Raw genomic sequence first — 47,865 nt, forward strand, 5'->3', positions numbered from 1 at the left:
ACGCGCGCGGCCGTCCCTCGACCTGGCCCATCGTGGCCCTGGGTCTGCTCATTCCTGTCGTCATCGCCCTCCTGTTCATTCATTGACGAGTTCTCCCCATGCGTAAGCTTCCTCTCGTCCTGACCGCTGCGGGCCTCGCGGCCGCCGCCCCCGCCGTCGCAACCGCCGCTGACCTGACCGTCAGCGTCGAGCTGCCGCGCATCGCCAGCGCCTCCTATCACCGGCCCTATGTGGCCGTGTGGATCGAGAAGCCGGACCAGTCGACGGCCCAGACCCTGGCCGTCTGGTACCAGCAGACCCGTAACAACGAGGGCGACGGCAAGGACTGGCTGAAGGATCTGCGCACCTGGTGGCGCAAGGGCGGTCGCGCCATGACCATGCCCGCCGACGGCGTGTCCGGCCCGACCAAGGCCCCCGGCCGACATTCAGTGACCGTGCCGGGCGCCCGCCTGCGCAACCTGCCTGCGGGCCAGTACAACATCGTCGTCGAGGCGGCCCGCGAACTGGGCGGCCGCGAGGTCGTCCGCGTGCCCTTCCGCTGGGGCGCCGCCAACACCGGCGCCGGAACCGGCGCCACCGAACTGGGCGCCGTTCGCGTCGCCGTGACCCGCTAAGAGGACCTGACCATGAAGAAGACCCTCGCCTTCCTGACCCCCGCCTTGGCTCTGGCCGCCGTCCTGGCCGCCCCGCTGTCGGCTCAGGCGCACCGTGCCTGGCTGGCCCCGACCTCGACCGTCCTGTCGGGCAATGACGCCTGGGTCGGTTTCGACGCCGGCATGTCGAACGGGGTCTTCATCCCCGACCACGCCGCCATGCGTCTGGCCGGGCTGACCATCACCGCCCCGGACGGTTCGACCGCCCAGGCCGAGAACGTCCATCAGGCCAAGTACCGCTCCAGTTTCGACCTGCACCTGTCGCAGCCGGGCACCTATCGCGTCGCCAACGTCGGCTCGGGCTTCATGGCCAGCTACAAGCAGGGCGGCGAGCAGAAGCGCTGGCGCGGGGCCGAGGCCGACTTCCCCGGCGCCCTGCCCGCCGACGCCACCGACGTCGAGGCCGTGCGCACCGACAGCCGCACCGAGACCTTCGTCACCCTGGGCGAGCCGACCGACCTGACGCCGACCGGCAAGGGTCTGGAACTGGCGCCCGTCACCCATCCGAACGATCTGGCCGCCGGCGAGGCCGCGACCTTCAAGCTGCTGAAGGACGGTCAGCCTGCTGCGGGCGTGGACGTGACCATCGCCCGCGGCGGCACCCGCTACCGCAACAACCCCGAAGAGATCACGGTCAAGACGGGCGCTGACGGCGCCTTCTCCGTGACCTGGCCGGAAGCCGGTCTCTACTGGCTGGGCGCCTCGGTGCGGACGGCGGGCGTGAACGGCCAGCCCGGCTCGAACGCCTCGTGGAACGGCGCGCTGGAAGTCCTGCCCTGACCTCGAAACGCTCCAGCTCGGCGCCGCCGCCGCTCCAGATCGGTGCGGCGGTGGAAGGCCGTCAGGACAGCCGCGTCCTGATCCCGCCGACCACCCGCGCGCCCGAACGGCCGCCTAGCGACCTGATCTGGTCGCTGGCGGGGGAGAGCATGGGCACCACCTGGTCGGTGCGTCTGGTTCCGCCGCCCCAAACCTCAGATCTCGGCGTGACCCAGGACGCGTTTCAGGCGGTCATCAAGGAAGAGCTGGCGCGCATCATCGCCCTGTTCAGCCCGTGGACGCCGAGCAGCGAGATCAGCCGGTTCAACACCGCCCCCGCCGGGACGTGGAAGCTGTCGGACGACTTCTGGAGCCTGTTGAACGCGGCGCTGGATCTGGCCGACGATGTCAACGGCGCGGTCGATCCGACCCTGGGGACGCTGGTCGATCTGTGGGGGTTCGGTCCGCCGGGGCCGCGCGATCCGCTCAATCCCCTGCCGTCTGCTGAAGAGGTCGAGGCGGCCCTGGCCGTGTCCGGCTGGCAGAAGCTGCGGCTGAACCGCGACGCGCAGGCGGCGGTGCAGGCGGGGGGGATGAAGCTGGACTTCTCAGGGATAGCCAAGGGTCACGCGGTGGACCGGGTTTCGGCGCGCCTGACCGAGATGGGCGCGACGTCGCATCTGGTCGAGATCGGCGGCGAGTTGCTGGGGCGCGGGGTCAAGCCGGACGCCCAGCCTTGGTGGGTCGAGATTGAGGCTGTGCCGGGGTCGCCCGCGCCGCATACGGTGGCGGCTCTGTTCGACATGGCGGTGGCCACATCCGGCGACTGGCGCCGCGCCTTCGTGCATGAGGAGCGCCTCTATCCGCACACCCTAGACGGCGCGACCGGACGGCCGGTGGACAATGGCCTGGCGCAGGTCACTGTCTTTGACGCCTCGGCCATGCGCGCCGATGCGTGGGCCACGGCCCTGACCGTGCTGGGGCCGTTCGACGGGCCGGAGTTCGCCGAGGCGATGCAGATCGCGGCCCACTTCGTCGAGCGGACGCCGCGCGGCCTGGTCGAGCGGATGACGCCCGCCTTCGCCGCCATGACGGACGAAGAAGAAGCCTGATCGTGACCGCCGACCTGTCCCGCTGGTTGTGGACCGGCGTCGCTTTGATCCTGTGGCTGGGCCTGATCGGCCTGACGGTCTGGCGCGTGCGCGCCGCCGCGAGAAAGGCCGCCGAACAGACGCGACTGCTGGCCGAGGCGGCCGGCGAGGACGCTGTCCTGATCGCCTTCGCCAGTCAGACCGGGTTCGGCGAGGAACTGGCCTGGATGACGGCGCGAGCGCTGGGCGACGGCGGCGTCGGCGCGCGGATCGTCGCTTTCAGCGATCTGGATCTGGAAACGCTGAACAGCGCGCGCCGCCTGCTGGTCATCGCCTCGACCACCGGCGAGGGCGATGCGCCCGACAGCTCGGCCCGCTTCGTACGACAGGTGATGAAGGCGGACGTGGACCTGTCGCACCTGTCCTATGGCCTGCTGGCCTTGGGCGACCGCTCCTATGACGCCTATTGCAGTTTCGGCCACGCGGTCGGCGACTGGCTGGACCGCAGCGGCGCCCAGACCCTGTTCGACCGGGTCGAGGTGGACAACGGCGACGCGGGCGCCATCCGCCACTGGCAGCATCAGTTGAACCAGATCACGGGCGCCACCTCAGCCCCCGACTGGACCCCGCCCGCCTATGACCGCTGGCGTCTGGTCGAGCGGCGCCTGCTCAACGCGGGCAGCCCCGGCGGTGAGGCCTGGCATCTGGCGTTCGCGCCCATCGACCATACGCCTGACTGGGCGGCGGGCGACATCGCCGAGGTCGGTCTGCCCGTCCGCGACGGCGAGCAGCCGGCCAGCCGTGAATATTCGGTCGCCTCCCTGCCCTCGGACGGGCGGGTCGAGTTCTGCATCCGCCTGATGACGCGGCCCGACGGGACGCCGGGTCTGGCTTCAGGCTGGCTGACGCAGGACGTGCAGATCGGCGACGAGATCGCCATGCGGGTGCGGGCCAACCGCGGCTTCCACGCGCCGCCGCCGGAAGCCCCCATCATCCTGATCGGCAACGGCACCGGGATCGCGGGGCTGCGCGGGCATTTGAAGGCGCGGGCGCAGTTCGCGAAGACCAGCGGGGCGTGGCTGCTGTTCGGCGAACGGACGCGGGCGCACGACGCCCTCTATGACGCGGACCTGCAAGGGTGGCTGGCCTCGGGGGTTCTGACCCGTCTGGACCGCGCCTTCTCGCGCGACGGGGGCGAGCATCGCTACGTCCAGTCGCTGGTGGCGGAACACGCCCGGCCGATGGCCGACTGGGTCGATCGCGGGGCCTATGTCTATGTCTGCGGCAGTCTGGAAGGCATGTCGAAGGGCGTGCATGCGGCGCTGGAAGCGGCGCTGGGCGAGGAGCGGCTGATGCGGCTGACGGAAGCCGGGCGGTACAGGCGCGACGTTTACTAAGGCCTCTGCTTTCCTCCCCATTTCATGGGGAGGTGGCGCGACGCAAAGCGTCGTGACGGAGGGGGCGACGCCGCCCTTTCCGAATGGACGCTCATAATCAGGGCGACAGCGTCGCCCCCTCCACCGCTACGCGGTCCCCCTCCCCATGAAATGGGGAGGAAAGATGGGCGTCATACCTCCGACCAGCGGCGCAGCAGGTTGTGATAGAGGCCGGTCAGTTCGATGACGGCCTGATCCTTTGGCCCCTTGTCGAGGTTGACCCTCTGGGTGGCCACGTCGAGGCGGAACAGGCTTTCACGGTCGGCGTCGTCGCGGACCAGGCTTTGCAGCCACATGAAACTGGAGACGCGGGCGCCGCGCGTGACAGGGGTGACGCGGTGCAGGCTCTTGGACGGATAGAGGACCAGGTCGCCGGCGGGCAGCTTGACCGACTGCGCGCCGTACAGTTCCTCGATGATCAGTTCGCCGCCGTCGTAGTCCTCGGGCTCGGACAGGAAGAGGGTGGCCGAGAGGTCGCTGCGGATGCGCAGATCGCCTCTCTGACGGATGGCGTTGTCGACGTGGAGGCCGAACTCGCCGCCGCCCTCGTAGCGATTGAACAGGGGCGGAAAGATCGTGTGCGGCAGGGCCGCCGAGACGAACATGGGGTTGGCGTTCAGGGCCTGGACGATCAGGGCGGAGACCTCGCGCGCCGACGCGCTGTCCTCGGGCAGTTGCTGGTTCTTCTTGGCCGTCGCGGACTGGTGGCCCGAGGTCATGTTGCCGTCGGCCCAGGGACCGGCGTCCAGGGTCCGGCGCAGGGCCGCGACCTCGGCCTTGGTGAAGACGTCGGGGATGTGCAGCAGCATGGGAGCCTCGATCAAATGCGCATCGGCCCCGCCGCTCAATGGAACGACGGGGCCGACAGAATGGCGCGAAACGCCGTCTCTTAGTAGCGCAGGTTCAGCGTCAGGATGGCCGAACGGGCCGGGGCCACGTCGGCGTGGTGAACGCCGTTGGTGCGGCTGATGTATTCCTCGTCGCCCGCGTTCTGGACGTTCAACTGCAGCGAGGCGCGGTCGTTGATGTCGTAGGCGGCGAACAGGTCCACGCGGGTGTAGGCCGGGGCGTAGATGCGGTTGCCGCCGCCGCCGGCGCCGCCCTGATTGCCGCCGAACGACTTGGACACATAATAGACGCCGCCGCCCAGGCTGAGCTGGGGCAGGAGCCGGTAGGTGGTGAACAGGCTGGCGCTGTGCTCGGGCGTATTGGCCAGGGCCTCGCCGACGTTGACGTTGTTGTAGGCGCCCTTGGTCAGCTCGGAATCCATCCAGGTGTAGCCGCCGAAGACCTGCCACTTGTCGGTGACATTGCCCGAGACGCCCAGTTCGAGGCCTTGAACCTCGGCCTCGCCGGCCTGCTCATAGACGCCTGCGGACACCTGGATCTGAGCGTTCTTGCGCACGGTCTTGAACAGGGCGCCGCTGAGGGCCAGGCGGTCGTTGAACAGGTTGGCCTTGGCGCCGATCTCGAAGCTCTCGGTCTCCTCCGGGTCCAGCAGTTCTGTCGCCAGATTGCCCGTGCCCAGGCCGTTGCCGTTGTTCTGGTCGCCGGCCGAGATGGTCGGCGGCGTCGAGGAGGTGGCCCAGGAGGCGTAGAGGCTGCTGTTGGCCGTCGGCTTGTAGACCAGCCCGACCTGATAGTTGACGAAGTCCCAGTCGCCGCTGCGCGGGGTCAGCTTGGCGGGCGCGCCCACCCAGTCCGCGCCCTCGACCGAATAGTCGTCCCAGCGCAGGCCGAGGTTCAGAATCCACTTTTCGCCGAACGCCATGGAGTCGAAGGCGTAGAGACCCAGGGTGTCGGTCGTGTTGTAGCTGACATTGCCGCGCGTGACTGTGCCGGTCCAGGGGTCGTTCGGATTGGGGGCATAGACCGGGGTGCAGTCGAGGCCCGTCAAGGGCGCCGGGCAGGCCGTGCCGGTCAGGGTGGTGACGGTATAGCCGGCGTTGCGGTTCTTCTCACGCGACAGCTCCAGACCCAGGTCGAAGTTGTGCTTGATCGCGCCGGTCAGGAAGGAGCCGTGCAGGTCGGTGACGTTGGCCAGGGTCTCGGTCGGGTTCCAGCGCGACTTCAGGCCCCGTTTCATCCACCAGACGCCGTTGATGTTCTGCGCCGCGCCGCCGTCGCCGGGGTTGGTGACGATGTAGTCGTTCAGCGTCTGCGAATAGCGGGTGACGTTGCGCAGGGCGAGCGTGTCGCTGAAACGGTGCTCGACATCCAGGGTCAGGGTGTCGACCGTGTTGTTCAGATAGTCGCGCGCCTTCAGCCCGTAGAAGCTGTCGTAGGGCACGTCGAGGACGCCCGAGGCGTCGGGGCGCGGGGCATTGGCGCCGCCCAGCTTGGTGTAGAGCGGGATGCCGTAGTCAGGCATCTGATTGCTGTCGAGGTGGTAGTAGCTGGCGGTGATCGTGGTCGGCGTGCCGAGGCCCGCCGCGACCGAGGCGGCCACGCCCCACTTGTCGAAGTCGACGGCGTTGCGGCCGGCGACGTCGCCCTGGGACGCCATGACGTTCAGGCGCATGGCGGCGGTGGGGCTGACCTGCCAGTTGGCGTCCACCGTGCCGCGCGCATAGGAATCCGTGCCGACGCCGGCCGAGCCGTGGACGAAGTTCTGCAGGCGCGGAGCCTTGGAGCCCAGGTTGATGCTGCCGCCGCCCGAGCCGCGCCCCGAATAGACCGAGTCCGGCCCCTTGATGACCTCGACCTGCTCCAGGTTGAAGACCTCGCGCTGCTGGCCGCCGGTGTCGCGAATGCCGTCGACGAAGATGTTGTTGCCCGAGGCCTGGCCGCGAATGAAGGGCCGGTCGGCCAGCGGCTGCCCGCCTTCACCGGCGCCGAAGGTGATGCCCGGCGAGGTGCGAAGAATGTCTTGCAGCGAGGTGGCGGCGGTCTGTTCGATGATCTGTTGCGGGATCACCGTGACCGCGCGCGGCGTGTCGACCAGGGGGGCGACGAAGGTCGGGTCCTTGGGCTCGCGCTTGATGCGCTGGCCGTGCACGTCGACGGCGCTCAGGGTCGTGGCGTCTTGCGTGATGTCCGTGGCGTCGTTCGGGGCGGCGGCTACCGGGGCGTCGTTCGCCGCCAGAACGGGCGAGGCGCACAGCATGCCGGCGGCGCTGGAAGCGAACAGGAGCGCCTTGAGGGCGGAGGAACGAGCGTCGGACATGGGGGAGGAACCAGTCGGTTAGTTTTGAGACCGGCTCGCAATATCACCTTTTCCGCCTGCGACAATCTGACTCCTGCGACTAAATCGCAATTGCGGCAGGGATGTCACACCGTCGTCACGACGGCGCCCTCAGCCCGGTTTCGCCACCGCCTTGATCGAGATCGCGGGGTCGGCCAGCAAGGCCGCATCCACCGGCGTCGCCTTGCCGATCAGCAGGCGCCCGCCCATGAATTCGGCGGGCGCATTGACCGCCTCGACGCAGACGATGCGGTCGCCGTTCAGGTGGAAGACGGCGAAACCGCCCGTCGCCGGATCGCCGCGCACCACCTGACGGTCGGCGTCGAAGGGCAGGCCGGCGATCTGAAGCTTGACGTCGTATTGGTCGGACCAGAACCACGGCACCTCGGGCGCGGGCGCCGCGCGGCCGACGATGGCGGCGGCGGCCTGCTTGGCTTGCTCCAGGGCGTTGGGCACGCTTTCCAGACGGTGCATCCGCCCGCCGTGGACCGGGATGGGCCGATGGGTCACGTCGCCGATGGCGTAGATGGCGGGGTCGCTGGTGCGGGCGGTCTCGTCCACCACCACGCCGTTTTCGCACGCCAGACCGGCAGTCCGCGCCAGAGCCTCGCGCGCCAGGGCCCCGACGCCGACCAGGATGGCGTCGGCGGCGATCAGGCCGCCGTCCGCGAGCCGCACGCCGCCGTCCTCGAAGCCCGCAACCTCGGCGCCCGTCAGGATCTCGACCCCGTGACGGCGATGCAGGTCGGTGAAGAAGGCCGACAGGGTCTGCGACGCCACGCGGGCCAGCACCCGGTCCATGCGCTCGATCACAACGGCTTCCGCGCCCAGAGCGCGGGCCGAAGCCGCCGCCTCCAGCCCCACATAGCCGCCGCCGACGACGGCCAGACGCTGGCCGGGAGACAGGGCGGATTTGAGCCGCTCGGCGTCGTCGAGCGTGCGCAGCTCCAGAAGCCCGGGGCGGTCGGCGCCGGGGATGGCCAGCTTGCGCGCCATCGAGCCGGTGGCGAGGATCAGCACGTCGTAGGCCTCGACCGCGCCGTCAGCGAAGGTCACGGTCCTGGCCGCCGCGTCGATGGCGGTCGCGGTGACGCCGGTGCGCAGGTCGATCTTCTGTTCGGCGTAGAAGCTCTCGGGGCGCAGCAGCAGGTCCTCCAGACCCGCCTCCCCCTTCAGCCAGGCCTTGGACAGGGGCGGTCGCTGATAGGGCGCCGCCGCCTCCTCGCCCGCCAGGACGATCTCGCCCTCGAAGCCATATTGTCTCAGCAGCGCCGCCGCCGAGCCCCCCGCGTGTCCCGCGCCGATAATCAGAACCTTGGTCATGGGGGACAGATAGAGTGGCGAGGGGCGAGTGGCGAGTGTTGAGCTTAGGCTTTCCTCTCCACGCCAGTGGGGAGGAAAACCTAGCCTCGTCACGCCTCACTCGCCACTTCCTATTGACCGTTCCATTGTTACAGCATAATGGAACGCACCATGAGCACCGACGCCCCCAAGATCGCCCTGCTGGACGCACTGCTTTCGCTGCAGACGCGGGCGGAGGCCGACGCCTTTCTGTCCGACCTGTGCACGCCCGCCGAGCTGCGCGCCTTTGCCGAGCGGTGGCAGGTGGCGCGGCTGCTGGACGGCGGGGACAAGACCTATCGCGAGATCGCGGTGGAGGCCTCGGCCAGCCCGACCACCGTGGTGCGCGTCGCCCGCTCCCTCAAAGACATGCCGCACCAGGGTTATCGCCTGGTGCTGGACCGCCTGAATCAGAAAGCCTGAGTTGAGATCATGAGCACCGTGCAGGGGCGGCTTCGCATCGCCGTCCAGAAATCCGGCCGTCTGGCCGAACGCAGCCTGGACCTGGTCCGCGACGCTGGCTTGCGCGTCGTCAAGGGCAACAACGACCTGCTGTACCGCATCGAGAACTATCCGATCGATCTGCTGCGCGTGCGCGACGACGACATCCCGACCTTCGTGGCGGACGGGGTCTGCGACCTGGGGATCGTCGGCGAGAACGTGCTGGAAGAGGTCCGAAACGGCGGGCCGAACGCCGAGGTGGTCATGCCCCTGGGCTTTGGTCGCTGCACGCTGAAGATCGCCGTGCCGCCGACGCTGGACTACGCCGGTCCGGCCTCGCTGGAGGGCCTGCGCATCGCCACCTCCTATCCCAAGATCCTGCGTCGTTTTCTGGATGAGAACGGCGTGGGCGCCGACATCGTCACCATGCGCGGGGCGGTCGAGGTGGCCCCGCGGCTGAAGCTGGCCTCGGCCATCTGCGATCTGGTCTCGACCGGCGCGACGCTGGAGGCCAACGGCCTGATGGCCAAGGAGACCGTGCTGGACAGCCAGGCGGTGCTGATCAAGGCGCCGACCGCGCCCGAGGCGGGCCTGCAACACCTGCTGGACAGCATCATCGAACGGATGGCCGGCGTGGTGTCGTCGCAAGGGGCCAAGTACGTCATGCTGAACGCGCCGCGCTCGGCTCTGGATCAGATCACCGCCATCCTGCCCGGCGCTGGGTCGCCCACTGTCATGCCCCTGTCGGGCCGCGACGACGCCGTGGCCGTTCACGCCGTCTGTCAGGAGGCCGTCTTCTGGGAGACGCTGGAGAAGCTGAAGGCGGCGGGGGCCTCGGCCATCCTGGTCCTGCCGATCGAGAAGATGATGTGATGAAGCGGATCGACTGGAACAAACTGGACGCAGGCGAGCGCAAGGCGGCGCTGGCCCGCCCGCAGCAGCGCACCGAGGGTTTCGTCACCGGCGTGGTGCGCGAGATCTTCGACGACGTGCAGGCGCGCGGCGGGGCCGCCGTAACCGACTGGGCGATCAAGCTGGACGGCGCCGCGCCGCGCCGGGTGGCCATCACCGAGAAGGCCGCCGCTGAAGCCCGCGCCGACCTCCCGCCCGCTGCTGCACGGGCCCTGCGGGTCGCCGCCGACAATGTGCGGGTCTTCCACGCCGCGACGCGGCCCGAGGACACGGCCTTCATCGAGACCACGCCGGGCGTGAAGTCCAAGCTGGTCTGGCGGCCTATCGGCTCGGCGGGTCTCTATGTGCCCGGCGGCACGGCGCCGCTGTTTTCATCCCTGCTGATGCTGGCCATTCCGGCGGGCGTGGCCGGGGTCGGGCGGCGCGTGGCCGTGACGCCGCCGTCGAAGGACGGCTCGGTTCACCCGGCCATGATCGTCGCCGCCGCCGAGGCGGGGCTGGACGAGCTGTGGCTGCTGGGCGGTGCCCAGGCGATTGCGGCCCTGACCTTCGGCGTCGAACTGGACGACGGCGTGATCGCCCCGGTCGACAAGCTGTTCGGTCCCGGCAACGCCTATGTGGCCGAGGCCAAGCGCTATGCCTCGAGCCTGCCGGGCGGACCGGCCCAGGACATGCCGGCGGGGCCGTCGGAGCTGCTCGTCATCGCCGACCGCGACGCCGACTTCGAGATCGTCGCCGCCGACCTGCTGAGCCAGGCCGAGCACGACGCCGACGCCCAGGTTCTGCTGGTCTCCGACAGCGGCACCGCTCTGACCGAGATCGTCGCCGAGGTGGAGCGTCAGGTGGAGACCCTGCCCCGCGCGGCGACCGCCCGCGCCTCGCTGGAGCAGGCCCGCGCCATCCGCGTGGCCGACATGGCCGAGGCCTGCGCCGTGGCCAACCTCTATGGCCCCGAACACCTGTCGATCCAGGCCGAGGAGGCGGAACTTCTGGTCGAGAAGATCACCGCCGCCGGGGCGGTCTTCGTCGGTCGCTGGGCGGCCGAGACGCTGGGCGACTACGCCGCTGGACCCAGCCACGTCCTGCCGACCGACGGCGGGGCGCGGACCCTGGGCGGCATCACCACCGCCAGCTTCATGACCACCATGTCGGTGCAGACGGTGACGCAAACCGGGGCCGCCGCCCTGGCCCCCGTCGCCGCCCGTATGGCGCGGATGGAGGGGCTGGAGGCTCACGCCCGGGCGGCTGATCTGAGGACGCAAGGATGAGCCTGCCCGCCCCCTATCCGCCGCTGGTGTCCGGCGGCGAAGGTCTGGACCGATATCCGGCCGAGCCGACCGCCCTGGCCGCGCGACTGGCTGAGCTCTATGGCGTCAGCGCCGATCAGGTGCTGCCGGTGCGGGGCCTGACGCACGGGCTGGAGCTGGTCTGGCGTCTGGCCGCGCGCGAGGGACAGACGGTTCAGGCGCCGGAGGCTGAGCCCTATCTGGGACTGGCGGCGCTCTACGCCCGACCCGCTGAAGGGGCCGAAACCGCCGCCGTCGTCATCCGCGCCCTGGGCTCGCCCGAGGCCGTGGCCGAGATGGCCGAGCGCGTCGCCCCTGCCCTGCTGGTCGTGGACGAGGGGCTGGTCGAGTTCGCCTACGCCGCGTCCGCCGCAAGCGTGGTCAAGGACCACGCCAACCTGATCGTCCTGCGCAGCCTGTCGCTGGCCTATGGGCTGGCCGGGGTGCGGGTCGGGGCGGCGGTGGCGCAAGGCCAGACGCTGGCGCGGCTGGCGAGCGTGCTGGAGCCCTATGCTCTGCCCGAGATCTCGGTACGGCTGGCGATGCAGGCGCTGGACCCGTCGCGGATGATCGAGACCGCCGAGCGCATCGACGGCGTGCGCCGCGAGCGCGCGCGCGTCGTTGAGGCCCTGTCACGGCTGATGCCGCTGGAGGCCGGGGTCGGGCCGGTGATCCTCGCCCGCCCGTCTGATCCGGCGGCCGTGGTCGAGAGCCTTGGCCGGTTCGGCCTGACCGCCGATGAGGCCGGGGATCACGTACGCCTGCCGGTGTCGCTGAAGCCCGAGGTCAACGACCGGCTGCTGGTCGCCCTGGGCGCCGCCGACGCCAAGGTGCGCCGCACGCGGGTCGGACAGGCCGTGCGCGATACGAAAGAGACGCGCATCGTCTGCGCCGTCGATCTGGACAGCGCCGGGCCGGTGACGATCCACACGGGCGTCGGCTTCTTCGACCACATGATCGAACAGGTGGCGGCGCACGGCGGGTTTTCGATCCGACTGTCGTGCGAGGGCGACCTGCACACCGATCCGCACCACACCATTGAAGACAGCGCCATCGCCCTGGGCCAGGCGCTGAAGCAGGCGCTGGGCGAGAGGAAGGGCATCGCCCGCTACGGCTTTGTCCTGCCGATGGACGAGGCCAATGCGGCGGTGTCCATCGACCTGTCGGGGCGGCCCTATCCGGTGTTCGAGGGGACGTTTGCGACCCCCTTCATCGGCGACTACCGCACCGACCTGACGGCGCACGTCATCCGCTCGCTGGCCGAGAACCTGGGCGCGGCCATCCACGTCACGGTCACGGGCGACGACGACCACCACAAGACCGAGGCCGTGTTCAAGGCCCTGGGTCGGGCGCTGCGTCAGGCCATCCGCGTCGAGGGCGATGTCGTGCCGAGCACCAAGGGGGTGTTGTGATGGCGTCCGCTGCTTCCCTTCTCCCCTTGAGGGAGAAGGTGGGCGCCGGAGGCGCTCGGATGAGGGGTGTGCTGGCTTCGCCCTCCCCCGTCGTGTGCGTGGACACAGCCCCCTCATCCGTCTCGCTACGCGAGCCACCTTCTCCCCCGAGGGGAGAAGGGAAATACAGCGGGGGAGAAGGGCGATGAACGTCACCCTGATCGGTTACGGCTCGGGCAATGTGGCCTCGGTGCGGTTCGCGCTGGAGCGGCTGGGGGCGCGGGTGCGGATCACCGCCGACCCTGCCGATCTCGACGAGGCCGAGCGGGTCATCCTGCCCGGCGTCGGCGCGGCGGGCTACGCCATGCAGCGGCTGAACGCGCTTGGTCTGGTCGAGGCCTTGCGGCGGTTCAAACGCCCCCTTCTCGGCGTCTGCCTGGGTCAGCAGCTGCTGTTCGAGACCAGTGATGAAGATGGGGGCGTCGATCTGCTGGGCCTGATCCCCGGCCGGGTCGAGGCCATCGCCCCCGCGCCGTCGCGGCCCTCGCCGCACATGGGCTGGAGCCGGCTGACCATCCGTCGTCCCGATCCGCTGCTGGAGGGGATCAAAGACGGCGACTGGGCCTATTTCGTCCACGGCTTCGTCTGCCCTGACGGCCCGGCGACCATCGCCGCCGCCGACTATGGCCTGGCTGTGCCCGCCGTGGTCAACATGGGCGCCCGCTGGGGCTGTCAGTTCCACCCGGAACGGTCGGCCGCCGCAGGGGCGCGTATCCTGAAGAACTTCCTGGAGATTCCCGCGTGATCATCTATCCCGCCATTGACCTGATCGACGGCCATGCGGTTCGCCTCTTGCACGGCGATTTCAATCACGTGACCCGCTATGACGCCCATCCCGCCAACCGGATGGCGGCCTTCACCGCCGAGGGGGCCGAATGGATTCACGTCATCGATCTGGACGGGGCCAAGGCGGGCGAGGCGCGCCAGTATGCGCTGATCGGCGACATGGCCCGGGCCGTGGACATCAAGGTCCAGTCCGGCGGCGGCGTGCGCTCGGAAAAGGATATCGAACACCTGCTGGGGGCCGGGATCAGTCGCGTCGTCATCGGCTCTCTGGCCGTCACCGACACGGATCAGGTGCTGAAATGGCTGGAGCAGTTCGGCCCCGAGGCCATCGCCCTGGCCCTGGACGTCAGAAACGAGAACGGCCTGCCCGTGCCCGCCCTGAAGGGCTGGACCCAGTCGTCGGGCGTGGATCTGTGGAGCGTGCTGGATCGCTATCCGGTCGGCATGCTGCGCCATATCCTGATTACGGACGTCGAGCGCGACGGCGCCCTGACGGGTCTGAACCGGGCGCTTCTGTCCGAGGCCATCGCGCGTCGCCCCGAGCTGGAGATCCAGGCCTCGGGCGGGATCGCCAGTCTGGACGACCTGATCACGGCCAAGGCCATAGGCTGCGCCGGGGCCATTACCGGCCGCGCTATCTATGCCGGTCGCTTCACCGTGGCTGAGGCCATCGAGACCGTGAACATGGTCCCGGTTTCGGCCAATGACCGCTAGGCGCATCATCCCCTGCCTCGACGTCAAGGACGGGCGGGTGGTCAAGGGCGTGCGGTTCGAGGGTCACGTCGACATGGGCGACGCCGCCGAACTGGCCGCGCGCTATCGCGATCAGGGCGCCGACGAACTGGTCTTCTACGACATCACCGCGAGCCCGCAGGGGCGGACGCTGGACTATGGCTGGGTGCAGGACATCGCCCGGCTGCTGGACATCCCCTTCTGCGTCGCCGGCGGCATCCGCACGGTGGAACAGGCGGCGCGCTGCCTCGACCACGGGGCGGACAAGGTGTCGATCAACTCCCCCGCCCTGGAACGCCCCGAGCTGATCGGCGAGATGGCCCAGCGGCTGGGGCGGCAATGCGTCGTCGTCGGCGTCGACAGCGCCTTTCAGGACGGCGAATGGCGCGTCCACAAATACACCGGCGATCCCAACGCCCGGCGCGGCGCGGGCAAGCTGACCATGGACTGGATCGTCGAGGCGCAAGGCCTGGGCGCCGGGGAGATCGTGCTGAACTGCATCGATCAGGACGGGGTGCGGCGCGGCTATGACCTCGCCCAACTGGCCGAGGCGCGGCGGCGGTTGACCATTCCGCTGGTGGCCTCGGGCGGGGCCGGGGCGGTCGAGCATTTCCGCGACGTGTTTGTCGAGGCTGACGTGTCAGGCGCCCTGGCCGCCAGCGTGTTTCACTCGGGCGCGATCGCGATTCCCGATCTCAAGCGTTACCTGGACACGCAAGGCGTGGAGGTGAGGATATGACCACTTTCGATTTCCTTCTCCCCTCGGGGGAGAAGGTGGCTCGCGCAGCGAGACGGATGAGGGGGCGACTGGCCTCAAGCTCATCCTTGGCCGTGATGCGCGCTGGCCCCTCCCCCTCATCCGAGCGCCTCCGGCGCCCACCTTCTCCCCCGAGGGGAGAAGGATCATGACGGTCGACATCCCCAAGATCGACTTCGCCCAACTGGACTTCGCCAAGGGCGGCGGGCTGATCCCCGCCGTGGTGCAGGACGCCGACACGCTTCAGGTGCTGACCCTGGCCTATATGGACGAGGCGGCGCTGCGCGAGACGCTGGACAGCGGCCAGGCGACCTTCTTCTCGCGCTCGCGCGGCGGGCGCTGGCGCAAGGGCGAGACCTCGGGCGACTTCCTCAATGTCGTCTCGGTGACGCCGGACTGCGACGGCGACGCCGTGGTGGTGAAGGTGCGCCCCGTGGGCAACGCCTGCCATCTGAACCGCGTCAGCTGCTTCGGCGACGAGGACGCGCCGGGCGTGGGCCGCATCGCGCGACTGGAGCGCACCATCCACGTCCGCGCCCAGGCTGATCCCAACGACAGCTGGACCGCGCGCCTGATCGCCCAGGGACCGAAACGCGCCGCGCAGAAGGTCGGCGAGGAGGGCGTGGAGACCGCTCTGGCGGGGGCTGCGGGCGATGAGACGGAACTCGCCAGCGAGTCGGCGGATTTGATCTATCACCTGCTGGTCCTGCTCCATGCGCGTAACATGGTGTTTCAGGACGTGCTGGACGTCTTGGCCCGCCGCGCGCAACCGGCCAAGGACGATAGCTAGACCTTAAGACGCAACCCCGCAGGCCGGGGTCATGGAGGAAAGCGCGAATGGCGGCTCTCATTCTGTTCGGCGGAGGCGGCGACCTCGCCATGCGGATGCTGCTGCCGTCGCTCTATTTCCTCGACCACGACGGCCTGCTGCCGGACGACCTGAAGATCATCGGCGCCGCCCGCTCGGAAGAAAGCGCCGAGGAATACATCGCCAAGGTCCATGCGGCGGTGAAGCTGCGCACCGAGGCTGACGGCGGCTGGGACGAGGCCAGCTGGGCGCGCCTGGCCGCCCGCCTCGACTATCTGGCCGTGGACGCCACGGACGCCGAGAGCCTGAAGGCGCTGAAGGCCAGGGCCGGCGACGGGGAGACGACCTCCTTCCTGGCGGTGTCGCCCTCTCTCTACGGGCGCATCGTCACGGCGATGAAGGCGGCGGGTCTGGCCGAAAAGAACTGCCGCATCGTGCTGGAGAAGCCGGTCGGGCGGGATCTGGAAAGCTTCCTCGAAATCGACGACGCCGTGGCCCACGCCTTTGACGAACGTCAGGTGTTCCGCATCGACCACTACCTGGGCAAGGAGACGGTGCAGAACCTGATCGCCCTGCGCTTCGGCAACACCATCTTCGAGCCGCTTTGGAACAATCTGACCGTCGATCACGTCCAGATCACGGTCGGCGAGACGGTCGGGGTCGGCGACCGCTGGCCCTATTACGACGAGTACGGCGCCCTGCGGGACATGCTGCAGAACCACATGCTGCAACTCCTGTGTCTGGTGGCGATGGAGCCGCCCAGCGACCTCGACCCGGACTCGGTGCGCAACGAGAAGGTCAAGGTGCTGCGGTCCCTGCGCGCCATCACGCCGGAGGAGGCCGAGCGCGTCACCGTGCGCGGCCAGTATGTCGCCGGCGCGGTCGAGGGCCAGCCGGCCAAGGCCTATGAGGAAGAGCGCGGCCAGCCGTCCGACACCGAGACCTTCGTCGCCATCCGCGCCGACATCGACAACTGGCGCTGGGCGGGGGTGCCCTTCTTCATGCGCACCGGCAAGCGCCTGCCCGAGAAGCGCACCGAGATCGTCATCCAGTTCAAGCCGGTGCCCCATTCCATCTTCGGCCACGGCGAGCGCGGGGACATCTATGACAACCGCCTGGTGATCGAACTGCAGCCCGACGAGGACATCTCGCTGTCGGTGATGAACAAGAAGCCGGGGCTGGATCAGCGGATGCAACTGCAGCCGATCAGGATGAGCCTGTCCTGGGGGCAGAACGACAAGGACGCCGCCCCGCCGCGCCGCCGCATCGCCTATGAACGCCTGCTGCTGGATGCGCTCAAGGGCGACAGCACCCTGTTCGTGCGCCGCGACGAGGCCGAACAGGCGTGGAAATGGGTGGACGAGGTGGCCGACGCCTGGTCGGGCGCCGGGTTCAAACCGCTGGATTACAGAGCTGGGACCTGGGGGCCTGAGGCCGCGGACCTGCTGCTGTCGCGGACCGGGCGGAAGTGGAACACGCGCGATGAGTGATCTGAACCTCTTTCCTTCTCCCCTCGGGGGAGAAGGTGTCATGCGGAGCATGACGGATGAGGGGGCGGTTTCAACCCGCTCAACCTCTAACGTCGCGTTCGTCGCCAGCGCCCCCCTCATCCGAGCCGCCATGCGGCCCACCTTCTCCCCCAAGGGGAGAAGGATCGTGTTCTCATGACCGCCATCGAAACCTTTCCCACCGTGCAGTCCTGGGCCGACGCCGCCGCCGCCCAGCTGGCGGAGGCGCTGAGCGAAGGCCTTGCCGCCGAGGGCCGCGCCGTCTTCGCGGGCGCGGGGGGTTCGACCCCTTCGCCCATCTATGCGCGACTGGCAGAGGCCGATCTGGACTGGTCCATGGTTACGGCGACGCTGGTGGACGAGCGCTATGTGCCCGAGAGCTCGCCGGAGTCGAACGCCGCGCTGATGAAGCGGACCCTGCTGACCGGGCGGGCCGCCGCCGCGCGGTTCCTGCCGTTGTATGCGCCGTCAGTGACGGTGGACCGCGCCGCCGCCGAGGCGTCGAAGGCGCTGGCGACCGAGGGCGGGCGTCTCGACGCCGTCCTGCTGGGCATGGGCGAGGATGGGCATATCTGCTCCATGTTTCCCGACAGCCCGACGCTGAAGACCCTGCTGACGCCGAGCCTGAAGCCCGCCGTCTATGGCGTCCCCGCCGGTCGCGACGGCATGGCGCCGCCGCAGGAGCGGCTGTCGATCAACCTGCCCTTTCTGATCGGCGCGCGGCGCGTGGTGCTGGCCCTGACAGGCAGCGCCAAGCGCGCCGTGTTCGAGCGCGAGGCGGCGGGCGATCCGCGCGTCCAGCCCATCGCCGCCCTGATCGCGGCCAAGGTTCCCCTCGAAGTGCTTTGGACGGAGGCCGTCTGATGGCTCTGAATCCCCCCCTGAATCCGGTGGTGGCGGAAGTCACCGCCCGCATCATCGAGCGCAGCAAGACCACCCGCGCCGACTACATCCGTCGCATGGACGCGGCACGCGACAACGGGACTGGTCGCGCCAAGCTGTCCTGCGCCAACTGGGCGCATGCGTTTGCCGGCCAAACCATCGCCGACAAGCTGACGGCCATGGACGGGTCCAAGCCCAATGTCGGCGTCGTCAACGCCTACAACGACATGCTGTCGGCGCATCAGCCGTTCGAGCGCTTCCCCGAGGTGATCCGCAAGGCGGTGCGCGAGGTCGGGGCCACGGCCCAGGTGGCGGGCGGAACCCCGGCCATGTGCGACGGCGTCACCCAGGGCCGCCCCGGCATGGAGCTGTCGCTGTTCAGCCGCGACGTCATCGCCATGTCGACCGGCGTGGCCCTGACCCACGACGCCTTTGACGCCGCCATGATGCTGGGCGTCTGCGACAAGATCGTGCCGGGCCTGTTCATGGGGGCGCTGGCGTTCGGGCATCTGCCGGTGGTGTTTGCGCCCGCCGGGCCGATGCCGTCGGGCATTCCCAACGCCGAGAAGGCCCGCGTTCGGGCGCTTTACGCCCAGAACCAGGTGGACCGCGCCACCCTACTGCAAAGCGAGATCGGCAGCTATCATTCGCCGGGCACCTGCACCTTCTACGGCACGGCCAACTCCAACCAGATGATGATGGAGATCGCCGGCCTGCACATGCCCTCGACCGCCTTCGTTCATCCCGACACCGGCCTGCGCGACGCCCTGACGGCGGCGGCGGCCAAGCGGGCCGTGGAGCTGGCGCGGTCGGGTCAGGGCCGCATGGCCGACGTCGTGTCGGAAAAGACCATCGTCAACATGATCGTGGCCCTGCTGGCCACCGGCGGCTCGACCAACCACGCCATCCATCTGGTCGCCATGGCGCGGGCGGCGGGGGTGCTGATCGACTGGACCGACATGGATCAGCTGTCGTCAGTGACGCCGCTGCTGGCGCGGGTCTATCCCAACGGCTCGGCGGACGTGAACGCCTTCCAGGCGGCGGGCGGGGTGGCCTTCGTCACGCGCGAACTGGCGCAGGCGGGCCATATCCACTCGGACGTCACGACCATCATGGGTCAGGGGATCGAGGCCTATTTCAAGGAACCGTCGCTGGTGGACGGCGAACTGGTCTGGCGCGACGGGGTTTCCGAAAGCCTGGACCGCGACATCCTGCGTCCCGCCTCCGATCCCTTCGACAAGGAGGGCGGGCTGCGGCTGGTGCAGGGCGATCTGGGCCGGGCGGTGATCAAGGTCTCGGCGGTCAAACCCGAGAACCGCATCGTCGAGGCCCCCGCCGCCGTGTTCGAAACCCAGGAAGACGCCCTGCAAGCCTTCAAGGACGGCAAGCTGTTCCGCGACGTGGTCGTGGTGCTGCGCTTCCAGGGCCCCAAGGCCAACGGCATGCCGGAACTGCACTCCCTGTCGCCCGCCCTGTCGGTGATTCAGGACAAGGGCTTCAAGGTCGCCTTCGTCACCGACGGGCGCATGTCGGGCGCCAGCGGCAAGACCCCCGCCGCCATCCACGTCAGCCCCGAAGCGCTCGCGGGCGGCCCGCTGGCCCACGTTCAGGACGGCGACATCATCCGCCTGGACGCCGAGGCCGGCGTGCTGACCACGGTCGGGGTGGCGGACCTGACCGCGCGACCACTGGCCGTCCGCTCGACCGCCAACGCCGAGGGTTCGGCCTGGGGCTATGGCCGAGAGCTGTTCGGGGCCTTCCGTCATGTCGTGACCACGGCCGAACAGGGGGCCACCGTATGCTTCGCCGTGCCCGCCGGGGTCGGCGGCCATACGGACACGCCTCCCAATCCCAATGTCGTTGATCGCACGGTGGACGCCTGATGACTGATCAGATCCTTCTCGTCGGCGATGTCGGCGGCACCAACGCCCGCTTCGCCCTGACCCGCATGGTCGACGGCCGCCCGGTGCTGGAGCATCACGAGAGCTTCCCCGCCGAGACCTATCCGACCTTCCTCGGCGGGGTGAAGGCCTTCATCGACGGCTGCGCGGTCAAGCCGACGGGCGGCGTCATCGCCGTGGCCGGCCCCGTGACGGACGGCGAGATCGACCTGACCAACTCGCCTTGGCGAGTGTCGGAAGGCGAGCTTCAGACCCTGGGGCTGAACCCGGTCAAGCTGATCAACGACTTCGAGGCCCTGGCCTGGGGCGCGCCCATCGTGCCCGAGGCCGAGCTGGCCTCGCTGGGCGGGCCGGTGGACGGCGATCCGCACGCTACGGTGGCGGTGCTGGGCCCCGGCACCGGCTTCGGCGTCTCGGCCCTGGTGCGCGACGCCCATGGGCGCGAGATGGCCATGCCGTCCGAGGGCGGCCACGCCTGCTTCCCGCCCGGCGACGCGGTGGAGGACGAGATTCTGCGCATCCTGCGCCGCCGCTATGACCGTGTCTCGATCGAGCGCCTGATCTGCGGGCCGGGCCTGCTGAACATGCACCGGGCTCTGGCCGAGATCGACGGGCGCGAAACCCACATCGACGACCCGGCCGAGATCACGGAAACCGCGCTGAAGGACCCGAATACGCCCTGCGGCGCGACATTGGCGCGCTTCTGCGCCATCCTGGGGGCCGTGGCCGGGGACATCGCCCTGACGACGGGTGCGCGCGGCGGAGTCTATATCGCCGGAGGCATAGCGCCGCGCATCCTGCCCTTCCTCAAGGCCAGCCCCTTCCGCGAGCGGTTCGAGCGCAAGGGCCGGTTCCAGCCCTATATGCAGGCCATCCCGACCAAGGTGATCCTGCACAAGCACGCGGCCCTGCTGGGGGCCGCGCGGGTGGCCTTCGTCGAGGCCGGATGACACAAAAAGTCACGGCGGCGTGAACCGAACGTGAGGCAGGCGCGTTGTTCAGGCTCAATCCTTTGGAGGAACACCATGCGTAAACTCGTTCTCGCCGCCGCTTCCATCGTCGCCGTCGCCGGTCTGGCCGCCTGCGGTGAAAGCGCCGCCGACAAGGCCGCTGAACAAAAGGCTGACGCCCTGGAGGCCCAGGCCGCCGCGACCCCGAACGAAGCCCAGGAACAGGCTCTGAACGCCGAAGCCGACCGCATCGAGCAACAGGCCGGCAATGCCGACGGCGGCATGACCACCTCGAACACGCCGAACACCTCGCCGAGCACGCCCGCCAACTAAGGCGGCCTGATCCGAACCGACGAGGCCCCCGCCGCGAAAGCAGCGGGGGCTTTTTCATGGAAGTTTCAGACGCGCTTCGGCGGCCAGGGGATGAAGGCGCTGGTGCGCTTTACATAGTCGGCGTAGCCGGGCCGCGACTTGTGAATGGCCTTTTCGGTCAGGCCGATGCCGGACCAGCGCGTCAGCGTGAAAGTCAGGAACAGCGGCCCCGCGATCGACCACAGGCCCGGCCCCGTCTCGGCCGCGATCAGATACAGACCCCACCAGACGCAGGCGTCCCCGAAATAGTTGGGATGGCGGGTGTAGCGCCACAGGCCGGTGTCCAGCACCTGACCCTTGCGCGCCGGATCATTGCGGAAGGCCGTCAGCTGGGCGTCGCCCACCGCCTCGAACACGATGCCGATCAGCGCCAGCGCCGCGCCGATCCAGCCGATCACGCCCACAGCAGGCTGGGCCGCGACCTGGCCCAACTGCACCGGCAGAGCGGTCAGCCAGGCCAGGACGCCCTGGGGCAGGAAGACCATCAGCAGAGCCGTCCGCGAGAAGCCCCAGCCCTTTTTACGCTCCTGCGCCTGGAGGATGGCGACGTAGCGCCCGTCCGCGCCATGCGCCCGCCAGCGCCGCAGCAGGTGCCAGGCCAGGCGCAGCGCCCAGATCCCGCACAACCCCACCAGAAGGGCCGACCGCGTGGGGTCGCCCTCAGCCCGCGGCCAGGTCGCCAGAGCCAGCATCAACATGCCCAGGGGCCAGACCCCGTCGATAAAACTGACATCCCCCAGCCGCACGGCCACACGCCACAGCGCCGTCATGACCACCAGGATCAGGACCAGATTGAGGAACAGAAGCAGGGCGATCTCGGACAGGGTCATGGCTCAGATACGTCCTTCAGCGCCGTGCGGATGACAGGGGCTCAGTCGATGCAGAGGGTGGCTTGGGCCTTGCCGTCCTTGACGGTGGTGCGGCAGCCGAAACGGTTGCTGTCGGCCTGACAGACGCCGGTCGCGGCGGCCCCGGCGGCGATGCCGCTGTTGCCCGCGATCTCGCAGTCGCCTTCGCATTGCGAGGCGTCGGTGCAGCGCTTGCCGGCGTCGGCGTACTTGACCACGCACTGCCAGGTCTGGGCGCGACCGACCTGCTGCATCTGGCCGCCGCGCGCGGTGCAGGCGCTGGAGGAGATGGTCATCTGCGGCGGTTCGGGGGCCTCGGCGGTTGGGACCACGGGCTCAGGCGCAGGCGCGGGCGTCGGCGAGCAGGCGGCGAGTCCCAGACCCGCAGCGAAGAGAAGAGCTTTCAGCTTCATCCGACATTTCCTTTTTCGAAGCCGGTCCAGCAGTCGTCGTAGTCGAGCTGCATCAGCGGTGTCTGTTCGGCCCAGGCCGTGGTGCGGATCGGCATCCGCGTCTCGAACATGAAGGCCAGGGTGTTCTCGATCTTGTGCGGTTTCAGCTCGGCCTTCGTGGCGCCGTTCCAGCTGGCCTGATCGGGGCCGTGGCCGCTCATGCGGTTGTGCAGGCTCGCGCCGCCGGGGGCGAAGCCGCCCGCCTTGGCGTCGTACTCGCCGAAGATCAGCCCCATGAACTCGCTCATGACGTTGCGGTGGAACCAGGGCGGGCGGAAGGTGTCCTCGGCCACCATCCAGCGCGGCGGGAAGATGACGAAGTCGCAGTTGGCCGTGCCGGGCGTGTCGCTGGGCGAGGTCAGGACGGTGAAGATCGACGGATCGGGGTGGTCGTAAGAGACGGTGCCGATGGTGTTGAACCGCGCCGTGTCATAGCGATAGGGGGCGTAGTTGCCGTGCCAGCCGACCACGTCCAGCGGGCTGTGGCCAAAGGTCGTGGCCCACAGCAGGCCGCCGTATTTCTGCACGCACTGGGTCGGGCGGTCGACGTCCTCGAACCAGGCGACGGGGGTCTCGAAGTCGCGCGGATTGGCCAGGCCGTTGGAGCCGATGGGGCCGAGATCCGGCAGGCGGAACGGGCTGCCGTAATTCTCGCAGACATAGCCGCGAATCTGAGAACCGGCGGGGCCGTCGACCTCGACGCGGAAGCGGACGCCGCGCGGGATGACGACGATGTGGCCGGGCGCCGCCTCGATCACGCCCATCTCGGTGACGAAGCGGTGGCTCCCCTGCTGCGGCACGATCAGCAGCTCGCCGTCGGCGGAGTAGAAGACCCGATCCGTCATCGAGCGGTTGGCGACGTAGAGGTGGATGCCCACGCCCGTCCCAGAGTCCGCGTCGCCATTGCCGCCATAGGTGGTCAGGCCCTCGACCCAGTCGGTCGGCTGATCCGGCATGGTCAGCGGGTCCCAGCGCATCCGGTTGGGATTGGGCGGGGTCTCGGTGAAGGGGCCGGAACGCACGCGGCCCTGATCGAACGGCTGATACGGCCCGTGCTGGGCCGAGGGCCGCAGACGATAGAGCCAGCTGCGCAGGTTGTGGTCGCGCGGGGCGGTGAAGGCCGCGCCCGACAACTGTTCGGCATAGAGGCCCAGGGCCGGGCGCTGCGGCGAGTTACGGCCGACCGGCAGGGCGCCTTCGACGGCCTCGGTGGCGAAATGATTGGCGAAGCCGGTCTGATAGGCGGGCGCGTTGGATCGCGTCATGTGGTGTCTCCCTTGCGGAAGGTTTAGCGGGGGAAGCGCCCGTCGTCATCCTTCTCCCCTTGAGGAACCGTTGCATTACGGCCCAGCTGTTAGCTTGGGGCGGTGAGGCGGGGCCGCATGCGGGTGAGATGGGGCTGTTCCGGGTCGGCTCGGCGGGTTTGGGGCGGATTCCGGGCTTGATCAGGCGGGTTGCAGGGCGGCCCAGCGGCGCAGGTTGAAGGCCATGGCGACCATCAACATCTGGCCGGACGCCTTGGTCAGGCCGATGTAGCGGATGCCGCTCAGGCCCATACGGCGCTTCCAGGTGGCGAAGGTGGTCTCGACGGCGGCGCGCCGGCGAGCGATCAGACGGTTGAGCCGGGCCAGACGCGGCGGCAGCGTCGGGTGATGTTTGTTGGGCCGTCGCATCAGGCGCGGCTTGACGCCCTGGACCTTGAGCGCGGCCTGCCGGGCGTGGGTGTGATAGGCGGCGTCGCCCAGCACGGCCTTCTCGTCGCCCCGGATCAGGGCGTCGGCCGGGACGGTGTCGTTGACGTTGGCCGGGGTGGTCAGGATCGACCGGATCAGGCCCGAGCCCTGATCGACGCCGACGTGGGCCTTGTAGCCGTGGGTCGAACCCGGCTTGCCCGAGCGGCGGGCGTAGGCGGCGTCGGGATCGACCCTGGCCTCGCCGGGGCCGCGCCGTCCGGCGGCCTGCGTCTCGATCAGGGTGGCGTCCAGCATCGTGCCCTGCTTCAGGACCAGGCCCGCCCCCTCCAGCTGATCGTCCAGCTCTGCGAACAGACGCTCCAGCAGCCGATCCCGCACCAGCCGGTTACGGAACCGGCACAGGGTCGTGTGGTCGGGAACCTCGTCCTCCAGGCTCAGCCCGACGAACCGCCCGAACGCCAGGCTGTCGCCCAGCCGGAACTCCAGCTCGGCGTCCGACAGCCCGTACCAGGCCTGAAGAAGCAGGGCCTTGAACAACAGCAGAGGCCGATAGCCGGGGCGGCCCGGCCCCGCCTCGCGAAGCCCCGCCAGCGTCCGCTCGAACCCCGCCCAATCGACCAGAACCGACACACGCTCCAGAGCCGCGCTGCCGCTACGCCGCGCCAGCCCAACCTCGCCAAATCCCAACTGACCCGTCCGCTTCACCGACATCGCAATCTCCCCGTCAGGGACAGGGAATCACGATCCGCGAATAATGCAACGGTTCCTCAAGGGGAGAAGGGATTTAAAACCCCTGAGCGCGCGCCAGGCGTTCGGCGTGGAAGCCGGCGTCGCCGAGCAGTTCGTTGAGGACGCGAACGCGCTTCATGAACAGGCCCACGTCGAACTCGTCGGTCATGCCGACGCCCCCGTGCATCTGGACCGCCTCCTGCACTGCCAGTTCGGCGACGCGGCCGGCCTTGGCCTTAGCGACGCCCGCCGCTTGCTCGGCGTCGGGACGGCCCGCGTCGATGGCTTGCAGGGCGGCCAGCGTCGCGGCCTTGGCCAGTTCCAGCTCGGTGAACAGGTGGGCGGCGCGGTGTTGCAGGGCCTGGAACTCGCCGATCAGTTTGCCGAACTGCTTGCGGGTGCGCAGGTATTCCAGCGTCACCTTGAAGGCCTGATCGCCCGCCCCGACCAGAGAGGCTGCGGCGCAGGCTCGGCCCAGCACAAGCGCGGCGTCCAGCGGCCCCTGCCCCGCACCCACGGCGCCGATGACGGCGTCGGCGTCCACCATCACGTCGGTCAGGGTGACGCGCGCGGCGTTGTGGGCGTCGACCATGATGGTGCGCTCGACCGCGACGCCGGGGGTCTGCGGGTCAATCAGGAAGAGGGTCAGGCCTTCATCCGTCTGCGCGGCGACGATCACGGCGTCGGCGATGTGGCCGTCGATCACGAAGCCCTTGGCGCCGTTCAGCTTGAAGCCGTTGCCGGCGCGTTCGGCGCGTGTGGCGATCTTTGCGGGCGCGTGCTTGGGGCCTTCATCCACGGCGAGGCTGAGGATGGCCTCGCCCGCCGCGATCTTGCCCAGCCAGGCCTTCTGCGCCTCCGATCCCGCCGCCTTCAGCACGGTCGCGGCCAGCACCGAGGAGCCCATGAAGGGCGAGGGCGTCAGGGTGCGGCCCAGGCTCTCGGCGATGACGCCCGCCTCGACCGCACCGAGGCCGGAACCCCCATTGTCTTCGGGAATGACGACGCCGGCGAAACCCATTTCGCCAAAGGCCCGCCAAAGGTCCCGCGAGACGCCGTCGGGGTCGCGGCTGTCGCGCAGTTTCCGCAGGTGAGCGATGGGGGCGTGTTCGTTCAGGAAGCCGTCGGCGGCGTCCTGAAGCATTGTCTGCTCTTCGGTCAGGATCAGGGGCATCAGAGCAATTCTCCGAAGCCCTCCCCCTCGAGGGGGGAGGGTTGGGTGGGGGTGAAGGCAGACGGGTTCCGATCAGGCATCGGCGGCGCCGCCTCTCGTGTTTCAAAAGTCAGGATAGCGGGCGCACCCCCATCCCCGGCCCTTCCCCCCTCGAGGGGGAAGGGAGAAGAAGGCGCGGTCATCCTCACGCCCCCGGCAGTTGCAGCAGGTGTTTGGCGATGATGTTCAGCTGGATTTCGCTGGTGCCGCCTTCGATGGAGTTGGCCTTGGTGCGCAGCCAGTCGCGGGCGACGGCGCCGTCCTTTGAGCGTTCGCCCTCCCATTCCAGAGCGTCCGAGCCGCCCGCCGCCATGCTCAGTTCGTGGCGGCGCTTGTTCAGTTCAGAGCCATAGTATTTCAGCATGGAGGCGATGGCCGGGTGCGCCTGTTTGGCCTTCACCTGATCCCCCACCCGCTCCATCGCCAGACGGAAGGCGGCGGCGTCGATGTCGTAGTCGGCGATGCGGGCGCGCAAGGACGGCTCGTCCAGCCGACCGGCCTCGTCCACGCCCAGGGCATCCGTCGCGATCTGTCCCAGGGGGCGGCCGACGCCGACATCGCCCATGGCGCCGATCATGGTCCGCTCGTGCGCCAACAGGGCCTTGGCCACGTCCCAGCCGCGGTTCAGGGTCCCGATCAGGTTTTCCTTCTCGACCCGCACGTCGTCGAAGAAGGTCTCGCAGAAGGGCGACTTGCCGGAAATGAGCGTGATGGGGCGGGTGCTGACGCCCGGCGTGGCCATGTCGAACAGGACGAAGCTGATGCCCAGGTGCTTGGGCGCCTCGGGGTCGGTGCGGACCAGGCAGAAGATCCAGTCGGCCTGATCGGCGTAGGAGGTCCAGACCTTCTGGCCGTTGACGATCCAGTGGTCGCCGCGATCCTCCGCCCGCGTCTGGATCGAGGCCAGGTCGGAGCCGGAGCCGGGCTCGGAATAGCCCTGACACCAGCGGATTTCACCGCGCACGATGGGCGGCAGGAAGCGTTGCTTCTGCTCCTCGGTTCCGAACGCCAGCAGGGCCGGGCCCAGCATCCAGATGCCGAAGCTGGCCAGGGGCATCTGGGCCTGGATGCGGCGCATCTCCGAGGCCAGCACCTTGGCCTCCTCGCGGGACAGGCCGCCGCCGCCATAGGCGCTCGGCCATTCCGGCGCGGTCCAGCCGCGCGCCGCCATGCGCTCCATCCACAGCTTGTGGGCGGGCGTCTTGAACACGGCGTTACGGCCGCCCCAGACATAGTCCTCGTCGCCGTCGCGCGGCCCGCGCACCTCGGGCGGGCAGTTGGCCTCCAGCCAGGCGCGCGTTTCGGCGCGGAACGTCTCCAGATCGGTCATGTCACCCTCCCCTGGGGTCTTTGTTGAAGGGAGGCTAGCCGGTCTTTTTTGAAAACGGAATGGAAGACTCTCCCTCCCCTTATGGGGAGGGTGGTTGAGGCGAAGCCGAGGCCGGGTGGGGGCGCTTGGCTATTTCAAGCGCATCGCACGTTCACCTAGCCCTCCCCACCCGGTCGCTGCGCGACCACCCTCCCCATGAAGGGGAGGGAGAGGCGTCGTGTTACTTCTTCGAGGGCAGGAAGGGCGAGAAGGTGATGACGGTGAAGGTGTCGCGGATGTGCGGGCGGGTCTGCACCTGCTTGGTCACAAAGGTGCCGATATCGGCGTCTTTCGGCAGCTGAAACTTGGCCAGCAGGTCGTGCTGACCCGAGGTCGAGTAAACTTCCGACACGTTTTCAACATTGTCGACCAGATCGGCGGCGACATCGTTGGCGTAGCCCAACTCGCATTTGATGAAGACGAAAATGGCGGTCATCATGGTCGGAACCTCCCGTTCAAGCGGAGGTGCATAGCGGATGGAAACGGCATGGGTAAGGCTCCGGCGACACTGACGGCCCCTCCAGTCGATTACGAGGCGGCGTACAACAATCGGGAACGGGTGCCGGGACACCCGGAAATCCTGAAACGATGGCGAGAGGATTCGGCCCGCGTCATCGACGCGCGAAGGCCGGAAACCGTCGAATACGGCCCCGGCGAGCGTCAGAAGATGGAGTGGTTCGACGCCGGTTCGGGCGCGCCGACCGCCATCTTCATGCACGGCGGCTACTGGCAGGCCCTGGACCGGGCCTGGTTCGCCTGGGTGGCGCCGGCCCTTCTGGAGCACGGGATCAGCGTGGTCATCCCCGGCTATGACCTGGCCCCGGCGGTCAAGGTCGGCGCCATCATCGGTCAGATGCGCCGCGCGACCGAACTGGTGCGCGACCGCACCGGCAAGCGGCCTCTGGTGTTCGGCCATTCGGTCGGCGGGCATATGGCGGCGGCCATGCTGTCCGAGGGGCGGGCGCGGGCGGCGCTGGCGATCTCGGGCTTGTTCGACATCGAGCCGCTGATCCACACCTCGCTGAACCAGGCCCTGGGGCTGGACGCGGTCACGGCGCGCGCGTTGTCGCCCATCCACTGGCCCGCGCCGAACGGCGGAGCGCCGGGCGGGCGGGCGCTGGACTGCTGGGTCGGCGGGGCGGAGAGCAACGAGTTCATCCGCCAGAGCCGCAGCATGGCCGCCGAGTGGGGCGGCAAGGGCGCAGACACCCATGTCGAGGTGCTGGACGGGCTGGATCACTTCACCATCCTGGACCCGCTGGCCGACAAGGACAGTGGCATGGTCAGGCGGCTGGTGACGCTCGCGACCGCCGAATAGGCGCCGCTTACCAGGATTGATCGGCGCTCCCTTGACGGGGGCGCCGTGAACCGCCGATCTGCGGGCCTGATAAGCCTGAAGGAGACCCCATGCGACACGATCGTCTCAGCGTGCTGACCGCCCTCGAAAGCCAGGGCGTGGTCCCGGTCTTCTATCACGCCGACCCGGAGGTCTGCGCCGAGGTGATCCGCGCCTGCGCCCGCGGCGGGGCCAAGGCTGTCGAGTTCACCAACCGCGGCGACTTCGCCTGGGAAACCTTCACCGCCCTGTCGAAGCAGTTCGCCCAGACCGATCCCGACATCATCATGGGCGTCGGCTCGATCCTGGATGCGCCGACGGCGGCGCTTTACCTGGCCTCGGGCGCGCGCTTCGTCATCAGCCCCTGCCTGGTTCCCGAGGTGGCCCAGGTCTGCAACCGCCGTCAGGTCGCCTATTCCCCGGGCTGCGGCTCGGTGCGCGACATTTCAGAAGCGCAGGCTCTGGGCTGCGAGATCGTCAAGCTCTTCCCCGGCGCCTCGGTCGGCGGCCCGGACTTCGTCAAGGCGGTGCTGGGGCCCATGCCCTGGACCAAGATCATGCCGACCGGCGGCGTCGATCCCGACGAGGCCTCCATCGCCAAATGGTTCGGATCGGGCATCGTGGCGGCGGGCATGGGGTCCAAGCTGATCACCGACGCGGCGATCCAGGCGAAGGACTGGGCCGGCATCGAGGCCAAGGTGCGCCAGACGGTCGAGGCGATTGCGGCGTTCCGGGCAAAGAAGTAACGCCTCTCCCTCCCCGTTCGGGGAGGGTGGTCGCGCAGCGACCGGGTGGGGAGGGCGCGGCGATACGGACGCAGCGATTGATTTGCCTGGCCGCCCCCACCCGTCTGCCGCTTCGCGTCAGCCACCCTCCCCCAAGTGGGAGGGAGAAACTGCGCTCAAGCAGCGAGCCGCCGCGCGGCGAGCGATAGCGCCCCAAAGAAAAAGGCCCCGCCGGTTCGCCCGGCGGGGCCTTCTCTTATTCAGAACCTAGAGGCTCAAGCGGCTTCGGCGGCGGCCTTGGCCAGCTTGGCCTGGTGGGCGGCCATGCCGGCGGCGATCAGTTCGGCGGCTTCGCCGGCGTCGCCCCAACCGTGGACCGTGACCGACTTGCCCTTCTCCAGATCCTTGTAGCGGGTGAAGAAGTGCTCGATCTGCTCGATCAGGATGGCGGGCAGCTGACGATAGCTGGAAACCTCGGTGTAGTAGGGGTTCAGCTTGTCGACCGGCACGGCCAGGATCTTTTCGTCGCCGCCGGCTTCGTCGACCATCTTCAGCACGCCGATGGGACGCGAGCGGATGACGCAGCCCGGCACGACCGGGGTCGGGTTCAGCACGATGACGTCGCAGGGATCGCCGTCGTCCGACAGGGTGTGCGGCACGAAGCCGTAGTTGCCCGGATAGTACATGGCGGTGTGCAGGAAGCGATCGACGAACAGGGCTCCGGATTCCTTGTCCATCTCGTACTTCACCGGCAGGCCGCCTTGCGGGATCTCGATGATGACGTTGATGTCCCACGGCGCATTCGGGCCGACCGGAATGGCTTCGATGTTCATGTTACGCTCTTGTTGCAGGTGCGAACGGGGAGTTTGGGGCGCGTGATAAGCTTTGCGTCGCCGAACAGCAAGCTTCAGGGCGGGCTTTCTGCGGCGTTCGCCCTTGCTCCCTAGGCCCGACTGAAGGCATCAACAGGGCATGACCCTGTTCGACTGGATCGCCCTCTTCCTCTTCTTCATCGCCTGGCTCGGCTACGGCCCGATCCTGGGGGTGATCGCCCGGCGCAGCGGCTCGCTGAACGACGACATGCTGATCGTCCGCGACAGCTGGATGACGGCCATGACCCATCGCGAAATTCGGCTGATCGACAGCCAGTTGATGGGGCATTCGATCAACTCGGCCTCTTTCTTCGCCTCGACCAACCTGCTGCTGATCGCCGCCGTGGCCGGCATCCTGTTCGGGGGCGAGAACGCGCTGCGTGGCTTTGCGGCTGTGGGCGCCGAGGCGGTGCCGGTGAAGATACTGGAGGCCAAGCTGGCCCTGGTCCTGGTCTGCCTGGCGCGCGGCTTCCTCGACTTCATCTGGTCGCTGCGACAGATGAACTACGCCCTGGCCCTGATCGGCGCCGCGCCCGAGATTCATTCAGAGACCGACAAGGTCGCCTATGGTCACGCCGTGGCCCGGGTGCTGAACCCGGCCCTGGGCGGGTTCAGCCAGGGGGTGCGCGGCTACTACTTCGCCCTGGCGGCGGCGGCCTGGCTGTTCGGACCGATGTGGCTGGCGCTGGGGGTGATCTCGGCCTTCGGACTGCTGGTCTGGCGTCAGGCCGGCTCCCCGGCGGCGCGGGCCGTACGTGCAGCTCGACGGCTGCTGGAACGCAGCTAAGCCTGACTTTAGCCATATTGCAGCCGCGAACGATTTGTGCGGATCGCGCGCCCGGCGACGGGTAACAATGAAACGGATTTTCGTAACAGCCTGTGATCGCACAAGGATAATCGGCGCTTGAAATTTTGTGCGCTGCAACCTAACTTGGCTTTCGACGCCTCCGGGCGTCATGCCCTTCCTGGGCGTTTCCTCCCTATAGACTTTTATGCCGCGCCTCCGGGCGCGGCTTTTTTTTGATCCGCAGGCGCGATCAGGCGGCGAAGTCCTCGCCCAGCGCCGCGATCACCCGGTTCAGCCCCGACTGACAGCGGCCCCAGCCGGCCGAGGGCGCATTCGCCGTCTCGTCCCAGTAGAGCCGTCGGTTCAGTTCGATCTGGACGGCCTCGAAGCCCTCGTCAGGCCGCCCCCAGATTTGCGTGGCGTATCCGCCTGCATAGGGTCGGTTCAGCGCCACGCGCCAGCCCAGAGCCTCGAACAGCGCCCGCAGACGCCGCGTCAGCCCCACCGCGCAACTGGTCCCGTAGCGATCGCCCAGCACCACGTCCGGCCCGTTCGGACCCGTGGCGCGCGCCGGCATGGAATGCCAGTCGATCAGAACCGCCCGGCCCCGGCCCTCCCGCGCCGTCTGCATCCGTTCGGCCAGGGCCGCATGATAGGGCGCATGGACCCGCGCGATTCGCCGCCTCGCCTCCCCCAGCGTCAGGCGGCGGCCATAGAGCGGCGTCCCGTCCCCCGCCAGACGCGGCACGACGCCGTAACCGGCCAGGGTTTTCAACCCCGGCGGCGGCCCGTCGGGACAGTCGACGATCAGCACCGGGTCCAGGTCCTCCGGCGCCCGGTTCAGATCGACATAGGCCCGACCGATCAGCCCGGCGATCAGCACCGCCCCCGCCGCCCCGCTGGCCGCCAGCAGACGGTCCACGGCCGCGTCCTCAGCGCTGCGCAACGACCTCTGGGACAAGCCCTCGGCCGCGCCCATGTCTTCAGGATAGAGCGTCCCCGAATGGGGCGAGGCGAACACCAGCGGCGTCGCCCGCCCGGACAGCGCGGGGGTGATGCTGAAGGTCGCGTCGGTCGGCGTAGGGCTCATGGCTTGGCCATAGCCTGATTTATCCCCGACTTCGCCCCTCTACGCACTCGCCCCCACGGTGATTTTCACTGCGAGTTTACAGATGAGGGCCTAGGTTCCGCGTTGATATTCCAAGGACCTGATCCCCACATGGCGCGTATTCTGCTGGCCGAAGACGACGGCTCGCTTCGAGGTTTCCTGACCCGTGCGCTGGAGCGCGCCGGTCACGCCGTGGTGGATTGTGAGAACGGCGACGACGCCATCGACGCCCTGGAACAGGGTCCCTATGATCTGCTGCTGACCGACATCGTCATGCCGGGCGCCGACGGGATCGAGGTCGCCCGCGTCGCCGCCGTGCGCCAGCCGGGCATCCGCATCATGTTCATCACGGGCTTCGCCGCCGTCGCCTTGTCAGCCGCTCAAGCCACGCCTCAGGCCAAGGTTCTGTCCAAACCCGTCCACCTGCGCGACCTAGTGAACGAGGTCGAACGGATGATCGCCGCCTAACGGAAAAATACGAAAAAAGAAGGCGCAAGCCTCTTGCGGCGGCCGCGATCTGCGGGTTATAGACGCCGCCTTGCCGCGCACCGACGCATCAGTCGGAGCCAAGCAAACCCGGCGGACGCGTAGCTCAGCGGGAGAGCACCTCGTTGACATCGAGGGGGTCACAGGTTCAATCCCTGTCGTGTCCACCATCTTCTTCTTGGAATCATCACGCTAGACGACCAGCCCTCGCGGAATCGACCGCGCTGGGCACACGGCGTTTCAACGCCGATCCGCGCGCGGCGCAGAGCCCCAGTCTTGATCTGGCCCTCGGCCCTAGAAGATCACCGGCACCCGCAGCACGAAGCGCATATCGGGCGCATCCTCGGTGACGCCGAACTCGAAATTACCGTTCAGCGAGAAACGATTGGTCACGCGATAGGACAGGCCGAAGGTCAGCGCGCCGACCTGCAGACTCTTGGATTTTTCGGTGACGTCATTCAACTCGGTCGAGGTCGGGCGGATATAGTTGTGCTTGTAACCGAGCGAATAGGAGAAGCGCGGGTTCAGGGCGAAGGCGAAGCCGATGCCCATGCCGATGGAATCCCCCGGATCGACGCGCCCGATCAGGATATCCCCCTCGGTCTTGTCGATGTCCTTGGGCAGGTGAGCAAAATAGCTCAGATTGGCGAAGATGACCGCAGGGTCGCTGGGATAGAGCATGCTGATGCTCGGCTCGACGCCCCAGAAGCCTGATCCGGTCGCCAGACGCGTCGCCACGCCGAACTCGTCGCGAGGGATGTCGAACGGGCCTTCACCCGTATCGCTCTTGGCCCGCAGGCCCACCACGAAGATCGGACGCCCCTTTTCGCCGCCATTGAGCTGATAACGGACGCCCGCCTCGACATCGCCGATGCCCGCGCCCTTCAGATCAATGGTGCGCGACACAGCCTCGTCGCGCTGCTGCACCGTGGTGACGGTGTCGCTGCGCTTCAGGTAGGGAATGCGCGCGTCCACCTCGAGCCGGTCCGTGATGCCGTAGCGCCCGGCGATCGTGGCGCCGAGCGTGTCACGATCCGCCTCGCTGGCCTCGATCACGCCTATCTGCAGCCCCGGCACGATCTCGACGCCCCGGAACACCAGTCGGTTGGCGGAAGAGCGCGTATATTCGGCTGAGATGTCAAAGCTCGCCCGCCCCGCCGGGCTGAGCACCGCCACCTCTTCGGGAACCGCGGCCAATTGCAGACGACGCTCGTTCAAGGACGGCGGCGGCGGCGCCTGGATCGGCGACCGCGCACCGGGGTCCTGACCCGCGCGCCACGCCTCCAGACCCTCGGCGCCCAGCACCGTCGCGCCCGGCAGGGCGACAGGGGCGCCGACGCCGCCCTGCTCTAGCGCCGTCGTTTCGGTGAAACGATCCGCCACGCGCCAACGGTCGTCGATCCGGCGCGACTGCGCCTCCAGCAACTCTGTCTGCCGCGCCAGCAAGGCTTCCTGTTCGTTCAAACGACGGCTCTGCTCGGCCACCAGAGCCTCCAGCCGCGCCAGACGCGCGGCGGGGTCCTCATCCTGGGCCCACGCGATCCCCTCAGGGGCGCAGACGAAGACGATGGCAAGAGAAGACACGCTCAACAGATGAATGGCTTTTCGAAAATACACACCAGCCTCCCTTGCCGACAGCGAGAAGACAAACACGCGCAACCACCATGCGCATTGCTTATTGATAAGAAAAGGAACTCAAATTTCGCCTGAAATTGTCATTCCATCACTTCATGGACAGGATACCGCGCCTGATAATCGCAAATGAATTTCAGCCGGGCGACATCAAGCAAGGCGATCCACCCACGTTTCACCTCGATCAGGCCCTCTCTCTTCATGTGCTGAAGCGTGCGATTGAGATGAACAATGCTCAGGCCCAGCGCGTCCGACAGCACCTCCTGCGTCAGCGGCATGGGGAAGCGCTCGCCCTCGGCAAGGCCGGCGATCCGGCAGCGCTGGCGCCACTCCAGCAGGAAATGCGCCGTGCGTTCGTGCGCGGATTGCCGCCCCAGCCGCACCACATGGTCGAGCAGGCAGGCCTCCTCGTAGCGACGGACGGCGGCCAAGGCGTTCTGAAGCCCGGCGTGACGTCCATCCTGAACCGCCAGAATCTCACGCAGCATCAAGGCGTCCACGCATTCAACGCGCGTCACCGCAACCGTCGAAACCTCGTCCAGGGGCCTGGGTTTGAGGCCGATGCCGATCGTGTCCCCCGCCATCAGAAACCCGAAAATCTGACGCCGTCCGTCAGGCAGGGACTGCTGCCGGCAAGCCCAACCGCTGACGATCAGACGCGCCGGCGCCGGCTCCCCCTCGCGGGCGAACTCGGCGCCGGCGGGGATGGACTCACGATAGAGGCAGAGCTTGCGGATCAGGCCGCGCTCATCCTCGGTCAGGGTGGCGATGGCGCCCAGCACCCTCAGAGCCGCGACATCGGCAGGGGGGCGCAAGGGTCGACGCAAGGCGGCGCGCGCAGACGGCGTCGCGCGTAAGCCGTGACGCACGGGCTCTGGATAGCCCGCGTAGGGAACGCCCATATGCATTGTCACCCCTCCCCGGGCCCGAACGCATTTCGTTAACGAAAGGTAAAACTACCGCGAGTCGAATCCAGTTCCAGATCAGCTCGCATCAAGACAAATCCTCATCTTCCGAACCATGAACAGAGCTAGCTCGCCTTCAGCGCCCATAGCCCTGGATACTGCCCCAATCGAGATCTTGACCGATCTGAGCGCCCAGCCGGTCCAACGAATAGTCCCTCTGCATGGCCTCAAAATTGGGCAGAGTCAGCATCACCTGCATATCCTGCCGGATGTCTCGACCATTGGCCGCATTGAGCACCATATTCTGCAACTGGCCGTTCAGGACGTTGTGAACCAGGGCCGTCGAACCGTTCTCGTCCGTCAGCACCAGGCCGTTGGCGCCGGCCGGCAGTCCCGTTAGATCCAGGCCGCCGAACTGCCCCGGGATCAAGGTCGTCCAGCCCGGCAGGTCGCCCGTCACCTGCTCGGTGATCGGCCCGGTCGGCGTCCAGGTCAGCCGCGTTTCCAGCGCCAGAGCCCCGTCGACATAGGTGCGTACGATGGCCCCGAAGTCGAAGACCACGCCGCCCGCCGTCAGATACCCCCCGCGCATATCCGCCAGTTCTGCGTCGGTCATCGGGACCCATGCGGAAGAGACAGGCGTCGAGGGCTCAAGCGCCGCTTGGGCGAGCGCCGGTTGCGCCAGCAGCAGGGCGGCGAAACAGACACTCAGCTCGAATATTCGAATACGAAACATCGTCATCACCGCAGATAGGGATCTAGCGAGAAGGTCGTCGTGATCTGGTAGAGAGGCGGCAGCTCACGCGTCAGCTCAGCCAGAGAATCCGTGGGCAAGGCGCGATCCATCGGCGCCTTGGCGAATGGACGCCAATCGTCAGCCAGGTTGTAGTGATCAGCGGAATCCCGGATCAGGAAGGCGATCCCGTTCCACATCGACGTAAATTCTTCGCGGCTGTAGGTCTTCAATCCCAGCGCCGGATCACCGACCAGAACGCGACCGTCCGCCATGCCCTTCAGCACCACGAAGTGCCGATAGCCCTGCTGATTGATCACGACGATGGCCGGCGCCCCCGCCTCCTCCAGCGCATCCAGACTCATGCGGAAACCATCGGACTCGAAACCGTGGTTCTGGAGGTAGCGCTTCATATCCAGCAGTGAAAAACCGACGCGCTCGATGGCCTCGCGATTTCCATTTTCGTACATGTAGAGAAAGACTTCGCGCTCGGCGACGTCCCGCCCGTAATGGTAGCGCAGCAGGGTCGCCAGGGCGGCCGAGCCGCAGCTGTAGTCGTATTCCTGACGAACCACCGTCCTGAAGGGAATGTCACGGTAGCTGATGACCTGAACCGAGTAGTTGCCGCCGCCCTGACTGAAGGCGACCTGAGCCGCCGCCGGCGCGGCAAGACCGACCACCGTAAGAACGGCGGCCGCAGCAAGCCCAGTAAGGCCGGACACCTTCACGGTGACACGACAATGATGCTGAGCGACCCTTGCAGATTGTTGTTGTGGCCGCTGTTGACGACAAAGTTGCCGATGCCGGAGAAACCGGCGAAGGCGCCCTCGGTCAGATTGATATTGCCCGAGCCGACCGTGCCGGCGTGGATGCTGTTGCCCGAGTTGGTCGCGGTCAGGTTCTGGTTGACGCCCGCATGGACGACCACCCCTTGCCAGCCGCTTTCATGCTCCAACTCATCAGCGCTCAGCGCGACCGGAGCTGGCGAGGCGGGCGACGGAACCGGAACAGGGACCGCCGTAACGATAGCCGACGCGGCCGCATCAGGCGTCGAGACACCCGGCGCGGTCTGAGCGACAGCGGCACAGGCGAACAAAAGTGCAGGCGCGCCGATAAAGACGCTCGTCAGATATCGCAACATGGCTGCAGCCTCCCTGAACCAGACGAGAACAAAGCCGGCCAGGCGTGACGCCTGGCCGGCCCCGATCCTTGCGTCAGCCGCCGTTGCCGAAGGTGACGTTGGCGTTGGCGCTGATCGCCGTCGCCGCCTGGTTCGTCGACGCGAAGCCCGTATTGTAGGTCGCGGTCTGGATGCCGGCGAAGCCTGCGAAGGCGCCGCCCGAGTTGCTGATGTCGCCGGTCCTCAGCGAACCGCCGTCGTCGTCACGATGGCCGCCGCCGCCGATATCGAACTCGAAGCCGCTCACGCTCGCTTCAAGATGCTGAAGCGACATGGCGACCCGCATATTGGTCGTGGAATTATCCGAGTTGTCGTTGTTCGAGTCATTCGTCGAAGAATCGCTATTGTACGAGTCTTCGATTTTTGAGTTGTCGTTATAGGAGTCATCGACATCGGTCTCAGACTTCCACTCACGGTTATCGTTATTGGAATCTTCGATCTTCGAATTATCGTTGTTCGAATCTTCGATCTTTGAATTGTCGTTATACGAGTCATCAACATCGACTTCGGATTTATTTTCCCGATTGTCGTTGAACGAGTCATCGTAATCGACTGACGAGTTATCGTTGTACGAGTCTTCGACATTGGTGCCCGCACCACTGCCAGGGCCGCCTCCGCCGCCGCCGCCGGGGCTGGTCAGGGCGGCTGCAGGCAGGACGCCCAAGGCCAGAACGGCTGTCAGCGCAAAGGCCGAAGTCATGAGTTTTCTAGTCACGATGAACCCTCCGATAGCTTGGTTAAAGGAAGGCCCCTCGGCCTCCGACACCACAAATCAGAGACACAGGAGGACGTTCCCTGGCCCTCCCAAGGCTCAAAACCGGCCGAAACGACCCAGAAACGGGCGAAAATCTGCTCAGACTGATCATTTGTTTTTTTATTGAACAGGTCGCCCGTTCTTCATCCATGAAATGAGCACACGGACGGGACGATAAAACGTTTATTTTCAAGCACAGTCACAGGATCGTGAACGTATTCATTCCATGTGAACACCGCTAACAACAACGACTAGACAGTAGAATTCCCCAAACAAGAGAACCTTTGCAATTACGGATGCATCTAGATGAGAGGATGCGCGTTGGGCATCTTGTGATCGCCCCGCTGGGGGGCCTGACCAACCATATATGTTTGGCGCCGCATAAGGCTTGCGGTCTGGAGGGGACTTTCAAGGTGAACGCCATCGATCCCATATCGGGCCCGGCCATCTGGCTGACGCTCTTCGCCATCGCACAGCTGCTGTACGGCCTCACCTTCCTGGTGGACCTGTACCTGTTTACGCGCCCGGTGAATCTGGTGAGCTCGGCCACCGCGCCGCCCGACGATGAAACGCCGCGAATTCTGCTGCTCTATCCCGTGCTTCACGAGATGGAGGAGACGATGCGCACGACCTTCACGGCCCTGTCCCGGCTGGACTATCCCAAGGACCGCTGGAGCGTCACCGCCATCCCGAACGCCGACGACCACGCCACGATCGCCAGCCTGGAACGCCTGCAGACCGAGTTCGACTTCCTGACCATCACGAAGATCCCGCCGACCAGCCATGCGTCGTGGGACATCGTCTGGAAGGACTGGGACCAGAACCCCCATGCCTATTGGTGGCGAGAGGGCAAGTTCGCCCACGACCGCAACCTGCCGCCCAAGAAGACGCGACAGCTGATCTACGCCCTCTATCACGCCCTGGAAGACGCTCCTCAGGGCGAAGACTTCCTGATCGACTATATTGACGCCGACAGCTGCCCCCCGCGGGATCACTTCCGCGCCGGCGCGGCGGGAATGCTGACCCACGACGTCATTCAGGCGGAAAACGTCGCCGGCAACCTCAACGCCAGTCTTGCGGCCAGCTGGCACGCCTTCGACCACATGGCCTGGGACGGTCGCAAATACCGGCACCTGACCGCCGACGGCAAACACCCCTACTGGATTCTGGGCAAGGGCGTCTTCTTCCGCGCCCGCGACCTGCAGAGGCTCGGCGGCTTCCATCCCTGGATGGCGATCGAGGACCCCGAGGTGGGGATGCGGTTCTGGGCCGCCGGCAAGAAACTGGCCGTCGTCGAGGCGCCCCTGATCGAAGAAGTGCCCCTGACCTTCGGGCGCGGCATCACGCAACGGAAACGGTGGGTCTGCGGCTTCCTTCAAAGCCTCAGCCTGCCGCTGACCGAACTCAAGTTTTCAATGAGCCAGACCATGAAGGCCTGGATGAATTTCCTGCCGTGCGCCTCGCTATGGGTCAACACCCTGGGCTTCCCCACCGGGATATGGGCCCTGACCTATGGGGCGAACAACGCGGCCATACCGCCCTGGCTGTTCTGGCTGTCGCTGATCAATATCACCGCCTTCGTGCTCACGATGATCGGTCTCTATATCAGCACGTGGCGCCGCACCGCCCTGGTCCTGACCCGCACCTCGGACCGCCTTTACTACATGCTGAAGATCAACCCGCTCTTCCTGATGATCTGGTGGGTCGTCTGGCTGATCCCGATCTGGCTGGGCTTCTGGATGTACATGCGCAGCGGCGGCCTGGTGTGGGAGCGGACGGAGAAGATCAACGCCAACGAGGCGCTGATCCGATCCGAACGAACCCCCGCCGTCAGCGGCTCGTAAGCGTCGATGGACCCTTGGCGCCGGAAACGGCCTGCTGAATCGTCCAGTAGACCGGCTTCGGCTCCAGGGCGCCGTCGTAGGGAAGGCCGCGATTCATGCCCGTCGGATTGGCCGATGGATGCATGGGCTGCTTCTGCAACCAGGAATGGCGATCGCTCAGTCCCCAGGTGGTCAATCCCGTCACCGAGGGCTGGTCCAGAGCAATGTCCAGATAGGCTTGAACATGGTCAGCCACCTTCCGATCGCGTTCGGCCACGTCGCCCCGGCGACCGTCTTCCTTCACATCCAGTTCGGTGATGGCGATGCTCAGGCCCAGGTCGGCGATCCGCGTAAAGAAGGGCGCCAGAATCTCGCGCTTCAACGGCCCCTTGCTGAGGTCCAGATGCGCCTGAACCCCCACCCCGTCCAGCGGCGCCCCGCTGGTCTTCAACTGTTCCAGAAGCCTGAGAAAGGCCGCGCGACGCTGATGCTCGACCGGATTGTCATAGTCAAAGCCGTAGTCGTTGAGGACCAGGCGCGCGTTGGGCGCATGGGCCCGCGCTTCGTGGAGGGCGCGCTCGATATAGGTTGGGCCATAGGCTTTCTGAAACACCGTGGCGCGCAGGCCGTCGGGGGCCTCGCTGTCGATCGGCTCGTTGACCACGTCCCATTCGCTGACAGCATCGCCATACCGGCCCAGGACCGCCTGGAAATAGTCGGCGACGATCTTCCAGTCGCCCGGCGTGCGTTCCAGTCGCGCCTTCGCCCAGGCCGGCGTGCTCTGATCCCAGAGCAGCGTATGGCCGCGCACCTCAAGACCGTGGCGACGCGCAAAGGCGACCAGACCATCCGCCGGACCCGTGCGCCAGTCGCCCGGCCCCGGCTGCAAGGCGTCCCACTTCATGTCGATTTCGGGCGTCAGAGAGGCGCAGTCGCGCAGCACCGCCTCCGCCAATCGGGCATCCGCCTCGATCTGATCGATCCGAACCGCAGCCCCCAGATAGGGTCCAGGGCGTCGGTTTTTCGTCGCATCCATCCCGCCGGGCGCGTCGCTCAAACGCGCGGCGCCCATAAGAAGGGGCGCGACGAATACGCCGCCCAGAAAGCTTCGACGTGTCGTAAAGAGACGCATCGACCAGATCCATCATTAATATTGAAGCCAAACTGCCGAACCAAGCTTAATGAGTGGTGCACGGGCTTCAGCATTCACCACACAAACCAGGTCACTCTGTTCATTTGATGTCATTTGATAAGGCGGAACCGCGACTCACGACAAAGCGTTCTGCTTACGGCCAAGCTTAATGGGAGGAATACAGCCTATGTCCGTCGCACTGCGTCACAGCCGGCCGAAACTCATGCTTGCCATGACCCTGATCAGTTGCTGCCTGGCCGGGCCGGCCCTGGCCCAGGACGAACCTGTCGTCTTTGGCGGCGGCTTCATCGCCGATGATCATTTCGCCTATGCCGGCGCCCTGATCCCCCTGCCCGGCGCGCAGCCCGATCAGGGCTGGGCCGTTCGGCCCGTCGCCTCGGCCGGCGCCTATGACTACAGACGCAACAGCGCGGACATCGAGGCGGACTTTATCAATCTCGAGCTGTCGCTGGTGAACCGTCGCTCGGGCGACTGGGGCTATCTGAACCTGGCCGCCGGCGCGCGCTACTCCAACACCGACTTGTCTCGGCCTGACCCGCAAAACCGCAGGGAGGGCGGCCAGTGGGACGGCATGGTCTCAATCGACGGCGCCCGATACGCCGGAGCCTGGCGCGTGGGCGGCTACGCCTCCTACGCCTTCAGCATCGAGGACTACTATATCCGCGGCGAAGCCACCCGCGCCGTCAGACCCAATGGACTGCGCCTGGGCCTGGAAACCATCATCGAGGGCGACCCCAGCTATGACCGGCAATCCCTGGGCGCCCTCGTGGCCTTCCAGCCCATGACAGGGACCGAGGTGCGCGTGTCCGTGGGCGGTCGCAAAGGCGATGACGACACCGAGCCCTATCTGGCGATCGGCCTCAGCCGAAGCTTCTAAGGCCCGCTCGCCTCTGACTGTTTCAGCCAGAGGCGAGCGCCTTCTATTCAAACCGAGATCGACGCCGGAGCCTCGCGGCGGGCCGGTCAGGCCGTCAGGGCCACGACGTCCGCCAGCGTCTTGACCGATCGCGAACGGGCCTGGACGTCGAACCAGTCGATGGTGGCGTTCAGCCCCTGGGTCAGCGACGTCGTCGGACGCCAGTCCAGCACGGCCGCCGCCTTGGAGATATCGGGCCGACGCCGCTTGGGATCATCGGTCGGCAAGGGGCGATAGATCACCTCGGACGACGATCCCGTCAGCTCCAGAACCACATCGACCAGTTCGCGCACCGTCAGTTCGATGGGATTGCCCAGGTTGATCGGTCCCGGTTGCGGCCCGTCATGCTCCATCAGCGCCATCAAGCCGCCGACCAGGTCGTCGACATAGCAGAAGGAACGGGTCTGGCTGCCGTCGCCGAAGACCGTGATGTCGGCCTGCGACAGGGCCTGACTGACCAGGTTGGACACCACCCGGCCGTCCTCGGCCGACAGGCGCGGGCCATAGGTGTTGAAGATGCGCGCCACGCGCACCTCGCCGCGCCCCGCGCGGTCGAAATCGAAACTCAACGTCTCGGCGCAGCGCTTGCCTTCATCGTAACAGGCGCGCGGCCCCGTTGGGTTGACGTTGCCCCAATAGGTCTCGGGCTGCGGATGGACATGGGGGTCGCCATAGACCTCGCTGGTCGAGCTGAGCAGGAAGCGTGCGTCCTTTTCCTGCGCCAGATCCAGCAGATGCTTGGTGCCCAGCACGCTGGTCATCAGCGTGTGCTCGGGGTTGGCCTGGTACAGGGGCGGCGACGCCGCGCAGGCCAGATTATAGATTCGGTCGAACCGCCGCCGCGTCACCGCCGCCGGCAAGGGACTGACGACATCGGCCTGGACGAATTCGAAGTGAGGATGGCCCAGCGCGCCCTCCAGATTGCCCAGACCGCCCGTCAGCAGATTGTCGAGGCAGACCACCCGCGCCCCCTCGGCCAGAAGCCGATCGCACAGATGCGACCCCAGGAAGCCCGCACCGCCGGCGACCAGGACGTGCTGATTGCGAATTCTGGACGTCATGGGCACTTCACACGCTCCGCGAAAATGGACAGCGCGACCGCCCATCATGTCATCGACGACGGGGGTCACAGGACCAGCCCCCGCATCTCGAGTTCCTGCCGCGCCTCGACGACACGGTCCTCGGCCTCCTGGCGCGCCACCCATTCGGCAAGCTCCGCCAACCCCTCCGAAAAGTCCTGGCGGGCTGCATAGCCCAAAACGGTTCGCGCCTTGGTCAAATCCGGAATATTGTGACGAATATCTCCGGCGCGGGCCTGTTGGGTGATCAGGGGCTCCAGATCGGCCCGCCCCATAGACGCGGCCTGAAGGCGCGCCACCTGCTCTACGGAGCGATCCTCGCCAGAGCCGATGTTGAACGCCTCGCCGTTCGCCGCCGGAGAGTCCAGGGCCAGCAGGAAGGCCCGCGCGACATCCGAGACATGGACGAAGTCCCGCCTCTGCCGTCCGTCCTCGAACACCATCGGCGGATGACCGTTGGCGATACGGGAGGCGAAGATCGCCAGCACGCCGGTATAGGGGTTCGACAGCGCCTGGCCCGGCCCGTAGATGTTCCACAGACGAAGCGCCACCGCCTCCATGCCGTACTGAGCCGTCAGCGTCAGCGTCAGCAGTTCCTGAACATATTTGTTGATCGCATAGACGCTCTTTAGCGTCGGCGTCTTGGTTTCCGGCGTCGGGACAGGGATCAAGGCCCGGCCCTGGGCGTCCATCGGGTCCCATGATCCGTCGGCGTTGCGACGCCCGCGCACGACATCCTGCATCAGATCGCCGTCGACCGTCCGATAGAGACCTTCGCCATAGATGCTCATGGACGAGGCGACGACCACTCTCTGCACCGGATGGTCGATCAGCTGCTGGAACAGGACGGCGGTGCCGTAATCATTGACCGAGGTGTAGCGGTCCACCGCATACATGCTCTGGCCCACGCCGACTTCCGCCGCCAGGTGAACCACCTTGTCGACCCCCGCCACCGCCCGGCGAACCATGGTCTCGTCGCGAATATCGCCGACCAGAAGCTCGACCTCAGGGTCCAGGTCCGGGGGGCGAACGCCTCTGGGATGGACTTGCTCGATCAAGGCGTCCAGCGCGCGAACCCTGTGGCCCTGGGCCAACAAGGCGCTGGCGACATGTCGGCCCACGAATCCGGCGCCGCCGGTAATAAGAACAGTGTCACCCATCTCTATTCCCAGCGTCAGCTATAGATGAAAATGATGGATACGCTGGCGCCCGGCGTCACAGGGATCTTCTCGTTCTCAGAACAAGAACGCCCCATGTCGACGCTACATTCAAAGATATGTCTTTGACCGCTCATGACCGCCCACTCCCATCCCGGACACAGCCCAAACTCCATGGCGGCAACGTCGATTTGCGGAGAACAGTTCCGGCATAGTTAATCGACAATTAACAATTTACGTTTGAGAAAATCAAAAGATAAGACAATCGCGATTTCTGTGACGAAATCAGCAACCGGACCTGTCATCTTCGCCCGCAACTTGCGAACGATACTTATGATGCAAGGGGACGGTCGCAGGGGTCGCGCGCCCAGCCCCGCGCTCTGCGGCGCTGTCGCCCACACGCTGATCGCCGTTTCCGTAGCGTTCCCGCCCGGCGGATGCTAAGCGCGCCAGACCATGACGACGCCCCCTATCGAACGCATCCGTAATTTCTCTGTGGTCGCCCATATCGACCACGGCAAGTCCACGCTGTCAGACCGGCTGATCCAGCACACCGGCGGGCTGACCGCACGGGAAATGTCGGAACAGGTTCTTGATAATATGGACATCGAGAAGGAGCGCGGGATCACCATCAAGGCGCAGACCGTGCGCCTGAACTACAAGGCCAAGGACGGGCTGGAGTATGTTCTGAACCTGATGGACACGCCGGGGCACGTCGACTTCGCCTATGAGGTGTCGCGCAGCCTGGCCGCGTGCGAGGGCTCGATCCTGGTGGTCGATGCGTCGCAGGGGGTCGAGGCGCAGACCCTGGCCAATGTCTATCAGGCGATCGACAACAACCACGAGATCGTCCCGGTCCTGAACAAGATCGACCTGCCCGCCGCCGAGCCTGAGCGCGTGCGCACCCAGATCGAGGACGTGATCGGCATCGACGCCTCGGACGCCGTCCTGTGCTCGGCCAAGTCGGGCATCGGCATCGAGGACGTGCTGGAAGCCATCGTCGCGCGTCTGCCGGCGCCCAAGGGCGACGTCGACGCCCCGCTGAAGGCCATGCTGGTCGACGCCTGGTACGACCCCTACCTGGGCGTGGTCCTGCTGGTGCGGGTCTTCGACGGCGTGCTGAAGACCGGGATGCGGGTCAAGATGATGCAGCACGGCACGACCCACCTGGTCGACCGCGTCGGCGTCTTCCTGCCCAAGAACACCCCGGTGGACCAGCTGGGCCCCGGCGAGGTCGGCTTCATCACCGCCCAGATCAAGGAAGTGGCCCACGCCGCCGTCGGCGACACCATCACCGACGAGAAGAAGCCGACCACCGAACCGCTGAAGGGCTTCAAGGAAGTCCAGTCCGTGGTCTTCTGCGGCCTGTTCCCGGTCGACGCCGCCGACTTCGAGGACCTGCGCGCCGCCATCGGCAAGCTGCGCCTGAATGACGCCAGCTTCACCTTCGAGATGGAATCCAGCGCAGCGCTCGGCTTCGGCTTCCGCTGCGGCTTCCTGGGCCTGCTGCACCTGGAGATCATCCAGGAGCGCCTGAGCCGCGAGTTCAACCTGGACCTGATCGCGACGGCCCCCTCGGTCGTCTACAAGATCGGCCTGCGCGACGGGCGCGAGATCGACCTGCACAACCCGGCCGACCTGCCCGACGTGATGCAGATCGAGACCATCAGCGAGCCGTGGATCAAGGCCACCATCCTGACCCCCGACGAATACCTGGGCGGCGTCATCAAGCTGTGTCAGGACCGCCGCGGCACCCAGGTCGAGCTGTCCTACGTCGGCAGCCGCGCCCTGGTGGTCTATGAGCTGCCGCTGAACGAAGTCGTCTTCGACTTCTACGACCGCCTGAAGTCGATCTCGAAGGGTTATGCCTCGTTCGACTACGAGATCACCGACTACAAGGTCGGCGACCTGGTCAAGATGAGCATCCTGGTCAACGCCGAGCCGGTCGACGCCCTGTCGATGCTGGTCCACCGCGCCCGCGCCGAAACGCGCGGCCGCGGCATGGTCGAGAAGATGAAGGAGCTGATCCCGCCCCACATGTTCGTCATCCCGATCCAGGCGGCCATCGGCGGCAAGATCATCGCCCGCGAAACCGTCCGCGCCCTGCGCAAGGACGTGACCAGCAAGTGCTACGGCGGCGACGCCACCCGCAAGAAGAAGCTGCTGGAGAAGCAGAAGGCCGGCAAGAAGCGTATGCGCCAGTTCGGCAAGGTCGAAATCCCGCAGGAAGCGTTTATTGCGGCCCTGAAGATGGATGAGGATTGAGGAAGCTCGACCCCCACGGTCCTGACCCAGTGTTTCAGACCAACGGAAGGCCATCTTCGTCCACGGCTGCTTCGACATCCTGATCGCAAGCTGGCGTGAACGCGCAAATCAAGACAACCTACCGTAGGTAGGAGATTGCTGATGGATCAAGCGCGCTGGGTTCAAACCGTTAATCGAGTGATGAAGCGGGACTGGTGCATCAACACGATGGACGCCGGGTTGAGCGATGCTGATCTAGCTCGGTATTGGCGCGACGGTGACGAGCCGGCGGCCTTCGTTGCGTGGTTCGCGGAGAAGCATGACCTGATCCGATTTGACCACAATCCATTTCGGCCGGGCCGCGCCTGACGCACGATGCCGAACTACTGGTGGGTCAATCACAAGCAGACGCTACGTCAGGAGATTGACGGCCAGTACCTATGGTCGCCAAAGACCGAGCGGAACGGCGCACGCAGCCAATTCTACGATAATATGCGCCGCGCCTCACCCGGCGATGTGGTTATGTCCTATGCGAACGGGCAGGTCGCCTGGGTGGGTCGGGTCGCGGAGTTCGCCTTTACAGCGCCCAAGCCGGCGGAGTTCGGCAACGTCGGGTCCTATTGGGATCATGAGGGTTGGTTGTTGCCTGTATACTGGACACCGCTATCGCCGCCCGTGCGACCCAAGGCGATGATCCAGCGTCTGGGACCGTTACTGCCTCAAAAGTACTCGCCGATCAGCGCACTTACAGGCAACGGCAATCAGAAGGCCTATCTAGCAAGCGTACCCTCAGAGGTCTTTGACATGGTGGTGGCGGAGGCCGTGTTTAGTGCCGATGTGCTGGCGCGGGGCGGTGGGAATAGCCTGACTTTCGATGCCGTGACGGAAATGCTGGACGACGCCATCCAGAAGGGGCTCGAGGTCGATGCCACGTTAGACAGCACGATCAAAGAGACCGTGATCCAAGCGCGGCGAGGTCAAGGCGCGTTCCGCAAGAACGTTGAGGCGCGCGAACGCGCGTGTCGACTGACCGGAATCACCAACCCTGCCCTACTGATCGCCAGCCACATTAAGCCTTGGCGGGTGTGCAGAACCGCGGCGGAGCGGCTGGATGGCGCGAACGGCCTGTTGCTGACGCCAGATGCGGATCACCTATTTGATCGAGGTTTCATCAGTTTTGGCGATGATGGAGACGTGCTGGTGTCGCCGCGCGTGCCTGACGACGATCTACGTAGGCTCGGCTTCGAAAATTTGATGCGGCAACGCTCAGGAATGAGCGAGTCAGCGGCGATCTGGCGTATGGACGCGTTCGGCGCGGCGCATAGTAAATATCTAGGATATCATCGAACTCAGGTGTTTATCGCCTAGGCTCAGGACCCATTGAATTGCGGCGTGCGATCTGATTCAGGCTCCTGAGGAG

48 protein-coding genes and 1 tRNA gene (1 of these 49 cut by a window edge) are annotated in these 47,865 nt (G+C 66.9%); 28 read left to right on the top strand and 21 right to left on the bottom strand.

From position 1 onward, the window contains the following. The 5 genes in view from DXK21_RS08155 to DXK21_RS08175 are tightly spaced (at most 12 nt apart) and all read left to right on the top strand, a layout consistent with a single transcriptional unit that may run on beyond the window. Positions 1-86, top strand: the 3' end of a protein-coding gene (locus DXK21_RS08155; RefSeq protein WP_114817288.1) for a PepSY-associated TM helix domain-containing protein. It extends 580 nt beyond the left edge of the window; only the last 86 of its 666 coding nucleotides appear in the window; its start codon lies off the left edge, out of view; the stop codon is at positions 84-86. 12 nt (positions 87-98) lie between these two features. After that, entirely contained in the window at positions 99-614 is a 516-nt protein-coding gene (locus DXK21_RS08160; RefSeq protein ID WP_114817289.1) for a DUF2271 domain-containing protein, read from the top strand. A gap of 12 nt (positions 615-626) precedes the next feature. Continuing rightward, a complete protein-coding gene (locus DXK21_RS08165; protein WP_114817290.1) occupies positions 627-1,433 on the top strand; it encodes a DUF4198 domain-containing protein in 807 nt (268 codons plus the stop codon). Next, entirely contained in the window at positions 1,403-2,524 is a 1,122-nt protein-coding gene (locus DXK21_RS08170; RefSeq protein ID WP_245945148.1) for an FAD:protein FMN transferase, read from the top strand. The genes DXK21_RS08165 and DXK21_RS08170 overlap by 31 nt, the downstream gene beginning before the upstream one ends. A 2-nt stretch (positions 2,525-2,526) precedes the next feature. Beyond that, the gene (locus tag DXK21_RS08175) at positions 2,527-3,900 is read left to right on the top strand and encodes a sulfite reductase subunit alpha (protein ID WP_114817291.1); all 1,374 of its coding nucleotides are present in this window, start codon (positions 2,527-2,529) and stop codon (positions 3,898-3,900) included. 170 nt (positions 3,901-4,070) lie between these two features. Here DXK21_RS08175 and DXK21_RS08180 read toward each other — a convergent pair whose 3' ends face one another. The 3 genes from DXK21_RS08180 to DXK21_RS08190 form a co-directional block, all read right to left on the bottom strand. Then, positions 4,071-4,748, bottom strand: a complete 678-nt coding sequence (locus tag DXK21_RS08180; protein WP_114817338.1) for a Fe2+-dependent dioxygenase — start codon at positions 4,746-4,748, stop codon at positions 4,071-4,073. Positions 4,749-4,828: 80 nt separating this feature from the next. Beyond that, positions 4,829-7,105 (bottom strand): TonB-dependent receptor, encoded by a 2,277-nt coding sequence (locus DXK21_RS08185; RefSeq protein WP_114817292.1) that lies wholly within the window; start codon positions 7,103-7,105, stop codon positions 4,829-4,831. Positions 7,106-7,234: 129 nt separating this feature from the next. After that, on the bottom strand, positions 7,235-8,446 hold the full coding sequence (locus DXK21_RS08190; protein WP_114817293.1) for an NAD(P)/FAD-dependent oxidoreductase: 1,212 nt from the start codon (positions 8,444-8,446) through the stop codon (positions 7,235-7,237). 138 nt (positions 8,447-8,584) lie between these two features. Between DXK21_RS08190 and DXK21_RS08195 the strand changes: the two genes are divergently transcribed. From DXK21_RS08195 to DXK21_RS08255, 13 genes are all read left to right on the top strand, one after another. After that, positions 8,585-8,887 carry a YerC/YecD family TrpR-related protein gene (locus DXK21_RS08195; RefSeq protein ID WP_114817294.1) on the top strand — a complete coding sequence of 101 codons (303 nt, stop codon included), beginning with the start codon at positions 8,585-8,587 and terminating at the stop codon, positions 8,885-8,887. A gap of 9 nt (positions 8,888-8,896) precedes the next feature. After that, positions 8,897-9,778, top strand: a complete 882-nt coding sequence (hisG, locus tag DXK21_RS08200) for an ATP phosphoribosyltransferase (protein ID WP_114817295.1) — start codon at positions 8,897-8,899, stop codon at positions 9,776-9,778. Further along, on the top strand, positions 9,778-11,085 hold the full coding sequence (hisD, locus tag DXK21_RS08205; protein WP_114817296.1) for a histidinol dehydrogenase: 1,308 nt from the start codon (positions 9,778-9,780) through the stop codon (positions 11,083-11,085). Before hisG ends, hisD begins: the two co-directional genes overlap by 1 nt. Continuing rightward, a complete protein-coding gene (gene hisB, locus DXK21_RS08210) occupies positions 11,082-12,515 on the top strand; it encodes an imidazoleglycerol-phosphate dehydratase HisB (protein ID WP_114817297.1) in 1,434 nt (477 codons plus the stop codon). Before hisD ends, hisB begins: the two co-directional genes overlap by 4 nt. A gap of 184 nt (positions 12,516-12,699) precedes the next feature. Next, positions 12,700-13,299 carry an imidazole glycerol phosphate synthase subunit HisH gene (gene hisH, locus DXK21_RS08215; protein WP_114817298.1) on the top strand — a complete coding sequence of 200 codons (600 nt, stop codon included), beginning with the start codon at positions 12,700-12,702 and terminating at the stop codon, positions 13,297-13,299. After that, complete coding sequence (gene hisA, locus DXK21_RS08220) at positions 13,296-14,054, top strand: 1-(5-phosphoribosyl)-5-[(5-phosphoribosylamino)methylideneamino]imidazole-4-carboxamide isomerase (protein WP_114817299.1); 759 nt, start codon at positions 13,296-13,298, stop codon at positions 14,052-14,054. The genes hisH and hisA overlap by 4 nt, the downstream gene beginning before the upstream one ends. Next, positions 14,044-14,811 (top strand): imidazole glycerol phosphate synthase subunit HisF, encoded by a 768-nt coding sequence (hisF, locus tag DXK21_RS08225; RefSeq protein WP_114817300.1) that lies wholly within the window; start codon positions 14,044-14,046, stop codon positions 14,809-14,811. The genes hisA and hisF overlap by 11 nt, the downstream gene beginning before the upstream one ends. A gap of 166 nt (positions 14,812-14,977) precedes the next feature. Continuing rightward, positions 14,978-15,619, top strand: coding sequence for a bifunctional phosphoribosyl-AMP cyclohydrolase/phosphoribosyl-ATP diphosphatase HisIE (gene hisIE, locus DXK21_RS08230; protein WP_114817301.1), 642 nt, complete (start codon positions 14,978-14,980; stop codon positions 15,617-15,619). A gap of 47 nt (positions 15,620-15,666) precedes the next feature. Then, positions 15,667-17,127: a glucose-6-phosphate dehydrogenase gene (zwf, locus tag DXK21_RS08235; protein WP_114817302.1), complete on the top strand. Its 1,461-nt coding sequence runs from the start codon at positions 15,667-15,669 to the stop codon at positions 17,125-17,127. Between the two features lie 174 nt (positions 17,128-17,301). Beyond that, on the top strand, positions 17,302-18,009 hold the full coding sequence (gene pgl, locus DXK21_RS08240) for a 6-phosphogluconolactonase (protein ID WP_114817303.1): 708 nt from the start codon (positions 17,302-17,304) through the stop codon (positions 18,007-18,009). After that, the gene (gene edd / locus DXK21_RS08245) at positions 18,009-19,910 is read left to right on the top strand and encodes a phosphogluconate dehydratase (protein ID WP_114817304.1); all 1,902 of its coding nucleotides are present in this window, start codon (positions 18,009-18,011) and stop codon (positions 19,908-19,910) included. The genes pgl and edd overlap by 1 nt, the downstream gene beginning before the upstream one ends. Next, positions 19,910-20,878, top strand: a complete 969-nt coding sequence (gene glk / locus DXK21_RS08250; RefSeq protein WP_114817305.1) for a glucokinase — start codon at positions 19,910-19,912, stop codon at positions 20,876-20,878. The genes edd and glk overlap by 1 nt, the downstream gene beginning before the upstream one ends. Before the next feature lie 75 nt (positions 20,879-20,953). Further along, on the top strand, positions 20,954-21,211 hold the full coding sequence (locus tag DXK21_RS08255) for a hypothetical protein (protein ID WP_114817306.1): 258 nt from the start codon (positions 20,954-20,956) through the stop codon (positions 21,209-21,211). 65 nt (positions 21,212-21,276) lie between these two features. On the opposite strand, the gene DXK21_RS08260 is transcribed toward DXK21_RS08255, so the two are convergent. From DXK21_RS08260 to DXK21_RS08290, 7 genes are all read right to left on the bottom strand, one after another. After that, positions 21,277-22,080, bottom strand: coding sequence for a DUF1295 domain-containing protein (locus DXK21_RS08260; protein WP_114817307.1), 804 nt, complete (start codon positions 22,078-22,080; stop codon positions 21,277-21,279). Between the two features lie 41 nt (positions 22,081-22,121). Beyond that, on the bottom strand, positions 22,122-22,511 hold the full coding sequence (locus tag DXK21_RS08265) for a hypothetical protein (protein ID WP_114817308.1): 390 nt from the start codon (positions 22,509-22,511) through the stop codon (positions 22,122-22,124). Next, a complete protein-coding gene (gene hmgA / locus DXK21_RS08270; protein ID WP_114817309.1) occupies positions 22,508-23,815 on the bottom strand; it encodes a homogentisate 1,2-dioxygenase in 1,308 nt (435 codons plus the stop codon). Before hmgA ends, DXK21_RS08265 begins: the two co-directional genes overlap by 4 nt. Before the next feature lie 180 nt (positions 23,816-23,995). Then, positions 23,996-24,955, bottom strand: coding sequence for an IS5 family transposase (locus DXK21_RS08275; RefSeq protein ID WP_114817310.1), 960 nt, complete (start codon positions 24,953-24,955; stop codon positions 23,996-23,998). A 73-nt stretch (positions 24,956-25,028) separates the two neighbouring features. Continuing rightward, positions 25,029-26,147: an acyl-CoA dehydrogenase family protein gene (locus DXK21_RS08280; RefSeq protein ID WP_114817311.1), complete on the bottom strand. Its 1,119-nt coding sequence runs from the start codon at positions 26,145-26,147 to the stop codon at positions 25,029-25,031. Between the two features lie 184 nt (positions 26,148-26,331). Further along, positions 26,332-27,516, bottom strand: a complete 1,185-nt coding sequence (locus DXK21_RS08285; protein WP_114817312.1) for an acyl-CoA dehydrogenase family protein — start codon at positions 27,514-27,516, stop codon at positions 26,332-26,334. A gap of 220 nt (positions 27,517-27,736) precedes the next feature. Further along, the gene (locus DXK21_RS08290; RefSeq protein ID WP_040347054.1) at positions 27,737-27,994 is read right to left on the bottom strand and encodes an Lrp/AsnC ligand binding domain-containing protein; all 258 of its coding nucleotides are present in this window, start codon (positions 27,992-27,994) and stop codon (positions 27,737-27,739) included. 48 nt (positions 27,995-28,042) lie between these two features. On the opposite strand from DXK21_RS08290, the gene DXK21_RS08295 reads away from it, so the two are divergent. Next, positions 28,043-28,873: an alpha/beta hydrolase gene (locus tag DXK21_RS08295; protein ID WP_114817313.1), complete on the top strand. Its 831-nt coding sequence runs from the start codon at positions 28,043-28,045 to the stop codon at positions 28,871-28,873. 89 nt (positions 28,874-28,962) lie between these two features. Then, positions 28,963-29,637, top strand: coding sequence for a bifunctional 4-hydroxy-2-oxoglutarate aldolase/2-dehydro-3-deoxy-phosphogluconate aldolase (locus DXK21_RS08300; RefSeq protein WP_114817314.1), 675 nt, complete (start codon positions 28,963-28,965; stop codon positions 29,635-29,637). Between the two features lie 254 nt (positions 29,638-29,891). On the opposite strand, the gene ppa is transcribed toward DXK21_RS08300, so the two are convergent. Continuing rightward, entirely contained in the window at positions 29,892-30,449 is a 558-nt protein-coding gene (ppa, locus tag DXK21_RS08305) for an inorganic diphosphatase (RefSeq protein WP_114817315.1), read from the bottom strand. A gap of 139 nt (positions 30,450-30,588) precedes the next feature. On the opposite strand from ppa, the gene DXK21_RS08310 reads away from it, so the two are divergent. Continuing rightward, positions 30,589-31,275, top strand: a complete 687-nt coding sequence (locus tag DXK21_RS08310) for a DUF599 domain-containing protein (protein WP_114817316.1) — start codon at positions 30,589-30,591, stop codon at positions 31,273-31,275. A gap of 250 nt (positions 31,276-31,525) precedes the next feature. Here DXK21_RS08310 and DXK21_RS08315 read toward each other — a convergent pair whose 3' ends face one another. Next, positions 31,526-32,365 carry an N-formylglutamate amidohydrolase gene (locus DXK21_RS08315; protein ID WP_114817317.1) on the bottom strand — a complete coding sequence of 280 codons (840 nt, stop codon included), beginning with the start codon at positions 32,363-32,365 and terminating at the stop codon, positions 31,526-31,528. A gap of 129 nt (positions 32,366-32,494) precedes the next feature. Here DXK21_RS08315 and cpdR point away from each other — a divergent pair, with 129 nt between their 5' ends. Together cpdR and DXK21_RS08325 are read left to right on the top strand one after the other, a co-directional pair. Then, a complete protein-coding gene (gene cpdR / locus DXK21_RS08320) occupies positions 32,495-32,851 on the top strand; it encodes a cell cycle two-component system response regulator CpdR (protein ID WP_105562479.1) in 357 nt (118 codons plus the stop codon). Positions 32,852-32,964: 113 nt separating this feature from the next. After that, positions 32,965-33,039, top strand: a tRNA-Val gene (locus DXK21_RS08325). Positions 33,040-33,163: 124 nt separating this feature from the next. On the opposite strand, the gene DXK21_RS08330 is transcribed toward DXK21_RS08325, so the two are convergent. From DXK21_RS08330 to DXK21_RS08350, 6 genes are all read right to left on the bottom strand, one after another. Then, the gene (locus DXK21_RS08330; RefSeq protein ID WP_245945150.1) at positions 33,164-34,453 is read right to left on the bottom strand and encodes a transporter; all 1,290 of its coding nucleotides are present in this window, start codon (positions 34,451-34,453) and stop codon (positions 33,164-33,166) included. A 131-nt stretch (positions 34,454-34,584) separates the two neighbouring features. Continuing rightward, complete coding sequence (locus DXK21_RS08335; RefSeq protein WP_114817319.1) at positions 34,585-35,409, bottom strand: Crp/Fnr family transcriptional regulator; 825 nt, start codon at positions 35,407-35,409, stop codon at positions 34,585-34,587. Between the two features lie 133 nt (positions 35,410-35,542). Beyond that, positions 35,543-36,142: a hypothetical protein gene (locus DXK21_RS08340; RefSeq protein ID WP_162790600.1), complete on the bottom strand. Its 600-nt coding sequence runs from the start codon at positions 36,140-36,142 to the stop codon at positions 35,543-35,545. Positions 36,143-36,147: 5 nt separating this feature from the next. Next, entirely contained in the window at positions 36,148-36,861 is a 714-nt protein-coding gene (locus tag DXK21_RS08345) for a C39 family peptidase (RefSeq protein WP_162790601.1), read from the bottom strand. 2 nt (positions 36,862-36,863) lie between these two features. Continuing rightward, entirely contained in the window at positions 36,864-37,280 is a 417-nt protein-coding gene (locus tag DXK21_RS16490) for a hypothetical protein (protein WP_162790602.1), read from the bottom strand. Positions 37,281-37,353: 73 nt separating this feature from the next. Next, on the bottom strand, positions 37,354-38,034 hold the full coding sequence (locus tag DXK21_RS08350; protein ID WP_162790603.1) for a hypothetical protein: 681 nt from the start codon (positions 38,032-38,034) through the stop codon (positions 37,354-37,356). A 452-nt stretch (positions 38,035-38,486) separates the two neighbouring features. On the opposite strand from DXK21_RS08350, the gene DXK21_RS08355 reads away from it, so the two are divergent. Further along, complete coding sequence (locus tag DXK21_RS08355) at positions 38,487-39,917, top strand: glycosyltransferase family 2 protein (RefSeq protein ID WP_245945151.1); 1,431 nt, start codon at positions 38,487-38,489, stop codon at positions 39,915-39,917. On the opposite strand, the gene DXK21_RS08360 is transcribed toward DXK21_RS08355, so the two are convergent. Continuing rightward, entirely contained in the window at positions 39,904-40,953 is a 1,050-nt protein-coding gene (locus tag DXK21_RS08360; protein WP_162790604.1) for an endo-1,4-beta-xylanase, read from the bottom strand. The two genes, DXK21_RS08355 and DXK21_RS08360, sit on opposite strands and share 14 nt — an antisense overlap. Positions 40,954-41,215: 262 nt before the next feature. Here DXK21_RS08360 and bcsS point away from each other — a divergent pair, with 262 nt between their 5' ends. Then, positions 41,216-41,926 (top strand): cellulose biosynthesis protein BcsS, encoded by a 711-nt coding sequence (gene bcsS, locus DXK21_RS08365; RefSeq protein WP_162790605.1) that lies wholly within the window; start codon positions 41,216-41,218, stop codon positions 41,924-41,926. A gap of 86 nt (positions 41,927-42,012) precedes the next feature. Here the strand turns inward: bcsS and DXK21_RS08370 are convergent, their stop codons facing one another. Continuing rightward, the gene (locus tag DXK21_RS08370) at positions 42,013-43,026 is read right to left on the bottom strand and encodes a UDP-glucuronic acid decarboxylase family protein (RefSeq protein ID WP_114817326.1); all 1,014 of its coding nucleotides are present in this window, start codon (positions 43,024-43,026) and stop codon (positions 42,013-42,015) included. A gap of 65 nt (positions 43,027-43,091) precedes the next feature. Next, positions 43,092-44,204, bottom strand: coding sequence for an NAD-dependent epimerase/dehydratase family protein (locus DXK21_RS08375; protein WP_114817327.1), 1,113 nt, complete (start codon positions 44,202-44,204; stop codon positions 43,092-43,094). Positions 44,205-44,657: 453 nt separating this feature from the next. On the opposite strand from DXK21_RS08375, the gene lepA reads away from it, so the two are divergent. The 3 genes from lepA to DXK21_RS08385 all read left to right on the top strand — a co-directional run bounded on the left by lepA (position 44,658) and on the right by DXK21_RS08385 (position 47,813). After that, positions 44,658-46,466 carry a translation elongation factor 4 gene (lepA, locus tag DXK21_RS08380; protein WP_114817328.1) on the top strand — a complete coding sequence of 603 codons (1,809 nt, stop codon included), beginning with the start codon at positions 44,658-44,660 and terminating at the stop codon, positions 46,464-46,466. A gap of 141 nt (positions 46,467-46,607) precedes the next feature. Then, positions 46,608-46,814 carry a hypothetical protein gene (locus tag DXK21_RS16495; protein ID WP_162790606.1) on the top strand — a complete coding sequence of 69 codons (207 nt, stop codon included), beginning with the start codon at positions 46,608-46,610 and terminating at the stop codon, positions 46,812-46,814. 6 nt (positions 46,815-46,820) lie between these two features. Then, positions 46,821-47,813: an HNH endonuclease gene (locus DXK21_RS08385; RefSeq protein ID WP_114817329.1), complete on the top strand. Its 993-nt coding sequence runs from the start codon at positions 46,821-46,823 to the stop codon at positions 47,811-47,813. Positions 47,814-47,865 lie beyond the last annotated feature (52 nt).

Origin of the sequence: Brevundimonas bullata (assembly GCF_003350205.1) — a bacterium.
Lineage (GTDB): Bacteria > Pseudomonadota > Alphaproteobacteria > Caulobacterales > Caulobacteraceae > Brevundimonas > Brevundimonas bullata.

Bases quoted from the DNA above. Each gene is read 5' to 3' on its own strand.
- DXK21_RS08160 (WP_114817289.1), top strand. From the start codon at position 99: ATGCGTAAGCTTCCTCTCGTCCTGACCGCTGCGGGCCTCGCGGCCGCC.
- DXK21_RS08165 (WP_114817290.1), top strand. From the start codon at position 627: ATGAAGAAGACCCTCGCCTTCCTGACCCCCGCCTTGGCTCTGGCCGCC.
- DXK21_RS08180 (WP_114817338.1), bottom strand. From the start codon at position 4,748: ATGCTGCTGCACATCCCCGACGTCTTCACCAAGGCCGAGGTCGCGGCC.
- DXK21_RS08185 (WP_114817292.1), bottom strand. From the start codon at position 7,105: ATGTCCGACGCTCGTTCCTCCGCCCTCAAGGCGCTCCTGTTCGCTTCC.
- DXK21_RS08190 (WP_114817293.1), bottom strand. From the start codon at position 8,446: ATGACCAAGGTTCTGATTATCGGCGCGGGACACGCGGGGGGCTCGGCG.
- DXK21_RS08195 (WP_114817294.1), top strand. From the start codon at position 8,585: ATGGAACGCACCATGAGCACCGACGCCCCCAAGATCGCCCTGCTGGAC.
- hisG (WP_114817295.1), top strand. From the start codon at position 8,897: ATGAGCACCGTGCAGGGGCGGCTTCGCATCGCCGTCCAGAAATCCGGC.
- hisD (WP_114817296.1), top strand. From the start codon at position 9,778: ATGAAGCGGATCGACTGGAACAAACTGGACGCAGGCGAGCGCAAGGCG.
- hisB (WP_114817297.1), top strand. From the start codon at position 11,082: ATGAGCCTGCCCGCCCCCTATCCGCCGCTGGTGTCCGGCGGCGAAGGT.
- hisH (WP_114817298.1), top strand. From the start codon at position 12,700: ATGAACGTCACCCTGATCGGTTACGGCTCGGGCAATGTGGCCTCGGTG.
- hisF (WP_114817300.1), top strand. From the start codon at position 14,044: ATGACCGCTAGGCGCATCATCCCCTGCCTCGACGTCAAGGACGGGCGG.
- hisIE (WP_114817301.1), top strand. From the start codon at position 14,978: ATGACGGTCGACATCCCCAAGATCGACTTCGCCCAACTGGACTTCGCC.
- zwf (WP_114817302.1), top strand. From the start codon at position 15,667: ATGGCGGCTCTCATTCTGTTCGGCGGAGGCGGCGACCTCGCCATGCGG.
- pgl (WP_114817303.1), top strand. From the start codon at position 17,302: ATGACCGCCATCGAAACCTTTCCCACCGTGCAGTCCTGGGCCGACGCC.
- edd (WP_114817304.1), top strand. From the start codon at position 18,009: ATGGCTCTGAATCCCCCCCTGAATCCGGTGGTGGCGGAAGTCACCGCC.
- glk (WP_114817305.1), top strand. From the start codon at position 19,910: ATGACTGATCAGATCCTTCTCGTCGGCGATGTCGGCGGCACCAACGCC.
- DXK21_RS08255 (WP_114817306.1), top strand. From the start codon at position 20,954: ATGCGTAAACTCGTTCTCGCCGCCGCTTCCATCGTCGCCGTCGCCGGT.
- DXK21_RS08260 (WP_114817307.1), bottom strand. From the start codon at position 22,080: ATGACCCTGTCCGAGATCGCCCTGCTTCTGTTCCTCAATCTGGTCCTG.
- DXK21_RS08265 (WP_114817308.1), bottom strand. From the start codon at position 22,511: ATGAAGCTGAAAGCTCTTCTCTTCGCTGCGGGTCTGGGACTCGCCGCC.
- hmgA (WP_114817309.1), bottom strand. From the start codon at position 23,815: ATGACGCGATCCAACGCGCCCGCCTATCAGACCGGCTTCGCCAATCAT.
- DXK21_RS08275 (WP_114817310.1), bottom strand. From the start codon at position 24,955: ATGTCGGTGAAGCGGACGGGTCAGTTGGGATTTGGCGAGGTTGGGCTG.
- DXK21_RS08280 (WP_114817311.1), bottom strand. From the start codon at position 26,147: ATGCCCCTGATCCTGACCGAAGAGCAGACAATGCTTCAGGACGCCGCC.
- DXK21_RS08285 (WP_114817312.1), bottom strand. From the start codon at position 27,516: ATGACCGATCTGGAGACGTTCCGCGCCGAAACGCGCGCCTGGCTGGAG.
- DXK21_RS08290 (WP_040347054.1), bottom strand. From the start codon at position 27,994: ATGATGACCGCCATTTTCGTCTTCATCAAATGCGAGTTGGGCTACGCC.
- DXK21_RS08295 (WP_114817313.1), top strand. From the start codon at position 28,043: ATGGGTAAGGCTCCGGCGACACTGACGGCCCCTCCAGTCGATTACGAG.
- DXK21_RS08300 (WP_114817314.1), top strand. From the start codon at position 28,963: ATGCGACACGATCGTCTCAGCGTGCTGACCGCCCTCGAAAGCCAGGGC.
- ppa (WP_114817315.1), bottom strand. From the start codon at position 30,449: ATGAACATCGAAGCCATTCCGGTCGGCCCGAATGCGCCGTGGGACATC.
- DXK21_RS08310 (WP_114817316.1), top strand. From the start codon at position 30,589: ATGACCCTGTTCGACTGGATCGCCCTCTTCCTCTTCTTCATCGCCTGG.
- DXK21_RS08315 (WP_114817317.1), bottom strand. From the start codon at position 32,365: ATGAGCCCTACGCCGACCGACGCGACCTTCAGCATCACCCCCGCGCTG.
- cpdR (WP_105562479.1), top strand. From the start codon at position 32,495: ATGGCGCGTATTCTGCTGGCCGAAGACGACGGCTCGCTTCGAGGTTTC.
- DXK21_RS08335 (WP_114817319.1), bottom strand. From the start codon at position 35,409: ATGCATATGGGCGTTCCCTACGCGGGCTATCCAGAGCCCGTGCGTCAC.
- DXK21_RS08340 (WP_162790600.1), bottom strand. From the start codon at position 36,142: ATGTTTCGTATTCGAATATTCGAGCTGAGTGTCTGTTTCGCCGCCCTG.
- DXK21_RS16490 (WP_162790602.1), bottom strand. From the start codon at position 37,280: ATGTTGCGATATCTGACGAGCGTCTTTATCGGCGCGCCTGCACTTTTG.
- bcsS (WP_162790605.1), top strand. From the start codon at position 41,216: ATGTCCGTCGCACTGCGTCACAGCCGGCCGAAACTCATGCTTGCCATG.
- DXK21_RS08370 (WP_114817326.1), bottom strand. From the start codon at position 43,026: ATGACGTCCAGAATTCGCAATCAGCACGTCCTGGTCGCCGGCGGTGCG.
- DXK21_RS08375 (WP_114817327.1), bottom strand. From the start codon at position 44,204: ATGGGTGACACTGTTCTTATTACCGGCGGCGCCGGATTCGTGGGCCGA.
- lepA (WP_114817328.1), top strand. From the start codon at position 44,658: ATGACGACGCCCCCTATCGAACGCATCCGTAATTTCTCTGTGGTCGCC.
- DXK21_RS16495 (WP_162790606.1), top strand. From the start codon at position 46,608: ATGGATCAAGCGCGCTGGGTTCAAACCGTTAATCGAGTGATGAAGCGG.
- DXK21_RS08385 (WP_114817329.1), top strand. From the start codon at position 46,821: ATGCCGAACTACTGGTGGGTCAATCACAAGCAGACGCTACGTCAGGAG.